Source organism: Agrobacterium sp. O3.4, from assembly GCF_041414895.1.
GTDB lineage: Bacteria > Pseudomonadota > Alphaproteobacteria > Rhizobiales > Rhizobiaceae > Agrobacterium > Agrobacterium cucumeris.
Genome location: NZ_JALPZP010000001.1, coordinates 1 through 57671 on the forward strand (window position 1 = coordinate 1; position 57671 = coordinate 57671).

Annotated in this window: 44 protein-coding genes, 1 tRNA gene and 2 pseudogenes (1 of these 47 running past the window's edge); 31 read left to right on the forward strand and 16 right to left on the reverse strand. The window is 58.3% G+C overall.

Translation table 11 applies throughout. From position 1 onward, the window contains the following. The first annotated feature begins 49 nt into the window (after positions 1-49). A tRNA-Met gene (locus M0412_RS00005) sits at positions 50-126 on the forward strand. 31 nt (positions 127-157) lie between these two features. Then, positions 158-583 (forward strand): hypothetical protein, encoded by a 426-nt coding sequence (locus M0412_RS00010; protein WP_142840651.1) that lies wholly within the window; start codon positions 158-160, stop codon positions 581-583. Between the two features lie 331 nt (positions 584-914). On the opposite strand, the gene M0412_RS00015 is transcribed toward M0412_RS00010, so the two are convergent. Next, a complete protein-coding gene (locus tag M0412_RS00015; protein WP_269703556.1) occupies positions 915-2171 on the reverse strand; it encodes an MFS transporter in 1257 nt (418 codons plus the stop codon). A 445-nt stretch (positions 2172-2616) separates the two neighbouring features. Between M0412_RS00015 and M0412_RS00020 the strand changes: the two genes are divergently transcribed. Both M0412_RS00020 and M0412_RS00025 read left to right on the forward strand, forming a co-directional pair. Then, complete coding sequence (locus tag M0412_RS00020; protein ID WP_269703300.1) at positions 2617-4368, forward strand: ATP-binding protein; 1752 nt, start codon at positions 2617-2619, stop codon at positions 4366-4368. Then, positions 4365-5678 (forward strand): sigma-54 dependent transcriptional regulator, encoded by a 1314-nt coding sequence (locus M0412_RS00025; protein ID WP_142840649.1) that lies wholly within the window; start codon positions 4365-4367, stop codon positions 5676-5678. The genes M0412_RS00020 and M0412_RS00025 overlap by 4 nt, the downstream gene beginning before the upstream one ends. 350 nt (positions 5679-6028) lie before the next feature. Here the strand turns inward: M0412_RS00025 and M0412_RS00030 are convergent, their stop codons facing one another. From M0412_RS00030 to M0412_RS00075, 10 genes are all read right to left on the reverse strand, one after another. Continuing rightward, positions 6029-7072: an ABC transporter ATP-binding protein gene (locus M0412_RS00030; protein ID WP_142840648.1), complete on the reverse strand. Its 1044-nt coding sequence runs from the start codon at positions 7070-7072 to the stop codon at positions 6029-6031. Positions 7073-7087: 15 nt separating this feature from the next. Next, on the reverse strand, positions 7088-7930 hold the full coding sequence (locus M0412_RS00035) for a carbohydrate ABC transporter permease (RefSeq protein ID WP_142840647.1): 843 nt from the start codon (positions 7928-7930) through the stop codon (positions 7088-7090). Next, on the reverse strand, positions 7920-8846 hold the full coding sequence (locus M0412_RS00040; RefSeq protein ID WP_078052173.1) for a carbohydrate ABC transporter permease: 927 nt from the start codon (positions 8844-8846) through the stop codon (positions 7920-7922). Before M0412_RS00040 ends, M0412_RS00035 begins: the two co-directional genes overlap by 11 nt. Positions 8847-8900: 54 nt before the next feature. Next, positions 8901-10160 carry a sugar ABC transporter substrate-binding protein gene (locus M0412_RS00045; protein ID WP_269703307.1) on the reverse strand — a complete coding sequence of 420 codons (1260 nt, stop codon included), beginning with the start codon at positions 10158-10160 and terminating at the stop codon, positions 8901-8903. Between the two features lie 29 nt (positions 10161-10189). Next, positions 10190-11800, reverse strand: coding sequence for an FAD-dependent oxidoreductase (locus M0412_RS00050; RefSeq protein ID WP_142840645.1), 1611 nt, complete (start codon positions 11798-11800; stop codon positions 10190-10192). A gap of 1 nt (position 11801) precedes the next feature. Continuing rightward, positions 11802-12860: a LacI family DNA-binding transcriptional regulator gene (locus tag M0412_RS00055; protein ID WP_142840644.1), complete on the reverse strand. Its 1059-nt coding sequence runs from the start codon at positions 12858-12860 to the stop codon at positions 11802-11804. A 350-nt stretch (positions 12861-13210) separates the two neighbouring features. Next, positions 13211-14005, reverse strand: coding sequence for an inositol monophosphatase family protein (locus M0412_RS00060; RefSeq protein ID WP_142840643.1), 795 nt, complete (start codon positions 14003-14005; stop codon positions 13211-13213). A 3-nt stretch (positions 14006-14008) separates the two neighbouring features. Next, positions 14009-15070 (reverse strand): ABC transporter ATP-binding protein, encoded by a 1062-nt coding sequence (locus M0412_RS00065; protein WP_142840642.1) that lies wholly within the window; start codon positions 15068-15070, stop codon positions 14009-14011. Further along, entirely contained in the window at positions 15063-17069 is a 2007-nt protein-coding gene (locus M0412_RS00070; protein ID WP_269703311.1) for an iron ABC transporter permease, read from the reverse strand. Before M0412_RS00070 ends, M0412_RS00065 begins: the two co-directional genes overlap by 8 nt. Beyond that, entirely contained in the window at positions 17066-18025 is a 960-nt protein-coding gene (locus M0412_RS00075; RefSeq protein ID WP_142840640.1) for an extracellular solute-binding protein, read from the reverse strand. The genes M0412_RS00070 and M0412_RS00075 overlap by 4 nt, the downstream gene beginning before the upstream one ends. Before the next feature lie 209 nt (positions 18026-18234). Here M0412_RS00075 and M0412_RS00080 point away from each other — a divergent pair, with 209 nt between their 5' ends. The 6 genes and pseudogenes from M0412_RS00080 (at position 18235) to M0412_RS00105 (ending at position 24572) form a co-directional block, all read left to right on the forward strand. Further along, positions 18235-19494 carry an ROK family protein gene (locus M0412_RS00080; RefSeq protein WP_142840639.1) on the forward strand — a complete coding sequence of 420 codons (1260 nt, stop codon included), beginning with the start codon at positions 18235-18237 and terminating at the stop codon, positions 19492-19494. A gap of 22 nt (positions 19495-19516) precedes the next feature. Continuing rightward, positions 19517-20692 carry a Gfo/Idh/MocA family protein gene (locus M0412_RS00085; protein ID WP_269703314.1) on the forward strand — a complete coding sequence of 392 codons (1176 nt, stop codon included), beginning with the start codon at positions 19517-19519 and terminating at the stop codon, positions 20690-20692. Further along, positions 20689-21306, forward strand: a complete 618-nt coding sequence (locus tag M0412_RS00090) for a GNAT family N-acetyltransferase (RefSeq protein ID WP_269703317.1) — start codon at positions 20689-20691, stop codon at positions 21304-21306. Before M0412_RS00085 ends, M0412_RS00090 begins: the two co-directional genes overlap by 4 nt. A 275-nt stretch (positions 21307-21581) precedes the next feature. Continuing rightward, positions 21582-21812 carry a BrnA antitoxin family protein gene (locus tag M0412_RS00095; RefSeq protein WP_142840636.1) on the forward strand — a complete coding sequence of 77 codons (231 nt, stop codon included), beginning with the start codon at positions 21582-21584 and terminating at the stop codon, positions 21810-21812. Positions 21813-21945: 133 nt separating this feature from the next. Beyond that, positions 21946-22048 (forward strand): annotated as a pseudogene (locus tag M0412_RS00100) (IS6 family transposase); the annotation flags it as partial. Between the two features lie 745 nt (positions 22049-22793). Beyond that, positions 22794-24572, forward strand: a complete 1779-nt coding sequence (locus M0412_RS00105) for a bifunctional diguanylate cyclase/phosphodiesterase (protein WP_269703318.1) — start codon at positions 22794-22796, stop codon at positions 24570-24572. Between the two features lie 451 nt (positions 24573-25023). On the opposite strand, the gene M0412_RS00110 is transcribed toward M0412_RS00105, so the two are convergent. Both M0412_RS00110 and M0412_RS00115 read right to left on the reverse strand, forming a co-directional pair. Next, positions 25024-28281 carry an autotransporter outer membrane beta-barrel domain-containing protein gene (locus M0412_RS00110; RefSeq protein ID WP_269703320.1) on the reverse strand — a complete coding sequence of 1086 codons (3258 nt, stop codon included), beginning with the start codon at positions 28279-28281 and terminating at the stop codon, positions 25024-25026. Positions 28282-28716: 435 nt separating this feature from the next. Next, positions 28717-28907, reverse strand: a pseudogene (locus tag M0412_RS00115) (IS6 family transposase); the annotation flags it as partial. A 477-nt stretch (positions 28908-29384) separates the two neighbouring features. Here M0412_RS00115 and M0412_RS00120 point away from each other — a divergent pair. The 16 genes from M0412_RS00120 (at position 29385) to M0412_RS00195 (ending at position 50263) form a co-directional block, all read left to right on the forward strand. Next, entirely contained in the window at positions 29385-30497 is a 1113-nt protein-coding gene (locus M0412_RS00120; RefSeq protein ID WP_269703322.1) for a helix-turn-helix transcriptional regulator, read from the forward strand. A gap of 402 nt (positions 30498-30899) precedes the next feature. Further along, positions 30900-31838 carry an AraC family transcriptional regulator gene (locus M0412_RS00125; protein ID WP_269703324.1) on the forward strand — a complete coding sequence of 313 codons (939 nt, stop codon included), beginning with the start codon at positions 30900-30902 and terminating at the stop codon, positions 31836-31838. 118 nt (positions 31839-31956) lie between these two features. Next, the gene (locus M0412_RS00130) at positions 31957-34131 is read left to right on the forward strand and encodes a TonB-dependent receptor (RefSeq protein ID WP_269703326.1); all 2175 of its coding nucleotides are present in this window, start codon (positions 31957-31959) and stop codon (positions 34129-34131) included. A gap of 7 nt (positions 34132-34138) precedes the next feature. Then, positions 34139-35932, forward strand: a complete 1794-nt coding sequence (locus M0412_RS00135) for an ABC transporter ATP-binding protein (RefSeq protein ID WP_269703329.1) — start codon at positions 34139-34141, stop codon at positions 35930-35932. After that, positions 35932-37662, forward strand: a complete 1731-nt coding sequence (locus tag M0412_RS00140; protein ID WP_269703331.1) for an ABC transporter ATP-binding protein — start codon at positions 35932-35934, stop codon at positions 37660-37662. The genes M0412_RS00135 and M0412_RS00140 overlap by 1 nt, the downstream gene beginning before the upstream one ends. 479 nt (positions 37663-38141) lie before the next feature. Next, positions 38142-39050: a LysR family transcriptional regulator gene (locus M0412_RS00145; RefSeq protein WP_269703332.1), complete on the forward strand. Its 909-nt coding sequence runs from the start codon at positions 38142-38144 to the stop codon at positions 39048-39050. A 147-nt stretch (positions 39051-39197) separates the two neighbouring features. Next, positions 39198-39980 (forward strand): carbon-nitrogen hydrolase family protein, encoded by a 783-nt coding sequence (locus M0412_RS00150; protein WP_269703558.1) that lies wholly within the window; start codon positions 39198-39200, stop codon positions 39978-39980. A 14-nt stretch (positions 39981-39994) separates the two neighbouring features. After that, a complete protein-coding gene (locus tag M0412_RS00155) occupies positions 39995-40660 on the forward strand; it encodes an RraA family protein (protein WP_142840625.1) in 666 nt (221 codons plus the stop codon). 62 nt (positions 40661-40722) lie between these two features. Further along, positions 40723-41763, forward strand: coding sequence for an ABC transporter substrate-binding protein (locus M0412_RS00160; protein ID WP_269703335.1), 1041 nt, complete (start codon positions 40723-40725; stop codon positions 41761-41763). A 280-nt stretch (positions 41764-42043) separates the two neighbouring features. Then, complete coding sequence (locus M0412_RS00165) at positions 42044-43117, forward strand: ABC transporter ATP-binding protein (RefSeq protein ID WP_269703337.1); 1074 nt, start codon at positions 42044-42046, stop codon at positions 43115-43117. Beyond that, complete coding sequence (locus M0412_RS00170) at positions 43114-43992, forward strand: ABC transporter permease (RefSeq protein WP_269703339.1); 879 nt, start codon at positions 43114-43116, stop codon at positions 43990-43992. Before M0412_RS00165 ends, M0412_RS00170 begins: the two co-directional genes overlap by 4 nt. Before the next feature lie 12 nt (positions 43993-44004). Next, positions 44005-44799, forward strand: a complete 795-nt coding sequence (locus tag M0412_RS00175; RefSeq protein ID WP_142840621.1) for an ABC transporter permease — start codon at positions 44005-44007, stop codon at positions 44797-44799. A 179-nt stretch (positions 44800-44978) separates the two neighbouring features. Next, positions 44979-46376: an NAD(P)/FAD-dependent oxidoreductase gene (locus M0412_RS00180; protein ID WP_269703342.1), complete on the forward strand. Its 1398-nt coding sequence runs from the start codon at positions 44979-44981 to the stop codon at positions 46374-46376. After that, positions 46373-47635, forward strand: coding sequence for an FAD-dependent oxidoreductase (locus M0412_RS00185; protein WP_269703344.1), 1263 nt, complete (start codon positions 46373-46375; stop codon positions 47633-47635). The genes M0412_RS00180 and M0412_RS00185 overlap by 4 nt, the downstream gene beginning before the upstream one ends. Further along, positions 47635-49029, forward strand: a complete 1395-nt coding sequence (locus M0412_RS00190; RefSeq protein WP_269703346.1) for an FGGY family carbohydrate kinase — start codon at positions 47635-47637, stop codon at positions 49027-49029. Before M0412_RS00185 ends, M0412_RS00190 begins: the two co-directional genes overlap by 1 nt. 121 nt (positions 49030-49150) lie before the next feature. Next, a complete protein-coding gene (locus M0412_RS00195; RefSeq protein WP_269703347.1) occupies positions 49151-50263 on the forward strand; it encodes an endonuclease/exonuclease/phosphatase family protein in 1113 nt (370 codons plus the stop codon). 275 nt (positions 50264-50538) lie between these two features. Here the strand turns inward: M0412_RS00195 and M0412_RS00200 are convergent, their stop codons facing one another. After that, positions 50539-51411 (reverse strand): AraC family transcriptional regulator, encoded by an 873-nt coding sequence (locus tag M0412_RS00200; RefSeq protein ID WP_269703348.1) that lies wholly within the window; start codon positions 51409-51411, stop codon positions 50539-50541. 129 nt (positions 51412-51540) lie between these two features. Between M0412_RS00200 and M0412_RS00205 the strand changes: the two genes are divergently transcribed. From M0412_RS00205 to M0412_RS00215, 3 genes are all read left to right on the forward strand, one after another. Then, on the forward strand, positions 51541-52479 hold the full coding sequence (locus M0412_RS00205; RefSeq protein WP_142840615.1) for a phytanoyl-CoA dioxygenase family protein: 939 nt from the start codon (positions 51541-51543) through the stop codon (positions 52477-52479). A 169-nt stretch (positions 52480-52648) separates the two neighbouring features. Then, positions 52649-53377 carry a L,D-transpeptidase gene (locus M0412_RS00210; protein WP_142840614.1) on the forward strand — a complete coding sequence of 243 codons (729 nt, stop codon included), beginning with the start codon at positions 52649-52651 and terminating at the stop codon, positions 53375-53377. Positions 53378-53411: 34 nt separating this feature from the next. Then, complete coding sequence (locus tag M0412_RS00215; protein ID WP_269703352.1) at positions 53412-54074, forward strand: DsbA family protein; 663 nt, start codon at positions 53412-53414, stop codon at positions 54072-54074. A gap of 98 nt (positions 54075-54172) precedes the next feature. On the opposite strand, the gene M0412_RS00220 is transcribed toward M0412_RS00215, so the two are convergent. Together M0412_RS00220 and dsbD are read right to left on the reverse strand one after the other, a co-directional pair. Further along, complete coding sequence (locus M0412_RS00220; RefSeq protein ID WP_205125318.1) at positions 54173-54781, reverse strand: DsbA family protein; 609 nt, start codon at positions 54779-54781, stop codon at positions 54173-54175. Next, a complete protein-coding gene (dsbD, locus tag M0412_RS00225) occupies positions 54778-56640 on the reverse strand; it encodes a protein-disulfide reductase DsbD (protein WP_142840612.1) in 1863 nt (620 codons plus the stop codon). The genes M0412_RS00220 and dsbD overlap by 4 nt, the downstream gene beginning before the upstream one ends. Before the next feature lie 142 nt (positions 56641-56782). On the opposite strand from dsbD, the gene M0412_RS00230 reads away from it, so the two are divergent. Together M0412_RS00230 and M0412_RS00235 are read left to right on the forward strand one after the other, a co-directional pair. Continuing rightward, positions 56783-57445 carry a response regulator transcription factor gene (locus M0412_RS00230; RefSeq protein ID WP_142840611.1) on the forward strand — a complete coding sequence of 221 codons (663 nt, stop codon included), beginning with the start codon at positions 56783-56785 and terminating at the stop codon, positions 57443-57445. After that, positions 57445-57671: the 5' portion of an ATP-binding protein gene (locus M0412_RS00235; RefSeq protein ID WP_269703356.1), read on the forward strand. The gene runs 1132 nt beyond the window's last position; 227 of the gene's 1359 nt are visible here — the first part of the coding sequence; its start codon is at positions 57445-57447; its stop codon lies off the right edge, out of view. Before M0412_RS00230 ends, M0412_RS00235 begins: the two co-directional genes overlap by 1 nt.

Here is a 57671-nt window from a genome sequence, read left to right on the forward strand (position 1 = left end):
GCCATGCGGTTACGCTCTCGCGACAAGTTCTGCGAACTTGCGCTGGTAACGCGGGGTGGAGCAGCCCGGTAGCTCGTCAGGCTCATAACCTGAAGGCCGCAGGTTCAAATCCTGCCCCCGCAACCAACGATCCCTGTGATCCCAATAAAGCCCCTTCGTGGGGCTTTTTGCGTTTCTGGGCACCGGATTGATCAGCGCGGCCCATGAGATCTTCCAAAAGTGCCCGCTCGTTGAGAAACTCGGGCTTCCTCTTGCCAGATGCAAACGTCAGGATGGCGGCAAGATCGCCGCGCAGCACGATCACCAGTTCCGCGCCGTCGGGCACGAGATCGATGCGGCTGACCAGCGTGCGAAGTTTGTCGGCCGCCAGTGCTCGCGTTTCTTCATTGCCCAACTGGTCGTGGAGAGCAGCGATCTCCTCATGATAATATTTTGCCAGATTGGGATGCAGCAGGGGAGGTGGCTCCTCCGCATCGTCGAGGAAGCCGACCAGCTCCTTCTTGCGCGCCTCGAGCGCCACCATCTTCGCGTTGATCCTGTCGGCAGCACCACCCTTCAGAATAAGGTCGAGAAGCGTGTATAGAAAGAGCAAGGGAAGGGTGGCAAATCCGGTAAGTCCGGCGGTAAACTCGCTCCGAGGAAAAGGCATTACCGCAAGGCCTATGCAATCAGGTTGATACCCAACCCTCATGCAGGATGTCTCGGAGCCGATAAACTTTAAAGTGTAGCCGTGTCCAGATACGGATGGGTTCGGACAGACCTGCAGCGCAAGCGCCGCCGGCTTTGGCAGTATTGAAGCAGAGGAGACGGCATCGAAGTGTGCCGCCGGTTGTACTTGTAGCGCGTAGGCAGCTGAACGCCGATGGCAGCCAAGCCTCGGAGGTGAGTCGAGGGGGGGCTACCCCCTCTCCCTCTTAGTCTTCGATGATCTCGCTCTGCTTGCTGGTATCACGCATGAACAAGTAGACGATGAGCGACACGCCAATCATGGCGGTGACGTACCAGTAGAAGCCCTGTTCCCAACCGGCGGTCTTAAAGCGCAATGCAACGAACTCCGCTGTGCCGCCGAAGAGTGTGTTGGCGAGCGCATAAGGAAGAGCAACGCCGAGCGCGCGGATATGGGCGGGGAAGAGCTCTGCTTTGACCACTGCGTTGATCGAGGTGTAGCCCGTCACGATCACCAGTGCGGCCATGACCAGCAATCCGGCCGTCAGCGGATCCTTGGCATGTTCCAGAGCCGAGAAGATCGGGTAGGTGAAGAGCACGCCCAATACACCGAATGTCACCATCAGCGGCTTGCGGCCGATCTTGTCGGACAGTCCGCCCGCAAGTGGCTGCAGCAGCATGAAGACGAAGAGCGTGACGGCGTTGATCTCGCTGGCGACCTCACGGGAGAAGCCGGAGGTGTTGACCAGAAATTTCTGCATGTAGATCGAGTAGGCGTAGAAGGCCAGGGTGCCGCCTGCGGTCAGGAGCATGACAAGTGCGGTCTCTTTCGGATGCTTGGTCAGGAGCTGCCAGAAGCCAGACTTCGGCGTGCCCTCAGCCTTGGCGTTCTTGAAGCTTTCGGTTTCAGCAAGACCGCGACGCAGCCAGAAGACGACGACGGCCAGCGCCGCGCCAACGAAGAACGGAATGCGCCAGCCCCAGGCATTGAGATCTTCCGGGGTCATGACGTTCTGTAGAATGATGAGGACGGCAATCGCCAGAAGCTGGCCCGAGATAAGGGTCACGTACTGGAAGGAGGAGAAAAAGCCGCGGCGTTCCTTGCCCGCCATTTCGGAAAGATAGGTGGCAGAGGCGCCATATTCGCCGCCGACGGAGAGACCCTGCAGCAAGCGGGCGATGACGAGAAGCGTCGGTGCGGCAACGCCGATCGTCTGGTAATCCGGTGTCAGGGCAATGATCAGCGAACCAAGGCACATGAGGGTCACTGAAAGCGCCAGTCCGGACTTGCGGCCATGGCGGTCGGCATAAAGACCCATGATCCATGCGCCGACGGGGCGCATCACGAAGCCGACGGCGAAGACGGCTGCGGAATTAAGGAGCTGTGCGGTCTGATCGCCTGCAGGAAAGAAGTGCGGTGCGAAGTAGAGCGCAAACGCGGCATAGACGTACCAGTCGAACCATTCGACGAGATTGCCCGTTGAACCGCCGATAATCGATTTCAGGCGCTGCTTGCGGTCTGGCGACTGCGCGGCAGCCTGATTTGCAGCTCCGTGGGTGACAGTATTTCCAGTCTCGATCAACACACTCAGACCCTCCCTTGGTCAAGTTCTACAAAGACGCCCGGTGCCTTCTTCCAGGCAGGGCCAAGATCGTGACGCGCGGCTTGAGCCTGGGATATTCCCTCCGAGTGACCAGCGAGCGTCCCGCAGAAAGCGTCCTTGCTGATCAGCACATGGCCGTTGATTTTAAAGCTGTTCGGCCATCCTCCCGACGGCGCGTCCTCTTCATGCAATCTGCGGCAGGGTGGGATGTCATGTGAAGGATTGATTGATGATCAATTAACTATCTGAATCTAATCAATTTAATTGATATATCCGAAAGGTCTGAGGCAAAATCTGTGCTGATTTTTGCATGGCGTTTCGATTGATTGTGCAATATCCTGCACAGATGTCTCTGAAATCTCGCCTACAAATCCTAGTGCTGGTGCTGCTCGTCCTCGTCGTTATTGCTCTCGTCTGGAGTGGAGCGTCCCTTTGGTCGCGTCGGCAGGCGTCGGAGCAGCTGGCGGAGGAGGCTGAGCTGCTGGTGCGCCAGCACAGCCTGTTGATCGACAGCGAGCTTGCCCGTTTTCGGCTGATGCCGATCGTTCTCGGTGAATATGGCGATCTCGTCGATGTTCTATCGACCAAGAATCCGCAGACGGCAGCGCGGCTCAGCGAGAAATTCGGTTCTCTCGTGCGAGAGACCGGAGCCTCCTATATCTATCTGATCAATCGCGATGGCGTTGCCGTGGCCGCTTCCAATGCCCGCGACGACAGGAGCTTCGTCGGGCAGAATTTCGGCTTCCGTCCCTATTTCACCGGCGCAATGCGGGAGGGGAAGGCGGAGTATTATGGCGCGGGCCTGCTCACCCGTCAGGCAGGCTTGTTTCTGGCGCGGCGCGTCGGCCAAAGCGATGCCGCGTCCGGTGTCGTCGTCGTCAAATATGAGTTCGGCGCGCTTTCCGCCATCTGGGCCGGTGATCCGGGGCGCACGCTGATCGTCGATGCCAACGGCATCATTCTGGCGGCACCCGACAAGGACCAGATTCTCACAACCCTTGCTCCTTTGCCTACCGCCGTTCGTCAGCGGATCGATGCGATCGGCCAGTATGGCGATGCAAAGCTCGAGCCCGGCCACTATCGGTTTGCGGGACCGGATCGGATCGAGACGGCGCAGGGCGCGGAGATGATTTATGCCGCACTTCCCATTGCCGGAACGGATCTTCGCATCCTGCATCTTCTCGACACGCGACCGGCGCGTATCGCTGCCGACCGGCGGGCCACGCTTGCCGCGCTTGCCATCCTCCCGCTTCTGCTTCTCGCCGGTTCAGGCGTCTGGTGGCAGGCCAATCGCACGGCACGACGCGCTGCAGAGCGGCGCAGCCTCGAGGCGGCGGTTGCTCAACGAACGGCGCAGTTGCGTGAAGAAATGGGATATCGGGCGATTGCCGATCAGCGTTACCGAGAAGCGCGAGAGGAGCTGGCACAGGCCAATCGGCTCGCCTCTGTCGGCTCCATTACTGCTGGCCTCATGCATGAGATCAATCAGCCGGTTGCTACCATCCGCACCCTTTCGGAAAATGCGCTCCACCACCTTGCGGCCAGTCGCAGCGAGCGGGTTCGCGACAGTCTCAGCACGATGATTGCGATGACGGAGCGGATCGGCACGCTGACGCAGGAAATGCGCGGTTTCTCCCGCAAGGGGGAGGGGCAAATCGGCGAAGAACCCCTGGATGGTATTATCGCGGGCGCGATGCTGTTGATGGAAGACCGGATCCGGAAGGCAGGCATTCGCCTGACCCTGCCGCCAAGTGGTCAACCAGGCGTGCTTGGCAAGCGAGTGCCGCTCGAACAGGTTCTGGTCAATCTGTTGCAGAACGCCATGGACGCGCTGGAGGGATACGCCGATCCGGAGATTGCGATAACGGTGGAGCATCACGAGGACATGATTTGCCTGACGGTTGCCGATAACGGCCCGGGCATCGATCCGCAGCTCGGCAAGCAAGTCTTTCAGCCCTTCGTGACCGGCAAGCCAAATGGCCTCGGGCTTGGTCTTGGCATTGCCCAGGATATCATGAGCGATCTTGGCGGCGCTCTCACCATCACGGCGTCGGCGTTTGGGGGCGCGGCCTTTACCGTTACCATGAGGGCGGCATGACGCAGAATGCACCAGAGAAGATCCTGCTCGTTGAAGACAATATCGCCTTTCGTGCAGCATTGGCGGACAGCTTCGCCATCGCCGGCTTGGAGGTGGAGGTGCATGACGATGGCAAATCGGCGCTTGCCAGCCTCTCCACCACGCTGCCCGGTGTCGTCGTCACCGATCTTCGCATGCCGCGCCTCGATGGCAACGACCTGTTCGATGCAATCCTTGCTCGCGATCGCGAATTGCCGGTCATCCTCATGACAGGGCATGGCGATATCGCCATGGCAGTCGCCGCCTTGAAGCGGGGCGCCTTCGATTTCGTGGCAAAGCCGTTCATGACGGACCATCTGATCGCCTCCGTCCGACGCGCGCTGGAAACCCGCCGTCTGGTCGTCGACAATCGGCGGCTGCGTCAGGCGGCTCTCGAGGCGGAACTGACATCGCCGCTGCTCGGCCAGACGCCCGCTATGGTCCAGTTGCGGGACTTGATTGAACGGGTCGCTCCGACGGACGTCAATGTGCTTGTCGAAGGCGAGACCGGGACGGGCAAGGAGCTGATTGCCAGGCTATTGCACCAGGGAAGCCCGCGCCGCGCGCGCCCATTCATCCGCGTCGATTGCGCGTCAATTTCGGATGCGATGGTTGACGAGACACTGTTCGGCACGCGCCTTCGTCGTGGGCTGATTGCCGAGGCCCAGCGTGGAACGCTGTTTCTGGATGGGGCGGAAACCATGTCTTCCCTGATGCAGGGGCGGATGCTAGGCGTGGTGGAAAGCCGGGAAATGCCCAATCCAAGCGGCGGGACGACGCCCGTCGATGTCAGGATCATTACCACCTTGACGAGGACACACCTTGCCGGTGACGATGAAAGGGCAGGCTTCCGCAAGGATCTGCTTTATCACCTCGAGACCGTGCGCCTCGGTGTGCCGCCACTGCGTCAAAGGCAGGGGGACATTGCCATCCTGTTCCATGTGTTTTTAGAGGATGCAGCGCGCCGCCATGGGCTCCCCAGTCCGCAGATCGATGCGGAGATCGAAGCGTTTCTCCTGAGCAATGAATGGCCGGGCAATATCCGCGAATTGCGCAACTATGCAACGCAGGTCGCGCTTGGGCTTGCCTCACCGCACCGCCAAGCGTCGACGAGGTTGGGTCTGGTCGAACAGATGGATGCTTTCGAGACAAGCCTTCTGACCCAGGCACTCCAAAGCCATGGCGGTGACGCAACGGCCGTCGCAGAGGCGCTGAATCTTCCCCGGCGAAGCCTTTACGCGCGGTTGCAGCGCTTGGGGATTCATCCCGCCTTCTTCAGAAAGCCGCGTTGAGGCGTCAACTCGTGGTCGCGCCTGAGCACTTGTGCTGACTTCACCCTCAGTGGTCACTGGGCTTTGATTTTATGTTCCTGGTTCGATCAAAGTGGAACGGCCAGCAGACCGGTCGACTTCGGTCTGACGCTGGAAGATTTTTCATCCTGACCTGAGGCCCGACCCGAATTCGTTCTCGAGTTATGATGAATGCTCAAAAAGTACATCTGATGATTGGCGTGGTTCGTGTGACGCTGTTCAAGACATATGGGTCTGATCGGCGCCAACAAGTGTCGTCGGAGCGCCGCTCGGATCTGCAGCGGTGCGCCTTTAGGTTCGGTTTGCAATGGCATGTCATGGCGCGCGGTCCGCTAGTTTAGTCGTTGACTGGTCCTGGCATCGAACAGGTGGATCGATGCCAGATCCGGCTGAATCTGGATGGTCGCCCCCGGCTGCGCCTGTACACGCTCGCGAAAAACACCGATGACCTGATGATTGCCGAGCATCATCGTAACCTGCGTTTCCGACCCCATTGGCTCCACCAGCAAAACCGTTGCGGTGAGGCCTTGGTTGACCAGCTCGAAATGTTCCGGGCGGATGCCGTATATCGCTTCGCCTGTGGCGGAGCCTGCCGGGAGGGGCAAAATGACGCCGTCAGCCTCGAAGCCATTGGTCGTAAGTTGTCCCTTGATGAAATTCATCGCCGGCGAACCGATGAAGCCCGCGACGAAGGGATTGGCGGGCCGGTCATAAAGCTCGAGCGGCGCCCCGCATTGCTCCACCCGTCCGGCATTCATGACTACGATCTTGTCGGCCATGGTCATGGCTTCCACCTGGTCATGCGTGACATAAACGGTGGTGACCCCCAGACGCTGGTGCAATCCCTTGATTTCACCGCGCATCACCACGCGCAATTTGGCATCAAGATTGCTGAGCGGTTCGTCGAACAGAAAAACCTGAGGATTGCGGACGATTGCGCGGCCCATGGCGACACGCTGCCGTTGGCCGCCGGAAAGCTGGCGGGGGAACCGTTCGAGCAATGGCGTCAGCCCCAATATGTCCGCCGCCCAGCTCACCCGCTCGGCAATCTCGGTCTTGCTGCCGCCGCGATGCTCGAGCGAGAAGGCCATGTTCCTGGCCACGCTCATATGCGGATAAAGCGCGTAGTTCTGAAAGACCATGGCGATGTCGCGGTCTTTCGGTTCGATCTCGTTGACGACACGGCTGCTGATCGAGATATCGCCGCTGGTCACGGTTTCAAGGCCTGCGATCATCCGCAGCAGGGTGGATTTGCCGCAGCCCGAAGGGCCGACGAGGACAACGAATTCGCCATCGGCAATATCGATATCGACACCATGGATGGTGGCGAATGCGCCATAGCTTTTCTTGACGGATCTAAGGGTAACGGGTGCCATAGGTCAGCCTTTCGATTAGCCTTTAAGCCCGGTATGGGCGAGGCCTTCGACGAATTGTTTCTGCGCAACGATGAAGACGATGAGTACGGGAATGGCGGTCATCGTTGCGGCGGCAAGCTGGATGTTCCACATCGGTCCGCCATAGGCGTCGGTAAATTGTGTCAATGCCTGGGGCAGGGTGAACTTATCGGGGCTGGAGAGAAAGACTATGGGTTCGAGATAGAGGTTCCAGCTGCCGAGAAATGTGAAGATCGCAACGGCGGCCAGCGCTGGACGGGCAAGCGGCAGGGCAATGGTCCAGAATATCTTGAACCGGCCGAGGCCATCGACCCGGGCGGCTTCCTCCAGTTCCACCGGCAGGGAAATGAAGAACTGGCGCATGATGAAGGTGGCGAAGACCGCCGGCGCACCGAAGATCGGCACCAGGATCAGCGGCCAGTGTGTGTTGATCATGCCCCATTTGAGAAACATCCGGAACAGCGGAACCAGCGTCACTTCTGACGGGATGAGCAACCCCACCAGCACCACCATGAAGATGGCGTTGGCGAAGGGGAACCTGATGCGTGCAAAGGCATATCCGGCCATCGAAGCCACTGCCATGGTGCCGATGGTGACGATTGCGGCGATATAGGCGGAGTTCCAGTATTGCAGCGCGAAGGGCTGTATTCTGAAAACGTCGGAATAGGACGAAAAATCGAAGGCGCGCGGCCAGATATCAGGCGGAAAGGCAAATATCTGGCTGACGGGTTTGACCGACGACGTGACCATCCACCAGGTCGGAAAAACGAAGGGGACAAGCAGCACACAGAGTGTGAAATAGATCAGCGTCTGCGCGCGTGGGCTGAGTTCAGTTTTCATAGAATACGAACTTTCTGCGCAGGTGCCATTGGATGAAGGTGAGCGCGCCGACAATGACCAGCAGGATGATGGAGAGTGTCGAGCCATAACCGAAGAGGTAGAACTGGAAGGCCTGCTGATAGAGGTAATAAACGAGAACCGTCGTGGAAAAGCCCGGCCCGCCCTGTGTGAGGATCATGATCTGCGCAAAGACCTGCAACGCGCCGACAATGGTGACGATGGAGGCGAGCAGGATCGTCGGGCTGATCATCGGCAGGGTGATGCGATAGAATTGCTTGAAGCGCGGCACACCGTCGACGCGCGCGGCTTCAAACAGTTCCCGCGGCACGCCCTGTAGTGCGGCAAGAAACAGGATCATGTTGAGACCAAGGTTCTTGAGCGCCTGCACCACGATGACCGAGATCATTGCCGTCGTGGGGTGGCGCAGCCAGTTGGGCCCCTCGACGCCGATCATTTGCAGGAGGCCGTTGATGCCGCCATTGTTCTGCAGAAGGAAGCTCCACACGATTGTCCAGGCGACCAGCGACACCACGACAGGGGAAAAGAACAGTGTGCGGAACACGGTCATGAAGGCCAGCTTCTGGTTCAGGAGCAACGCAAGCCCCAGCGCCAGGCTCATATTGAGCAGGGCAAGCCCGGCGGAGAACACGGCGGTCACCGCCAGCACTTCGCCTATGGCCGGATCGCTGAGCAGCTTCTGGTAATTGGCGACGCCGGTGAACCGGAACGATCCCGCCAGCACGTTCCACTCATGCAGCGAATACCAGAAGACCAGCACCAGCGGCACGAGCACGAAGACAACGATACCGATGAGTTGCGGCGCTATGAACAGATAACCGGTGGCGGCGTCACGGCGCGCCATGGTCCAGAAACCGCGCCGGGCCTGTGTCTGCGCTGTCTGGAGGGCAAGCGTCATGGCTTTTCTTCCTTCTGCTTTCGCATCCACGGAAAATCGGATGACTACCAAGCCTCAATTGGCCGCCAGCAACGGGTCAAGACGGCCGCAGAGCGCTTGCAGGACAGCCGTGACGTCGGCATCGGGACGCCAGAGACCGTCAAGGCCAGCGCGAACGGTCTGTTGCAGCCGGGCAAAATTGCGGACCTGCTGCGTTGATTGACCGGTGGCGACGCCACGAATGACCACGGCCTCTATCTGTTTACGCGACAGCAATGGGTTGGCGGCTGCGAGGACATCGGCGGTGAGCAGACTCTGCCGTGCTGGCGGGAAAAACCGCGCGAGCTTGGCCACATTAGGCTTGGAGGAGAAAAACGCCAGGAATTCCGCCGCAAGCTTCGGGTTTTTGCCGCTGGCCATGACGCCAATGCCGGCCCGACCCGTAACGGCATAGTCACCTGCAGGTCCTGTAGGCAACGGCACGAGATCCCAGTCGAACGCCTTGTCGCCTTTCGGCAGCAGCGCTGCGCGGCTGATCTGGGTGGTCGTCATCGCCGCATCCCCGGCAAAAAAGTCGGCAGAAACACCGGGGCCTGGCATGGCTTTTTTCACGAAGATCGCATCGTGGATGAAGCGCATCGCATCAACCATCTCCGGGCTGGCAAAAGCGCAGGACTTTGTATCCTTCGACCAGGGATAGGCATTCCACCCGGTATAGACTTCGGCAAGGTTTTCCCAGGCCTTGTATTCGAAATCACGAATGATCAATCCCTGTTTGCCGGTGGCCGCGACTTTCGCGGCCGTCGCAATGGCATTGTCCCAGTTCCATTCGCCGGCAGCGATCATCTCGGCGGGCGTCTTTGCGCCTGCAGCCCGGATCATGTCGTTGTTGACGAAAACGCCGAAGGGCGATGTCGAGAAGGGATAGAGATATTGTACACCTTCGTAAGACCAGGCGGTGAGTGTTGCCGGGGGGAAGTCGCCCATGTCGTAACCTTCGGTATTGGCAAAGGTTTCGGTAAGGGGATAAAGCGCCCCAGCCGCCATGAAGTCAGGTGCGGTCGTGTCGAAAAGCCAGGCCAGATCGGGAGGGTTTCCACCGGCGATCTGGGTGGTCAGGGTGGTGGCATAACCTTCGTAGGCAAGCGAATCGTAGGTGATCTTGACGCCGGGATGGCTGGCCTCGAACTCATCGGCGATCTCGTTGAAGAGGGCGAGATGGGCTTCGTTGGCGCTCCAGATGGCCATTCGCAATTCCTGCGACAAAGCTGGCGAAACCAGCCCGGATGTGACCAGAAAACCGGTCAATGCAATTTTGACTATACTCCTGCGCATGAATAATCCTCCCAGATTATACGTTTTGGCTAGTAGCCGCGAATATCAGGCCAATGGCGCTCCACCCCTTGGCGTTCGATGTGGGTGTGAAACTCCGCCAGCCGCTTTTCATCGGCATGCACGCCATGCGGGGTCTCGCCCCTGTCAAGGCAATAGGCGGCCAGCATGCCGGCCACTTCGCCGATGTTCCATTCGACCGGATGCAGCCTGTAACAACCATTGGTGATATGCGTCGTGCCGATATTCTTGGATGCCGCCAGCAGGTTCGTTTTGTGGCGGGGAATAAGAGCACCGAGTGGGATTTCGAAAGGGCAGGCACCGACATCGATATAGTTATCGCCGCCCGTCGAGGGGTGCAGGTCGATGCGGTACATACCGATACCGATACTGTCGGGGTAATGCACCGCGCCGCGATCGCCGCGCACGGCAAGCGACAGATCCTGTTCGACCACCGTGGTCAGAGCACGAATGCGACGGCTTTCACGGATATAGGGCGCCATGGCCAGACCATGCTCCGTGCCGGTAATGTCGCCGCGCAGGCGCAGGCCCGGAAAACCCTGACCACCATCCGGGCGGGGCGCTTCGGTCTGCATCCAGTAGAACATGGAATAGGAGAGGCTTGCCGCATCGGCCAGCCGCTCGGCATATTGTTCGGGGGTAACGTCGATGATCGGCGCCTCGAAATAATCGATCATTGGCCAGTTCACGAGGCAGATATCGCTGGCATAGGCGCCGGGCCGAAATGTATGGCGGGCGGCAATGCGGCGGAATATCCACAGGCTCATATCGCCGGCGCTGTGGCGCTGGTCGGCAACGTCGCGTGTTGCGTTGTCGACCGGGTTGGGATCGAAAAAGCGGCGGCTGCGCTCCAGTGTCCGCGGATTGGGCGAGTCCCAGCTCAATAGCGGGCCGCCCCAGAATTCGGGGGCAACCTGACGCCAGTGGTCATGCCGGGCGGGTTTGTCGATGACATGATTGCCGTCAACCTGATCGACGGCGAAACAGATCGAGACGGCCTGCTGATTATGCGGTTGCGCCTCCGCCGGCGCGCTCGGCTCGCCGGTTTCGGATTGGGATTCGAAACCAGTGACATAGTCGGTTGCGGTCAGCGGCAGCAGATCGCCCAGTTCGGTGGCGTCGATGATATAGCGGGCCGAGCAGGAAACGAGATCACCGGTATTGCAATGGCGCAGCGTCACGGCCTGCACGGTATCACCGTCGACCTCTGCTGATATCGGCTCATAGGGCTTGAGGATGGTCAGCTTGCCGCCCGCTGCGTAAGGCGCCAGCATTGCCTCCATCACCGCCAGCGAAACGCGTGGTTCATGGCACAGGCGAGATACGTTGCCGTCTCCGGGGTTGAGCGTCAGATCGGCCCGGGCTGTGTCGGTGAGCGGATAGTGGTCGCGGTAATATTGCCGCACACCCGTGCGCAGGGCGCGATAGCTGGCGGTGATCCCGAACTGTTCCACCCAGCTGTGTTCGTCGGGCGGTACGGCCTGGCTGGTCAGCTGGCCGCCAATCCATTCGAATGCTTCGGTCAGGATAACGCTGCGGCCGTTGCGCAGGGCCCCGAGCGCCGCCGCCACGCCGCCAAGTCCGCCGCCAACCACAAGAATATCTGCATTGTATTCTCTCACGTCAGGTTCTCTTTCCTTGAGTTGGGCCTTGAGTTGGGGAGGCAAGCGTTTCGCCCGCCACGATGTCGCAGCCCAGCAATATCTGCTTTACGGGGCCGGGGGGGCTGGTGAGGGTCTCGACCAGCATGGAAGTCGCCTGCCTGCCCATTTCTTCGCGGGGGATGGCATAGGAGGTGAAGACGCGTTGCAACCGAAGCGTATGCGTGCGGGTGCCGCTGCCCAGCACCACGATGGAAAGATCGGCGGGGACACTCACCCCCTGGGCACGGGCATGATTGTCGAAGACCACCGCTTCGGCCACCTCGGCAAAAAAAACGACGCTTGCTCCGCTGGCGCGAACAGCGGCCAGCTGCTCGGCCGGATCGCCATTTTCACTTTCGTGGGAATAGACCAGCTCCGCCGCGCCCTTGATTGCGGCGAGAAAACCACGCCAGCGATCGCTGATGGATTCCGCCGGACCCGTCGCGCCGATAAAGGCGAAGCGGCGATGGCCAGCGGCAAGTGCTTCTCGGACAAGTGCATGAGTGGCCGTCACATAATCCGCGCCAACATAACGCACGGGCCCGCCGGCATCGTCACGACGACCGACTGCGACGTAAGGATAGTCACCGGCAACCAGCTGGGCCAGCTCATCGCTGTCGAACTGACTGCCCAGAATGAGGCATCCGTCAGCAAGTCGAAGCCGCCCCGTTTCCCCGAAGATACGCTTGCGGCCGTTATCGTCGCGCGCCGCAGCCGTCATCAGCAGAAGGTCGTAGCTCAACCTCTCTGCTTCCTCCTCTATTCCCATCAGGAAAGGCGTGTAGAAATCCGCCTGCGCAATCGGGAAAGCCGGCTGATAGGTGAAAACACCCAGGATCCGGTTGGCGCCCTTGACCATGCTGCGCGCGATGGGGTCCGCCACATAACCGGTGTCGCGAATGGCCTTCAGCACACGCTCGCGCGTTTCAGGCGGAATGCGGCCTTCCGCGGATTTCGCTTCGTTCAGCACGAGCGAAACCGTTGCCTGACTGACCCCCGCGAAGATCGCAATATCACGTTGCGTCACCCGCCTAACCATCGGAACCTCATCTTCAGTCGAATTGCTAATGCGTATTAGCTGCTGATACGTATAAACAGGGTTTGCGAGAGGATGTCAAGAGTGCGGTGTTGAGTGATGATGTGTCAGAGCGAAGCGTGCCATTTGCGTGGAGCCATCAGACATTTTTCAGCCATAGACCTGGTGCTGCCAGCAGAGGCTGCCGAGGATATAAGAAAGATCTGGCGTATCGATGCGCACGATAAGTCCCGGCTCTGGTGCGCAAGGCTTCGCGTATAATCGACGCCCCGGTTAACGGTCATTCGGCCAAAGTCGAAATTTTCAACAGAGCCCGCGCTTGTCGATAACCCCCCGAGCAACGAATCTGACTTCTATTGAAACTTGGTTCTGAGCCATTGATGCAGGGAAGAGGTTCCAGCCAGCAGTGAGCCGCCATCTGCTGGAATGTCGCCCGTGAGCGAGGTAACGAGAGCTCCCGCTTCCTGAGCGATAAGTTTGCCAGCGGCGTAATCGTAATGGCTGAGACCATCTTCGAAGTAGCCGTCGAGCCTTCCGGCCCCGACATAGGCGAGATCAAGTGCTGCCGAGCCAAGTCTCCGGACGCCTGCTGTCTCGTTAGTGATGGAATCCAGAGCTTGGAAGAAGGTGCTGCGGTCGATTGCCTTCAACTGTCCGTGGATCGGCATGGATAGAGAGATGATAGATTCCTCCGGCCGCTTTTCTTCTAACGGAGCCAGTTTTTCGCCGTTCAGCCGGGCACCCAAGCCGCGAATTGCGGTGAACATCTCGCCACGCAATGGGTCCAGGACGACACCCAGCAGCTCGCCTTCGTCGTCGCAGAGGGCGATGCTGAGGGCAAAATAGGGGATCCCCCAGATGAAGTTGCTCGTCCCGTCGAGGGGGTCCACCACCCAGCGACGTTGCGCGTCCGCCTTACGTGCACCGGTTTCTTCACCGACGAAGCCATAGCCCTCGCCCACTGTCGCCAGAACGGTGGCAATCGCCTCCTCGGCGCGAAGATCTGCTTGGGATGCATAATCTCCCAACGCCTTTCGCTGAACACTATCGCCCGAGACAGCGCCAAAATGCTTCTTCAATTCGGCACCTCCAACAAGGGCCGCGGACGACGCGATCTGCATCAGTTCGTCAAGCGACTGGTCCGCCATTATTCATGCTCCCGAAGGTAGAAAGGTAAAGGTCTCGAAATCGACACCGACGCGCGAACCGAGATCGAGCGCTCTGCGTGTTTCCACCGATAAGATTGGCCCGCTGTCAATCCGAAGGCTCTGCGTCCAGGCTTTGCCCATGAAGCGCTTATCTTCCACTCTGGCGTCTACAAGAGCGCTACCGCATTCGCGGATCATCACCTGTTCGGGACGCACCACAAGCGTGCCTTTACCGTGGTGGCTCTTTCCGGTGATAGGGAGCCTTGATCCGTCTGCCATCAGGAAGCCTGTCTCGTCAAAACTGCCCTCCAGAAAGTTCGCGCTGCCGACGAACTCGGCAACGAAACGGTTCGCCGGTCCCGAATAGATGGTTTGAGGGTCTGCAAGCTGCTGCACGACACCATTTTGCATGACGGCAATCCGGTCTGACATTTCCAGGGCTTCTTCCTGATCATGCGTAACGTAGATTGCTGTCAGGCCGAGTGTCTTCTGCAGGCTGCGTAATTCGTGGCGAAGAGCCACGCGAAGGCGCGCATCGAGGTTGGACATCGGCTCATCCATGAGAAGCAGCGGCGGGTTGATGACGAGTGCGCGCGCCAGCGCAATGCGCTGCTGCATGCCACCGCTCATTTCTGCAGGAAAGCGCTTGTCAACACCATGAAGCTCGACTTGTGCCAATGCGGAGTGAACTCTTTCGGCGATTTCGCCTTTGGGAATTTTTCTTAGCTTCAACCCGTAAGCAACATTGTCGAACACGGTCTGGTTCGGCCAGAGCGCGTAGTTCTGGAACACGAAACCGATATTCCTGTCCCAGGCAGGAAGAGTGGTCACGTTTTGGCCGTTAAACAGGATCTTCCCGCCATCAATCGGGTGAAAGCCTGCAAGGGCGCGCAAAAGCGTGGTCTTGCCGCAACCGGATGGCCCAAGCAGCGTGAAGAATTCGCCAGGCCTGATCGTGAAGCTGATGTCTTTCAAGACTGCGTGATTGCCAAAGGTCTTGGAGACGGCATCAATGACGACCTCGCAGCCTTGGGTGGGAGTTTTGGAAGATGAGGTTTCAACCACCGGATTTTCCTCGAATTTGGCCATAGCGGACAATGAAATAGAGCGGGATATAAATGATCAGCATCAGGAGGATTGTTTGCGCCGCCGAGACACCGAAATCGGCGTCCACAAGCGTGTTCTCGAAGATCACCGCCGTCATAGGCTTCCACGGCGGGCGATAGAGAACGATGGTGGAAGACAGCTCAGTGACGATGTGAAGGAAGGTGAGTGTTGCCCCGGTGACCGCGCCCGCAAGGACCAGAGGTGCAGTGATCGTGAGGAACACCCTGAATGGCCGCGCTCCAAGACTGATCGCCGCCTCTTCCAGTGCAGGGTGAACCCGACGCAGGGCAGCCTCTGATGCTTTTACCGTGAAGGGCAGGTTGCGGATGAGATAGGCAAGGACGAGGATAAACCAGGTGCCGGTCAGTTGCAGCGGCGCCTTGTTGAACATCATGATCAGGCCGATACCGAGCACCGTGCCAGGAATGACGTAAGGCATCATGACGGTAAGGCTGAGAACGGGTGCCAAGACTCGATAGCGCTTGCGGATAATGACATAGGCGATCCCCAGGCCGATTGCGCTTGCAGCCAGCGTCCCGGCAATGCCGAGCGACAAGGTCACCCATGCCGGCCCCATGCCGGTGCGCAGCATGGTCGTGTAGTTTGCGAGGGTAAAGTTTGCTCTGGGCAAGCCCACACGCCATTCCATGAAGCTGGAGATCAGTACCGTTAAATGAGGGGTAAATGCCATTAGGAGTGCAAGGATGACTGATCCAAGCACCAATGCCTGGCCAAGAGGCGAGAGTGGTTTGCGCTCCAATGCGCGCGAAGAGACCACGGCAAAACCGCGCCGCGCCAGATAGATTTGCTGTGCCATGAGAAACAAGCTGGAGATGGTGATGAGCACCATCGATCCCGTGGCCGCAAGCGCCGGATTGCGTCCCGCCTCGCTGAGGAAGGACGTGTAGATCAGAACCGGCAGCGCGTTGACATCGAGGCCGATGATGCGCGGCGTTCCGAAATCTGACAGAGCCGCCATCGTTGCGAGATAAAGACCCGTGATGATGCCGGGAAGTGCCAGCGGAATTTCCACCGACATGCGAACGCGTGGGGGCTTGGCGCCAAGGCTTTCTGCCGCTTCGATATGGCCAGCATCGAGACTTTGGAACGAGCTATGGCTGAGGAGAAAGATGATTGGAAAGACCAGCCAGGTGATGACCCAGATGACGCCATGCAAGCCGACAATGGAGACATCGAGGCCGAAGTAGTTTGTCAGAACGCCGTTGCGCCCGAGAAGCAGCCGCCAGGCATACGCGCCCAGAAATGGCGGCGACACAGAGGCCATGGTGACGAGGAAAACGATAGCCGTGCTCCCCGCGACCCGATAACGCGCAACAAGATAGGCGAGAGACACGCCGATTAAGGCGGCCAACCCGGTAGACGTTAGTGCAATCAGCAGACTGTTTATCGTCGCCGAAAGGGTCTCCGAGCGTGTGAAGAAATCTATATAATGAACGGGAGAGAGCGACAACGCCTTGTTTTCAAAGGTGATGTAGGCGTTTACCGCATGGGACAGCAAAACGGCGTTGGACGATTGCGCCTTGATATCCAAGGGCGCTGGAGCCGTTGTGGCGAAAAGCCCGCGCGGCGCCTGTTGCGACAGGGTAAACCGAGCGGAGCCAAGATCGAGTTCAAGCAGCCCGCCTTCGTCCTTGCCAACCAAAATCGGCTGTTGCGACGAGAGGCGAAGCGTTCGGTCGTCCTCGACATCGACAGTCAGGCCGTCCGTCGTATTCAACGATATGACGAGGCCGTCAGGGAGTTTCGCCACGTCGTAGCGGCTGGTCATTTCCGGGACAGATTGCAGTCCATCCCTGTTGTGCAGCAGGGTGAAACGACCGCCCTCTTCCAGAAGGGAGGCAGCAATGACGCGAATTTGCGGGACGATGATCGTCAGGCCGCAAAGCACGAGCGCGACGATGGAAAAGATAAGCCAGTTGTCGCGCAGCGCCTTCATTTCCCGCGAAGCTCCTGGAACCGGGCAACGACTACGGGCCGCGGATCGACCGCGGAAACGATCGTGAGAGAGGACATGTCGGGCAGAGCGGCCGGCGGCGTTACATCCTTGCGGGCAGAACGGCGAACGGTGGCATCGCGGACGATTTCATGTGCAGCCTTACTTCCGAGAAAATCGATGAAGCTCTTGGCGTCGTCGATGTGTTCGGCACCTTTGACAATGGCCTGAGCATCGATCTGCCCGGTAACGGCATCCGACGGATAGACGATATCTATCGGCAGGCCCTGGGCCTTCCACTTGGCGCCGAGATCCTCGTTGATCCAGCCAATTGCCGCTTCTCCATCGCGCACCGCGTTGAATGCGTCATCGGACCCCGGGGCGATGCGCGCGCCCTTGGCCATTTGGCCGACGAAATCCCAGCCGAAATTGCCTGCAAGAGCCGACAGGATGACATAACCTGTACCGGATTTCCCAGGGTCTGGAATAATCAGGCCACCGTCCTTCGCGAAGTCATGCGAGACGAGATCCTTCTGCGTCTTGGGTATCGATTTCGCCTCGACGCGCTTGGTGCTGACGATCAACGGCTGCAGCAGCACCGTGAACGGATGCCAGATGTGATTGGGATCGGTCGTCATCATGTTGGCGTCCGACTTGCTCTCGTACGCCTGGAAAAGCGTGGCATTTTCTTCGAAAGTCTGGGTCGGTCCGCCCCACATTACGTCCGCTGAGGAGTTGCCACCTTCAGCGCGAAGGCGCTCGATGAGCTCGCCTGTCCCGCCGCGCACGACGGTCACCTTGATATCCGGATTTGCCTTGGCGAAAGCATCGAGGATGGGCGCTGATGTTGCCTCCCCATGAGCGGTGTAGACGACCAGCTCTCCGGCATTTGCGACACTGAAGATTGATGCCGACGCAAAAGCGCCAGCCATAATCCGCCGTAAGGTCCATTTCACCATGACTATGTTCCCCTTTTTTAGTCACTGAGAAGAAGGTAGCCAATTAATTCCATTAACCGGATTAAAAATCAAGCCACCCTTTCGTCGAAAACGCATATTGAGATGTGGTATTTTGATATAAACGTTGTTTTCAGCTGTTTCTGTCTGCTTGACGCGTTTGGCGCACCCTGATAAATTCCATTTAATTGATTAAATAGGAATCGGCATCCATGAGCCTGATGGGAAGCAACCACACATATTCGGGCCGTTATAATCGTCGCCTCGTTTTCGATCTTATCCGGTCCGGCGATGGCATCAGCCGGCGGGACCTTGTTGATGTGACGGGTTTGAAGCCGCAAACTATGTCCAATATCTGCAAGGACCTGATCGATCGCTCGCTGGTGGTGGAAACAATCCAACAGGAGGGTGCGCGCGGTGCGCCGCAAAAAAAGTTACGGATTCGCGCCGAAGCAGGTTGTTGCCTGGGCATTCATGTGGATCGCGATGGACTTGTGGGTATCGTCTGCGATCTGGCGGGGCGGGAGCTGGGACGCGAAACCGCATCGGCATCGCTTGAGGATCCATCTGATACAATCCGCGCCATCGCTGACTTGACGCAGCATCTGCGCTCGGTCTCGGTGGACCGTCCTGCCTGGGGCATCGGCATTGCCATGCCGACACTGCAGGAGGCGGAGTTTGAACATCCTGTCGGTCCGCCAGGTTGGGATGCGTGGAACCGCATACCGGTGGCAGAGGCCATCGAAGATGTATGTGGCCTCCCCACCATCATCGAGAATGACGCGACAGCCGCAGCAGTTGCCGAACTGAGGGCCGGCAGTGCGACAGGATTGACGCATTACGCTCATATTTTCGTCGGTTACGGACTTGGTGCCGGCATCATCAATGACAGCATGCCGCTTCAGGGATTTTGGAACAATGCGGGAGAAATCGGTCTGCTTACATGGCCGGCGGAGCTCGCCAACCCGGATGCGGTCGGGCAGACCCCGTTTTCCATCGACGAGCTCGCAGCGATGCTGTCTTGCAAAAGCAGGGAGATTGCGCGGCCTGGCGTGTTAGAGAAACTTTACGCTCAACGCGACAGTATTCTGATGCGGTGGCTAGATCTCAATTCTAGGCGTTTGCGGTTGCTGGTGTCGCTGCTTGAAAACATCATGGACCCGCAGACCATCGTGGTCGGAGGGCATTTTCCTGCAATCCTCACCAATTCCCTGATCGACCGGGCGTACCCCCTTTTGCCCTCCGTCAGCGCCCGAAGCCACCGGGAAATTCCCCGGCTGTGTGCCGGTGCCCTGGGACCGGAGGCCGCCGCCATCGGCGCGGCCATGCTGCCCGTGATTGCCCATGGCAGCCCGGACTTCAGGCGCCTCTCATCCATGCGCGGACGCAGCCAGGCCATCGATTTCGAAAGACGTTTCGATCGAGTCGCCGGAGCACCAACGGATGATGACACTTCGTCCCGATTTATTTAACTCTCGCAGACAGGACTAAAACATGAAAATCGCAGTTGCCGGGCTTGGGTTTCGGCTTGCTAATGTTATTGCCTCGTTCCGCAAGGCCTGCCCCGAACTGGAAATCGTTGGGCTGATGGATCCCCGGCCTGCGGGACTGCCGGACATTCTATCTTCCGGTCTGCCGGAACCGCGCCGCTTCGAGACGGTGGAGACGATGCTGACGCAGACGCGGCCGGATCTTTTCATGGTCGGCTCGCCCAATTTTCTCCATCTGGATCATATCACTGCCGGATTGCGCGCGGGCGTCCGGGTCTTCACAGAAAAGCCAGTGGTGATCGATGAAGACCAGACGATGAGGATGGCACGGCTGCTCGCTGAATATGGCAGTGATAGCGTTATCGTGGGCCTCGTGCTGCGTTACTCTGATCTCTACAGAGATCTGCATGCAGCACAGGCTGAGGGCCACATCGGCGCGATCATCTCGATCGAGGCGTCCGAGCATATCGCACCCTACCACGGCGCGTTCTTCATGCGCGACTGGCGGCGGCATACGCGCTACGCAGGCCCTTTCATCCTGGAAAAATGCTGTCACGATATCGATCTCTATGGCAGTGTCGTTGGGCAGCGGGCGATGGCCGTCGCTAGCTTTGGAGGACGAAAGTCGTTTGTTGCGGAAAACAGGCCGGATCGCCTTTCCGAATTTCAGAAGCAGGAATTCTATAAGAAACCGAGCGGTTGGCTGCAGGGCGATACCGTGTTCGAGAGCGACGGTGATATTATCGATTATCAGACCGCGATCATCGAATATCAGGGCGGGGCGACGATGTCATTTCATACCAACCTCAACGTTCCCGATCAGTTTCGCCGCTTCTGCGTTATCGGCAGCAAAGGAATGGCCGAGGGTGATTTCATCCGCAATCGCTTCGAGGTTCATTCCGCCGTAACGGGCGAAAAGCTTATCGAGCGACGTTACGAAGGGCATGAAAGCGACCACTATGGTGCCGATGACCAGATGGCCTCGGATATCTACCTGCATCTGACAGAGGGCGCACCGCTATCCGTCGGTATCGTCGCGGCTTTGGAGGCTGGGCTCGTGGCAATCAAGATCGATGAGGCACGTCGTGCACGTCGAACCATTGAACTGGTCGAAACCTGGCAGCGCTTCGACGACGCGCTTCTCACCAAGCATACTGCTGCGTTGGGGCAGCGAGGATGACGATGCCAGACCTTTCATCATCCGTCATCATCCGCAACGCCCAACCATCAGATGAGGCGGCAATTCTCGATATTTGCCTGCGCACCTCTGACGGCGGGCAGGATGGCTCACATCTCTACACCGATCCAAGGCTTCCTGGTCTGCTCTGGGCGTTGCCTTACGTCCGTTTCTGCGCAGTCCATGCCTTTGTGCTGACGAAAGATGCAGCCGTCATGGGTTATTGTGTCGCGGCACCCAATACAATCGCTTACGAAGAATGGTTGAAGGTCGAATGGTGGCCGTACCTGAAGAGCGAGCTTCGCGATTTCTGTGCAGAAACAGCAGAAGATGAGGACATTCTGTCCTACATTGAAGGCGCGCCACGAACACCTCCTCAGGTGACAGACCTCTTTCCCGCTCATCTGCATATCAACCTCCTGCCGGAGATTCAGAATGGTGGACATGGATCGGTGCTGCTGCGCCATCAACTGAACGCTCTGGAGAGAGCAGGAGTGACGGGCGTCCATCTGGGTGTGAACCAGAAAAATGAGGAGGTCGTCGCCTTTTACGCGAAATTCGGGTTCGTGGAACTCGACAGGAGACCGTCGATCCTGATGGCAAAACGGATAGCGTGATGAAAAAATAGTCTGCGTTGCGGTCGCAGGCGCGGCGGGCTTTCAGAACAACTAAACTTCTAGCGGAGATCGAAGGCTATTATCGGGTGAGGCTTCCGGCAACCAGTTCGGCAGTTGCAGGAAGCCAGTGGAGTTTCACTTCGCGATATGCGATCTCTTCCGAAGAGCGGGGGCGGCTAACCAGTTTATCAGCAGCAATTACGGTCCTTCCGCTGCCTGGAAACAACAACTGACCGGTTGCGCTGTTCAAGCGCACGACACAAGAGGACATGACCATGGCAACACCCCGGCGACCATCCAATCCGAAAGACGCAGCCGAGGCGCTGTTCAAACCGGCAAAAAAGGTCGCAGCGCCGGCCGTTGAACGGCCTGCAATTCCTAATACCAAGGAGCTTGTATCATTGAAGATCGACAGCGATGTCCTTGCGCATTTTCAGGCGGACGGTCCGGGCTGGCAAGAGCGCATAAACGATACCTTGCGAGCCGCAATGAATGTGTCCAATTGAGCTCTTGAATGGGTTCGAACCACCGACCCATTTAGCGAAGCCATTGATACGAAATCACTCTACCGATGTTGATGGTGACCTGAGCCGGCATTGCCAAGTTGTTTGAGCCGGTCATTTGGATTATCGGTCTGGCATGAGGATGCCTGGCTCATTACTCCGGCTGAAGGTTTTGCTTCCCGCGTGAGATCGTCGCCTATGCGGTCTGGGCCTACCACCGCTTCAGGCACAGCGCCTCCTGTCGGCCCACGATCAAATCAACACGATCTTACGCCCCCGCCGCTAAACTCCAACCGCCATTTCATACCGCACACCCGGGTTGACGCGTTCAGCCTGTGGGATAAGCAAGGCGCTGAAATGATAGTCTGAAACTGGCGACACCGCGTCGCTGGCACCCAACGCCACTCAACGGGCCAATTCCATTTCAGCGCGATCGCCCGGAATGCGAGCTCACTCGTCGATGAATATGGCACGGGCCGGGGTCGCGCTGGTCTCAAGTTGGTGTCGGTTGTGGTCGAACGTCCCCAAAAAGGGTGAAGCGATTTAATCACCAACGACTTATGGAACTCACGGACAACGTAGCGTTTACCGATCAAAGGTTAGTCTTGCCTTTGTTCAACGCAGCGCAGAGCGGTATAAACTACGAGAATGGCGCTATCTGCGATCTGCTCCGACGAGCACTTGAGCGCCACGATTTTTTATTTCCGGCTACATCAATCCAAATTTCCGCTGAATCAAATCTTATTTCCATCACCATATGACAGCATCTTTCCACCCGACAGGTATGTATCGTCTATCAGTTAATCAGCATAATCATTATGCTCAAGATGCAGCGATACAGAAGATGTAAATAAAATATCCTCAAAATCGTCTAGAGTTACTTTGCACTCGCAGAGCAGCAGGACTGCCATGCCTGGACAGGCTCGCGGCAAATATAGATCCCTGCCAATAATTCTCCAATACAAAAGCCATGAAAGTCGGGCCATGCTTCTTGAATTTAAGAATATTATTCTTGAAATGATCGCCAGAGGTGTGTCGCTTGAAACAACTATTGAGCGCATCTGTTTGGAAATGGAGGCCCGAGTTCCTGGGATATTGTGTGTCATCACCACAGTTAAAGGAGGGGCCCCGTGCGATCTTACATGCCCTTTGTCGGGCATCAACGGTTTGACAGCGATTACTGATCGAGATTTAGAGGAGCGTCTCGTTTCGTGCCCACCTTCGGCCCTTGTTCAAGAAGCTTCGACCAAAGCAGAAAACCAAGAGCTTGCATGGGTCGATTTAATGGACTTTGTTCCTCCCGTCGGCTTCAAGTCTTGTTGGCCGGCGCCCGTTCTGTCGGGCAACCGTCTCGTGGCGATGGTCAAATTCTACCATTGGGAAAACCGCGATCCAACCGATCTCGAACAAGAGGCAGCAAATGCAAGTGTCCATCTATGCTTGATCGCAATAGAGCGGCACGAACGAGTTTTGGAACGCCAGAGACTAGCATACACTGATTCCTTGACAGGCCTTCCCAATCGCGCGCGGTTCAATGAGTTTCTAAAAGAGAAATCCATGCAGGAGAACCGCATTTCCGGTATCCTGCTTGCAGATATCGACAATTTGAAATTGGTCAACGATACGTTCGGTCATGCGGCAGGAGATGCCCTTATCCAGCTTGTTGGAAGTCGCATATCAGCGATCATGACAGCTGAAAATACATTCAGACTGGGCGGAGATGAGTTTGCCATCGTCATCTCCGGTGAAGCCCCTATTGATCTCGCAGCTAAGGCCCACAAAATTCTCGTGGCTATCAAGCCGCCGGCAGAGTGTGGTGGACATGTCATCTTTCCGGCGGTGACGCTCGGGGGCGCCTACAGGGAGCATGAATCAGACCTTTCCCAATTGCGTCAAAATGCGGACATTGCGCTTTACCACGCAAAGGAGCGTAGCCGCGGACAATATGTTGAATTTCATCCCGATCTCGGGACTGCGCTCACTCGTCGTACCAGAGACATCCGAGATGTTTCTGTTGCTCTTGTCGAAGATCGAATTGACGTCCACTACCAGCCGATCATTCGTCTCGATACACGTGAGATCGTCGGATTCGAAGCGCTTTGCCGTATGACCACGGCTTCCGGTCAAATCACAGCCGCAGCCAATTTTCACGAAGCAACCAAGGATGCGCACGTGGCTGCTGAACTAACCGAAAGGATGCTCCTACGCGTTGCACAAGATGTCCGCAATTGGCTCGACAGAGGCCTGCCTTTTCAACACGTGGGGATTAATCTGTCAGCTGCCGATTTTCAGAACGGCAATTTGGAGCAAAGATTATGTACAGTGTTCGCAAATGCTGGCGTCCCACTAAAACACATTGTTCTGGAAGTCACCGAGTCCGTTTATCTTAGCCAACGCGACTATGCTATCGCGGAAGAAATCAAAGGACTGAGAACGAAAGGCATGCGGGTCGCTCTCGATGATTTCGGTACGGGCTTCGCGTCCTTGACGCATCTCCTGACCGTTCCCGTCGATATTATCAAGATCGACAAGTCATTCGTGCATCGCATGGTGCCTGGGGATTCGGCTACTTTCATTATTGAAGGACTGGTGGCAATTGCCAAGAATCTCGGCATCGGTGTTGTTGCTGAGGGCATCGAAACTTCCTCACAGGCTGAACAGCTAGTTGCAATGGGATGTGAACTTGGCCAAGGATTTCTTTATTCCAAGGCTGTCAATCGCACAGCCGCGGGTGCACTGATTGAATCGCCCGGTCATAAATAAACGTCTGAGATTTGTTTTCACGCGCACTGAAATCGGCAAGTCTGTCGACCAGACTCACTGAAAATCGTCAGCGCTCTTTCCGCGATCAGCCGGTTTTTTCAACAGGACCGATGAACGGCCCTGCTTCGAATCGCAATCAAATGGTCTCCGTAACACAGGGTTTTCGCTACATACCTCAGATATTCAGTCGAGGTGCCCAGCGTCTCGGTCGCGCAAGCTCGCAAGTCAGCCGAGAGCCCTTTTTCAAATGCACTTTGCATGTCGAGAAATAGTTCGGCGCGCCGAAAGATAGCAATTATCCGCCAAGTCGGCGAGTGACCGCAGACTTGGATATGCATCCGGAGAGGCGTACCGAACGGCACGGCCCGTAGGCCGTGCGTATCCCTGTGCATGTTGACGAAGTTAGTCCCGCGAGGTCCGGTTCCGTCAGAAAAGCTTATTTTGTAAGGGCTCACCAGCTGGCTTTGAAACCGACCATCCCGGAAAGGGTATAGCTTTCCCCCAACTTCGCTAAACCGGAGTCGAGTGAAGCTTTGCCATAGATCGCATATCGGTCATCATTCCAAGCGTAGGTTGCGCCCAGTTCGATCCCGCCCCAGAGTCGTTCCTGCCGTGCAACGGTATCTGTTCCAGATATGGTGACCCGTGTTCCCTGAAAAAACTCGTTGCGGACGTTCGTAGCGCCGAAAAAATCCAAATGGGAGACCGTTCCGTCCGCCTCTTTCCAGACGCTAGAATACTCAACCGCAGCCCCGAGCCGACCACGAAGACTTTCGCCGTCAGAAAAGACAACGGCGGCTCCGAATGGATCCGCAAACTCATCGACTTTAATACTGGTGTAAACTAGCTGCGCCTGTGGGACCAGCGTCCAGTTGTTGCCAATCTTTATGCGTTGCCCAGCTTCCAGACCTATTGCGGCGCCAAAGCTGTTATTGTCACTTGTGAGCGATTGCCCCAACGTATCGGACGCCAAATCACTTTTAAGCCAAGTTGCCTGCGCCCGTCCATCCAGGTAGAATCCGCCGGATCCATACCATGTCAGTGCTGCGCCTGCACCATAACCTTCGCTCGCGATACTGCCTCTGCTTCCGAACGCACCAATCGTTGCAGAACTTTGATCGCGCCGGAGGTTCGCTCCGCCAACTAGAGTTCCATGTTTTCCCTCAAGCAAGATGCCATCGACACCGACCTGAAATGTGGAAGACTCATACTTATAATCCGCTTCGCTTGCGGAACTAGCCAAAGCATGTCGCCCGCGTCCACCCTCAAGATGGACCCAAAAGCCACTTCTAGCGGTACAGTGGGTCCCATCGGTAGCGTGGAATTCGACATCCTCCGGTGCGTAACATCTGTCAATTCCGGCGAGATTTCCGCCACGCCCAGTTGTTTCATGTTGTTCTAGAGGATTTATCCAAAGACGATTCCGGCCGCTGTTTGACAGATCTGGAAGCTGTGCCATTTCGAGAAGAACCTGCGGGTAGCTTTCGTAAACGGGGACCGTTGGCGCCAGAGATGCCTTTCGGAGGTACCAGTTACCGTCGGCTGCATCACTCCCAACGCCATTGTGATAGAGGCCGTAGGAGTAAGCTCCCAGTACGATCGACTCCGATTCACCGACCCGGGAATCACCAACGAGCGAGAAAACGTTTGCGCCGGAAGCGTCTTTGTTGCGTACTTCGACGAGGAGAATGCCGTTTCCATCTTCTGATGAGCCGTTGCTTTCGCGTCGGGCAATCCTAATCTTGGTCGGACCGCTTGCAACGCGCGTGCTGTCCACGACGAGAACGTCAGCGTATGATTCCGCCGGCTCTCTCGATGCGCCACCGCCATTTGCCACCGCGTTTAGTACGAGGTGACCGCCATCACTGAGGAAAACACCATTGCCCGCGCCTGAATCGGCGGTGGCATTGCCGGTGATGAGGAGCGTATTGCCTGTTGTTGGTCCTGTCAGATCGATCGAGCCCGAATTTTGAAAAGTGCCTAAATTGACGAGCTGACCTTGAACCACGCCAGGTCTATTCAACGAGTAGATATTGGGATCCAATGGGCTCGTGGCTGATTTAGGTTGATAATAGTTGCCTACGTCGACATTTGTTTCCCCCGTTACCGAGCTCAAATGGACGGTCGCACCGACCTGATTGTGGAAGATGCTGGTGTTGGAGCCAAAATCGGACACAGAGACCCGCTTTGTATCACGCAAACCATCGCCATCAGTGTCGGCGAAGTGCCGAATGCTGAAAACACCGTTCTCACCATTGATAAACTGATTGCCGTCGACGCCGGCGTACACAACAAACCCGGTCAGGCTGCCTTGATTGACAACATCCAAATGCCCGTTTGCTGGATGGAATCGCCCCACGTCAACGACGGCACGGTCGGAGCCAGCTTCAATTCGACCGGTGTTAACAAGTTTGCTCAACGTCGCGGAGCCAATTAAAATTCCGGAAGCGGGTCTTTCCGAGGTTGTGCCTATCTCGGTCAAGCCTGGCTGCCATCCGCCGCTCACCGTCGCCTCCCTCCCCACGACAACAGTTGAGGTGGAGGTCGAGGAGTAGGAGGAAATGCCGATACCGAATTGCCCTGAAGAACGAATTTCGCCATCAAAGCGGCCTTCGGACTTGTTTTCCGCCGTTAAATCTACCCCGAAAGATTGATCCCCGGTCACATGGACCGTGGATTTTCCATCCTGGATCATAACGACGTCACCACCACTTGAGCTTTTTATACCATTGGCCAGTGAACCCGCAGTCGTTATGGCTGTCTCTGGGGCGAGACGAACAATTGCCGCGCCTGTCCCTGGCGTTCGAGTTACGATCGCGTGTGATGCATCGCCTTGGGTCGTAATGCGTCCACCCTTGTTAATAGTAACAGTGGCGTCCTGGGAATTGGCTGCGTCATCGATTTTGGAAATGGCACCATAAGCGTAAGCGCCGCTCGTGGTAACGAATGCGCCCGATTCGATCGTCGCCGATCCGAGAGCTTCGTTACTTGCAAGTAGAGCGTCTGCGGCAAAGCCGCTCGTTTGAATAGTCGCACCTTCAGTGGCGATGATGTGAGCCTGTCCAGGATTGGCCGAACCGAGAATGCGAAGAAAAATACCCTGCCCATTTTCTCCCTGAGTTGTAATGGTGCCCTTTGTGATTGCCAGTGCGTCGCCGCTGCCCCAATGCTCACCATAGACCCCGCGCCCCATATGCCCCGTGGCGGTTATGGTGCTGTTTTCCCGCTGAAATATGTCGAGATTGGCATGACCAGCCCCGCTTCTGATCGACCCGGAAAGTCCTGCTGCGGAACCTGTATCTGACGAGGGGATCTGCACGTTAATATCAGCGGCCGAAATTATCGAGATATCGCTGTCACTCTCTACAAAGACCGCGTCAGAGTTTAGGCCGGATGTGCTAATCGACGTCCCGTAGTCCAAGTCAACTGTTGAGGGGGAGTTCAAAAGCCGCAGTGTTACTCCTCTGTTTCCGTCCCCATCAATCCTGTCAACCGTGACGCCCCGCTCTAGCCTTATCCAGTTTGCCGCGTTTAGGACATAAGTGATACCGTTAGGGTAGGGATTTAGCGACGTGTCGTTACAGGTTACGACGCCCCCAACTGCTGGTCCGCATTCGCCATCGGCAAAGCTGACACTTGTCGTGCCTGCAACTGTAAAAATAACCATGGCAGTTAAAGAGCAATTTCGATGGAAGCCAGTATTAGTCATATTCACCTGCAGTATCTATTATTAATCTTCCTTTACCGGCTGACTCATAACGAAATACAGTTTATGGTTGTGCCTGGTTTGAGCTACAAGAGTTTGCCTTCAGCTGCGGAAGGGTCATGCATTACAGCTTTACGGCCTGGACAAACTGATATCCCAATCGCCGACATGCACCGCTCATAGCATTTGCTGGAGGAAGAATTGGCTGCGTTGCAGGCACATTGTCTACTGCCATATGATGGGGGTACGCCCACCATATTGAATGTTTGGTATGGCCAAGTTGTTTGAGACTGGCGTGTCCGGTATGAAGGCGCCCTGAAATTGCAGAGCGCTTTACCCCGCTTGAAGGGGTTTCGTTTCCACGTGAGATTGTCGCTTATGTGGTTGGAATTGCCACGTGGATTGGCGTTGCGTACCAGCGGCGCGGTGTCGCCAGTTTTAGACTGTCATTTCAGCAGCATACTCAGCCCACAGGCTGAACGTATCAGCTCGCGCGTGGCGGTATGAAATGGCGGTTGGAATGTAGCGGCGGGGCGGAAGATCGTGTTGATTTGATCGTGGGCCGACAAGGAGTACTATGCCTGAAGCGGTGTTTTGAACCGACACATGATCTTTTCGCATTTTCGGGTCTGCTGGTAGGAGTTTTGGCCCAGACTGCATAGGCGACGATCTCACGCGGGAAGCGAAACTCCATCCAGCCGGAGTAATGAGCCAGGATCTTCATGCCGGACCGATAATCAAAATGACCGGTTCAAACAACTTGGCAACGTATGCTTACAGATATTCGCCTCATAACCGAAATGGAAGTGGTAGTAAAAAGTGGACAGTTGTAAGCTTAATCGCTTGGTTTTCTTATAATTATTTATATAATATTCAAGGGTAAAGCTAGAATACTCGCGTAATGAGGCCGTTATTCCGGTTGAAACTCAGGATGACGTTACGGAGCCGCATATATCAATCCCTATCATATGGTGGTAGTAGATTTATCCGACTAATCAGAATAATAAATCCACGCACTGTAGAGTATGGAATAAATATTACAATACGACCAACGTGCTTTGCGAGTTATAAATGATTGAACTGGTTCGTCGGCGGAGACGTTGGAGTTGGACACTAATTATTTCTCTGAAAAAATGTACGAGGCTGCTTTCTTTCCGGAGCTGTGGGTGCCGCTGCTTGATGAGTTGGCGGCGCAGACTGATTCCGGTTTCGGTGGCATCGGAGTATATTGGCCGGCTCCAAGGGGTATTACGACCAGTCGCAGGATCCTCCCGGATTATGAAGATTGGCATCAAACTCCCGAAGCCCAAGAGCGATGGACGAGCTATGTTCGCGCTAAAGGGATAATTAATAAAGGTTTCCTTCAGCTCGATCCGTTTGCTGGCGATTGGTCCGATATTGTCGATTTCCAGGAGAGGGTTAAGCGGCATGCCGAACGTGGCTACGGTGTACAGGCGGGCATGATTGTTGAGTTATTTAACGGTGAAATTATAACGCTCGAGTTTACTCGCCGGCTGGGTGAGCCCGGTTACGGTCCGAAAATCATTGCTCAGCTCAACAAACTAAACCAGCCCTTTTCGCAAGCTGCGTTGTTCGCGTCACGTATGTATTTTGAGCGCGTGCGTGGAGGAGTAGAGATGCTTAACAGCGTCGGAGTGGCTGCCGCTTTTATCGCTCGCAATAGAGAAATCGTCCTAACAAACGATCTATTCCACGATAGCCGTCGATATTTTTCCGCGAATTCGTCAGGTCGCCTCGATCTCAAGGGCAGCGATTCCTTGAGGAAGGCCTTCTCCCAGGCGCTGGATGTTTCCATAAGGAAACCCGTGAGCATACCCATCCCAGCGGACGAAAGTCGTGACGCTGCGGTTATCCAGATGATTCCATTGTATCGAGAAGCGAGACACATATTCGCCGGGCCGGGGACGATAATGATTGTCACGCCAGTTGCAACGACGAGAGGACTTCCCGGTGCGGAATATGTTTCCCGGCTCTTCGGATTGACGCCCGCGGAGGCTCGATTGGCGCTGGCGTTGACATCCGGCCTCTCCCTACGCGACTCGGCTGCGAACCAACGAATAACTTTCGGAACGGCGCGCACTTATCTGAATGCAATTTTCTCAAAAACAGGAACTAGTCAACAAAGCTCATTGGTGAGTCTATTGAAGAGTGTGCCTTCAAATGAGTCACATAACTCGAACAATGCTTTGCTGCCTTGAAGGCGAGTTTTTGATGAGCGCGCTTCGTGGCGCGCAGGAATGGCCAGAGTCTATGCCGATACGCTGAATCGGCTCTTTCTTGTTGGGGCGACGGTGCTCTTCTCATCAAGAGCCCAATCAGGTCATCGTGTCTGTCCATGGACCGCATAGCAGCCGGCAAGCATGGCGGGCACAGTCGAGGGGCAGATCGTGCTGCGAACTCGTAAAAACGCCTGAAATCGGCCCTCGCAACGATTTTTTTGCCCTCTGTGGGTTGTTGCATAAAACTTGATTGTAGTAATCACGTTAAGCGGATGTTGCGATCCGATCCATCATGTGGGTGGGGCAGATGAATCTCAGGGTTGGTACGGTGTGCAATCCGATCAGGACGACGTGGCGTGCGCGGCCAGGGGAGCGAAAGGCGTGACGGATGTGGTCGGTACCGAGGCGCATGATTTTGCCGGCTCGCTCGAAGATGCTGGCATTCTGGAGGAACGGATGGAGATGCAGGGCGATACACGCCGCTGGCGCGAGGTCAGCCCCGGAATGTTCCTCGGCACCACCGATCTTCGCCTCGACACGCCGCTTGCCTATCAGAGTCACACCTTTCCAGCGATCTGCCTCTCCGTCGTACTGGAGGGCTTTGCCACCAACACGACCGAAGGCATCGAGGGTGGATTCTGCCCGGACGAGGTCTGGATCACTTCCACCGGCGAAAGCCGGCCGACGAGCATGACCATCCATGCCGATCAACCGGTTCGCGTGGTGGAGTTATTGCTGACGCCCGCCTGGAGCGAGCATAACCGTGCCGTCATGGATGGCGATCCCACCTATCAGGCCATGCAACGCGCCATGTGCCAGCCGGTGATGATACGCCGCCATTCGCTCGATGCGCGGCTTCGCCAGATAGCCTGGTCCGTGCTGAACCCGCCGGCGCACGGCGCCTTCACCAATGTGCATCTCGATGCCAGTGCGATGAGCCTGCTGAGCATTCTGGCGGAGGCCTTTCGTCCGGCTGAGGTGGCCGCAGTCGCCAACCTCACCGCGAAATCGCTGGAGCGTATGCTGGAAATCCGCCGGCACATAGATGCGAATGCCGCTGCTATCGATTCGCTCGCCGGCCTTGCTGCCCGCTTCGCCGTCGGCCAGAGCAAACTCAAGCAGGACTTCCAGCGCGCCTTCGGCATCAGCGCCCGGGAATATCTTCTGGAGCGGCGGCTGCTGATCGGTCGGAACGCTATCCTGCGCGACGGATTGAGCATTGCGGAGGCGGCCTACAAGGCCGGCTACCAGCATCCCGCAAACTTCACTTCGGCCTTCACCCGGCATTTCGGCTATCCACCTAGCCGATTGAAATCTTGAATGATTTAAAACTGGATAATAATCGTAAGCTTTTTGCCGAAACGCATAAGCCAAGCGCCTCGACCCTTCTTACATCCACCGCGATAATCCGCGCCGAACTGGGGTCCGGGGATTGATCATGAAAACTGCCATACGGTTTGCCACGCTTCTGGCAAGCACCAGCCTGCCTGTCATTGCTCTTGCGCAGGAGGCGACGGAAACGACCGTGCTGAAACCGATCATCGTCACGGCGCAGAAGCGCACGGCGGAAAGCAAGGACGTGCCTGCAAGCATCGCGGTGGAGAGCGGTGAGACGCTGGCGCTTGAGAAGACAAAGCGCCGCGATGATGCCATCGCTGCCGCGCCCAATGCTCAGACCGGTGCCGTCACGGCGAAACTCTATACATCCTTCACCGCGATCCGCGGCGTCGGCTCTGCGCTTATCGAGAGCGACCCGTCGGTCGGCGTCTATCTCGATGGTGTCGGTATCGGTAGCGCACAGGCCCATAGCGGCACGTTGCTCGATGTCGACCGTATCGAGATTCTGCGCGGACCGCAGGGTACGCTCTATGGCCGTAACAATATTGCCGGTTCGGTCAACATCATCTCCAACCTGCCTGATCCCGACCGGACTGGCGGCGAACTCGGAGTTGAATATGGTCGCTTCGGCACGGCGACGGCAACCGGCATCTTCAACACGCCGATTGGTGACAATGGCTGGGCAGCGCGCGGCGCCCTTTCGGTCTCGAAGACCGACGGCTCCCTCTATTCAACCATCAATGACGATGATCTCGGCGGCGGCAAGGATGTGCATGGTCGCGTCAGCATTGCCGGCGACCTTACCGATAACCTCGAATTCCTCGGTATCGTCGATATCGAGCGCCATGTGCTGGACGGCGAGATGCTCGGTATGCCGGAAGCGGATTTCCTCAAGGGCAGGCGGGGAGTTGCTATTGACGATCCGATCCGCATCGAAAGCGATCTCGCGACTGTCTCTGGCCAGTTCACCTACCACCTCGACAATGGCGACAAGATCGTCTCGATCACCGGCTTTCAGAAAAGCGCGGTGGATGTCGGCGGCAACGGCTTTCCGCTCGGATATTTCGCGGCCTATGACGGACTTTTCCAGTCCCTCGGCTTCCCAAATTTCCGCTACCGTGCAGACAATCCGTTCGACGGCAGCTATCGTCAATGGTCGCAGGAAGTGCGTTATGTCTCCGAGGACAACGAGCGCTTTAACTGGGTCGCCGGACTTTATGGCGAGTTCTCGGAGGGCTCGCGCACCTATGGCGCCAACAGCACGTTCACTGGTGGAGCTGCGACGCTTTCGACCCGTGGAGATACTGACACGGTTTCGCTTTCGGGCTTTGCGGACGGGACCTACGCGCTGAACGATCAATGGAAAGTTTTTGGCGGTCTGCGTATCGGCCATGACCGCAAGTCCTTCGACTACGACTTCACCGCCAACAAGACCGCTGAACTGCTTGGCCTGACCGGAACCTTTGCGCGCGGTTACAACGCCCGGCTTTCCGAAACCTACGTCACACCACGCATCGGCCTGCAATTTGCGCCGATGGAGGGGTTGAACCTCTATGGCGGTGTCTCGAGCGGATACAAGTCGGGCGGTTTCAACTCCGGCTTCGTCGGCCTTGGTGATGAAGGGGCCTACGATTCGGAAAGCGTAACCAGCTATGAGGTGGGCCTGAAGTCGGCGACACTGGACGACCGGTTGAGGGTCGAGGCTTCATTGTTCTACATCGACTGGCGAGACCAGCAGGTCCAGGGCTTCAATGGGCTGACCGGCGCCACGCCGATTTCGAACGCGCCACAGAGCCAGTCCTTCGGCGGCGAACTCTCCGCCGCGTTCGACATCGACGATCACTGGTCGCTCACGGCCGGCGCTGGCTACGCGGATGCGACTTACAAGGAATACCGCAATGCGCGTGCGCTGAATGGATCGGGCGCGGTGGATGTCAGCGGCAACCAGCAGCAGTTCGTTTCACGCTTCACCGGGTCGGCCGGTCTCTCCTACCAGTGGGAAACGGGCCTTGACGACCTCGTCGGCAAGGTCGGCGTGAACTACCGTTATCGGTCGAGCTACTATTTCGACGTGCAGAACACGATCCAGCAGAAAGGCTATGGCCTCATAGACGCCTATGTCGGACTGGAGAATGACCGCTATGCGGCCTATGTCTTCGCCAAGAACATCGGCGATACCGACTACCGCACGGTCGCCGCAAATCTCGGTGTCGGCACGCTGGTTTCGCCGGGTGACCCGCTGACCTTCGGCGGCAGCTTCAAGATCAAGTTCTGAGCCCAAGATGGCGAAGAATGCATTAGGTGACATGCCCGAAGAGGCCGGGCAGGGAGACGACGTTGCCGGCGGTGGGGCTGCCGGCCATCTCTGGCGATTGACGGAGGGGTATCGTGGCTGGATGGGTATCGTCATCGCGGCGTCGATCCTCTCCGCGGTGCTCGAAACAGCTGTCGCCGTGCTGGTCGCATTGGCGGTGGCGGCGCTCATCGCGGGAGATCGCGACGGCGCGATCTTTTGGTCGGCCGGGCTTCTGGGATTGGTCGTACTGTCCTGCCTCCTGCAGATGGTATCGAACCTGCTATCGCATCGGGTGGCGATCGACGTGCAGGCGCAGACGCGGCTTGCGATAGGCCGGAAACTCTGGTCCACACCGCTCGGTGCTCTCCAGCGCTTCGAGGCTGCCGAAATCCGCCGCACGCTGATGGAGGATGTCGAGCGCATCGAGGATGGCATCGCGCATCTTATCCCCGACCTCGTTGCCGTGATGATCGCCCCACTCGCTATCGGCATTGCCATGCTGTTCCTCGACTGGCGACTGGCCATTGCAGCATTCCTGCCGGTTCTGGCCGGCTTTATCGCTTTTTCCATGATCCTGAGGCATGACGGAGGGCTGTCCCGCCGGTTTGTCGCGGCGCAGACGGCGGTCGATGCTGCTTTGCAGGAGGCGATCCGCATGGTGCCCGTCATCAAGGCCTATGGTATCGGCCCGGGCGATCTTCGCCGGGCGGAGGCATCTTTCCAGGAAGTGGACGACGTGGTTGGCCGCTGGCTTTCCTTCTCCGCGTCCAGCAACAACTGGTTTTTCCTTGCCATCACCTCGACGCTTTTGATCGTTGCGCCACTTGGCCTGTGGCTTCATCCGCTGCCAGACGGCTATTCCGTACTCGTCTTCTTCCTGCTTGCGAGCTTCACCCTTTCCTCGCTTGGCGTGCGGCTGTTCGGCGCGATGGGGCGACTGCGCATCCAGCAGGCCTCGCTGGCACGCGTTGATGCACTGCTCCGGTTGCCAGACCTGCCGGTTATTCAGGATCGACTGCAAAACGGGCAGGATATCCGCTTCGAAAAACTTGGTTTTGTTTATGAAGATGGTTTCGCGCTGGAGGATATAGACCTGGATATCAAGACCGGTCAAAGCGTGGCGTTTGTTGGTCCGAGCGGTTCAGGAAAGTCGACCCTTGCGCGGCTCCTGCTTCGCTTTTTCGATCCCGATATCGGCCGCATCACGCTCGGCGGCCGCGATATCCGCTCTTTCCCGCAGCATGAACTCGCTCGGCAATTTGCCCCGGTGTTTCAGGAGTCGTTCCTGTTTTCACAAACGATCCGCGCCAATATCGCGCTCGGCCGGCCAGGGGCGACGCAGGATGAGATCGTCGAAGCCGCACGTCTCGCGCAGGCGGATAGTTTCATAATGGCGCTGCCCGAGGGTTACAACACTATCCTCGACCGGGGCGAAGGGCTTTCGGGCGGACAAAAGCAGCGCATCGCGATCGCCCGGGCTATCCTGAAGAACGCGCCGATCCTCGTGCTGGACGAGGCAACGGCCTATCTCGACCCGGATAGCCAGCATGAAATCCAGCAGGCCCTGGATGCGCTGGCAAAAGGCCGGACCGTCATCGCGATCGCCCATCGCCTCTCCTCCGTGTGCGGCTTCGACCATATAGTCTACCTGGAGAACGGCCGCATCATGGAACAGGGAGACCACGACGCGCTGCTTGCCCTCGACGGCGCCTATGCCCGGCAATGGCGTTCGCATACTGCTGCCCGATCCTTCGTCCTTGAGAATGGCAGGGTGCGTTGATGGCGGACCGCGATCCTCTCTTGTACCTCGGCACTCGGTTGGATGCGGCTTCGCTCGGGCGTATGCTCGATGGCCTGTTGCTCGTCGCTCAACCGCTTCTTGCCGCGGTCTTCCTGTGGCAGGGTGCTGGTGGAAATTCAGGACGTTCCGCTCTCTGGTGCGCCGGCATCCTGCTCCTGATCTTTATTGCCCGGCGCCTGCTGCTTTGGCCAGCTTTACGAAAACTCTATGCCGAAGCCTATGGCGGTGGGCTGCGTTTGCGACGGGCGATCCTTGCACACCTGATCCGCATGCCGCTGGGTGCCTTCCGGGCGATCGAAGGCGGCAAGCTTATCCAGGCCGTGTCAGAAGACGTGCTCTGGCTTGAAAACCATGCATCCTATACCCGGCCGGAGATAGCCGCCAATGCAGCAGCACTCTGCGCCTGCCTGATCGGCGCGCTCCTCTTCTGGCCAATCGCTGGTCTTGCAGTTGTTGCCACCATGATTATCGGCTTCGTCGTCCTCGTTTTTGCGCAACGCCGGCTGGCCACCGGGTTGGAGCGCCGTGGGCGCAGCCTGGCTGCCGTTTCGCTGGCGATGCAGGAACAGGCGGAAGGTGTTTCGGTGTTGCGCGCCTTCTCAGGTGAAGACGACATAGGGGAAGACTTTGCCCGAAACGTCGCCCAGCTTCGCCATGGCGCCTGGCGCGGCATCCGTCAGATGACGCCGATTGCCATCTTGTTTCGCATGGCGATCGAGCTCTCGGCCGCCATTGCCATGCTCATCGCCGTTCTCACCTTGGGCGAGATGTCGGGCGCGGATACCATTCACAAGGTTGTCGCCTTACTATTGATCGTTTCGGCGATTGTCCCGGCGCGGAACTTCGCAAGCCTCACCGCCATGCTTGTGCTCGCCCGCATCGGGCGGCGGAATGTCGATGCCATCTTTGCTGTGCCGGCGCCTATATCGCATGCCGATAGCCGTCCTGATACCTTCGACATACGCTATGAGAATGTCTCTTTCACGCATGGCGGACGGAAGGTGCCGACACTCTCCGGCATCTCCTTTTCGGCAAAGCAGGGGGAGATGGTTGCGCTGATCGGTGCCAACGGCAGTGGCAAGACCACCTGCCTGCAACTTCTCATGCGTTTTTTCGAGCCGGATGACGGGACGATCTGCATCGGCGGTCGGGATATCCGGCAAATCAATGACCAGGTGCTCGCCTCCATGATCGCTCCGGTCTTCCAGGAAACCCTGCTTTTCAACGAGACTATCGCCGACAACATCCGCGTCGGTCGGCCATCCGCGTCCGACGCCGAGGTCGAAGCAGCGGCAAGGGCGGCTGTCGTGCACGACACGATCATGGAATTCGAGAACGGTTATGACACAATGGTTGGCACTCTCGGCGCCCGGCTTTCAGGCGGCGAGCGTCAGCGCATCTGTATCGCTCGGGCAATCCTCAAGGACGCGCCGATCATCCTCCTCGATGAAGCGACCTCGGCCGTCGATCCGGAAAACGAGGAGGCGATCCAGCAAGCAATTTCGGCACTTGCCATCGGCCGTACTCTCTTCGTCATCGCTCACAAACTGCCCTCGATCATCGCTGCCGATCGCATCATTCTTCTGGATGCCGGTGCGATGGTGGCGAGTGACACGCACGAAGTCCTCCTGCAAACCTCACAGGATTACCGCCGGCTTTGGAACCGCTCGACTGTCATGGAGAGCTGGACGATGGCGATACACCAGTAGTTGTTTCAGATGACCGGTGAAGCTCGGCCTGCCAGAGTAAAATATCCGCCCCTTGGCGGATGAGAACGGATTGGCAGACGCGGGCGTGCAAGCCAATGCCACAAGCAGGAAGATGCGGAACAGGGGGATTTCACGGCGCAAGCTCCTTTGTACGCGAGTAGTCATACCCAGGAGAACACCGCAGGACGCTATTTAATCCACATCGTTCCGGGGGCCATCGGGCCTGTTGAAGCTTCAGCCATGAAGTGGCTCGGGTTGGCTTACATCTGATGTTTCGGGAGGCCGGAAAAGGAGCGGAAAATAACTGAGCTCGGCAGCTTGATGAGCGTTCCGCCATCGTGCCAAGCGACTCGGCTCTGATCCCTTGCTTATGGGCGTGTGCATCGGACATACTGACACTCGAACCACAAGGGCCAAGGGCAAGACGAAGCCGGCATTGGATTGCTGGATCGCGGAGCCATGCGAGAAGATTTTACCTCATGAATACGCGATTTCTCGAAACCTTCCTCTGGGCTGCACGGTTGAACAGCTTTTCGGCAGCGGCGGAACGTTTGCACACCACTCAGGCGTCGGTCTCCAACAGGATTGCCGCTCTGGAACGAGAGCTTGGCGTTGTGTTGTTCACCCGCGATGTGCGCTGCGTCAACCTGACGCCGGCCGGTCGTCTGGCGCTGCAGCATGCTGAAAAGATCGTCAACCTGACCGGGGAGTTCCGGCAGATCGTGAGCAGTCGCGAGGCCCTGAAAGGTACCGTGCGTATCGGCGCTGCGGACACAATTGTCTATGCCTGGTTGCCGCTTCTTATTCGTCGAATGAACGAGCAATATCCCGGTGTCAGCCTGGATCTGACCATCGATACCAGCCTGAAATTATCCCAGCGCATTCAAAATGGTGAAGTGGATGTCGGTTTCATCATGGGACCGGTCATGGCTGCGAATATCTATAATTCGCCGCTCTGTACGTTCGAGTCCTGTTGGGTTGGCGCGGTGGATCTGCCTTTGCCGGAAACAGGTGTCACGCTTGAAGATATCGCGCATTTTCCGCTACTTACCTTCTCGACGGGCTCTCAGCCGCATCAGGCATTGCGTGCGCTGCTCGATGCCCACGGACTGTCTGACAGCCGTATTTATAATTCCAATTCCCTGTCGATCATGACCCGCCTCGTGGCAGCGGCGGTCGGCGTGGGCGCTTTGCCGCGCGTGCTGGTGGACGGCATCATCAAGTCCGGTGAAGCACGCATCCTCGATATTGCGCCGTCTGTACCGCCCCTGACATTCCACACCGTTTATCAGGAACGTGGCGACAACGCGCTCGCCCGGGCCATTGCCGACATGGCGACGGAAATCGTCAGTGAAACCACCACACAATGGATGACTGTTGCCGCCTAAATTTTGCGCTGCAACACGAAATGATTAATCTATAAGCTTACCTTATGGGTTCCGATAGAGTTTTTCCGTTTGTCATGAAAACCGTTCCCGTTCTTAATTCTCCTCGCAACATGAGAGGAGAGCAACGTGAAAGTCTCACTTGTTCAAATGAATACCCAGAACGACAAGGCAGAAAATCTTAAGGTGGCTGCCGATCTTATCGAAAAGGCAGTCAAGGCGGACAATCCTGACCTTGTTGTTCTTCCAGAATACTTTGCATTTCTTGGGGATAATCCTCAGGAGATGCATGAAAGCGGGGAAGAATTTCCCGATGGCGAGATTTATACGCTGCTTTCGGGGCTTGCCCGAAAGCACGCGATCACGCTGCATGCCGGTTCCATCGTCGAGAAGGAAGGCAACCGTTTCTACAATTCGACGCTCGTTTTTGGTCCTGATGGCAAGCAGATCGCCCGTTACCGCAAGATGCACCTGTTCGACGTCGATACGCCGAACGGCATCAGCTACCGTGAGTCTGACTCCGTCGCCCGCGGCGAAGACGTGGTGACCTATAAGGTCGGCGACAAGACGGTTGGTTGCGGTATCTGCTACGATATCCGCTTCCCGGAACTGTTCCGCGCCCTGCGGGACAGGGGGGCCGACGTGATCGTTCTGCCGGCCGCCTTCACCCTGATGACGGGCAAGGACCATTGGGAAGTGCTGGCCCGCGCCCGCGCCGTCGAAACCCAGACCTATTTTCTGGCTGTCGGCCAGATCGGCACCCATGCGGGCGGCAAAAAGGCCTGCTGGGGGCATTCCATGGTCATCGATCCCTGGGGCCACATCATCACCCAGTGCTCCGACACTGTCGGGACCGCCGGCGCTGCCCTCGACTTCGACTATTCGGCCAAGGTGCGCGCCAACGTGCCGGTGGCAAACCACCACGTGCTCTGATCGGAGAAAGACTTATGTTTATCGTCAATCCAATGCCGGACCAGATCGACGCCGATATCGTCGAACTTCTGGAAAAGGTCGAAGTCGCAACGATCGGCCACGTGCTTCATTCCGGTTTCGTCGATCCGGAAATCCGCGCGGTCCTTCCGGGCAAGCGGGTGGCCGGCACCGCCGTCACGCTGCGCATTCCGAACGCCGATTCGACCATGCTTCACTATCTGACGCAGATTGTGCGTCCGGGCGATATCGTACTCATCGATCGCTGCGGTGATACCCGCCACGCCTGCTGGGGCGGCGTCATCACCAACACGATGAAAATGGCCGGCGTCAAGGCTGGCGTGGTCGATGGACCGGCGACTGACTTTTCGGAGTTCGTCAAGGTCGATATGCCCATGTGGTGCCGCGGCCCTTCGCCGATCACCACCAAGATCCTTGGCCTTGAAGGGGCGATCAATGTTCCGATCAGCGTCGGTGGCCAGATGATCAATCCGGGCGATGCGATCCTGTGCGATGAAAGCGGCGTTGTCGCCCTTCATCCAAGCCAGGCCCGCGCCATGGCCGAGCGCGCCATCGGCATGCAGGAAGCTGAACTCGTGCTTCTGGAGCGTCTGCGCAACGGCGAGAAGTTGCCGGATATTTCCGGCGCCAACAAGCTCGTTCAGGCCAAGCTGAGCGCCTGACACCGCCTTACGGGTGGCGGACCAGTCCGCCACTCCCAATAATAATAGAGGAGAACAGGACAATGAAGAAATCTATACTTCTGAGCGGGATTCTCATGCTTGGCGCGGCCGCTCTGCCGGCGCACGCCCAGCAGACCGTAACGTTCCTTGGCTATAGCGGCCTTTTCCAGGAGCGTTACACCAAGGCCGTCATCGAGCCTTTCATGGCCGCCAATCCGGATATCAAGGTTGAATATTTCCCGCAGCAGGGTTCCGCCGCCATGCTTGGTTCGCTGCGCGCCCAGAAGGCTGCGCCGCAGGCCGATGTCGCGCTGATGGACGTCTCCGTTGCCAAAACCGGTACGGATGAAGGTCTGTTCGACAAGATCGATGAAAGCGTGACCAAGAACGTCGGCGACCTCTATCCCAACGCCCGCTTTGAAGGCGTGGCCGGCGTTGGTGTGACGTTCGACAATCTTGTGCTCATCTATAATACCGATGCGATCAAGACCGCGCCGGACAGCTGGAACGCTCTGAAGGACAGTGCCCTCAAGGGAAAAGTCGCCATGTTGAGCGCGCCCGATATTGTCGGTATCGGCACGACGATCATCATGGACCACATGAATGGCGGCACTGACTTCATCAAGAATATCGACGCCGGCATCAATGCGATGGCTGAAGTTGCGCCAAACATTCAGACCTGGGAGCCGAAGCCGGAAGTCTATCCGAATGTCGTCAACGGCCAGGTTTCACTGGGCGTGGGCTGGAATGCCCGCAGCCAGGTGAATGCCGATGGCTCCAAGGGCAAGATGAAGGTTGCGCTTCCCAAGGAAGGCACGATCCTCCAGATCAATACGCTCAATCTCGTCAAGGGTGGCCCATCGTCGGAGGCGGGGCGCAAATTCGTCGATTATGCGCTGAGCCCTGAAGCGCAGGCTGCCTTTACCGCCGCCATGTATTATGCGCCGACCAACACCAAGGCTACCGTTGCCGACGATGTCAGCGAGCGCACGGTCATCAAGGCGATGGACAAGGTTATTCCGGTTGACTGGATCGGTCTTTCAAAGGTCCGCGATCAGATCACACAGGACTGGCGTCGCAAGGTCATTCCGCTCAGCCGCTAAGGCTCTCGTGCAGCATGGCAGATCTTCCGCATCACTCATGCGGCTGCGGAAGGACAAAACAACACATTCCCTCTGTCGACACTGGGGTCGGCGGAGGGAAGGGTAAGACGGACATGCATTCCCTTTGGCCTGGCATGTCTGCGATACGGGAAACGCCGTGAAACAGCGCAGCGAAGTTCTGCTGCGACTGTATAGATCAAGGGACAGGCCATTTCCGCGCCTAACCGGCCGGACATGTCCTGAAGAAAGGCAAAAAGCCAGAATGGGAACTTCAGACATCATGCAGCCCGGATTCCTCTCGATTCGTTCACTGACCAAGCGCTACGAGACCATGGTCGCCGTAGATGATCTCAACCTCGAGATTCCCAAGGGCGAACTGGTTGCCTTCCTCGGTCCTTCGGGTTGCGGCAAGTCGACATCGCTGCGCATGATTGCCGGCCTCTCTCCCGTCTCCTCAGGTTCGATCTCGATTGGCGGCAAGGACGTGACGCAGCTTGCCCCTTACAAACGTGACATCGGCCTCGTTTTCCAGAGCTACGCGCTTTTCCCTCACATGACGGTTCTCAAGAACGTCATGTTCGGTCTTGAAATGCGCAAGGTGCCGGCTGCCGAGGCCGAACGCCGTGCGCGTGAAGCCATTGCCATGGTGCATCTGGAAGGGCGCGAGGACCGACGTCCCGCCCAGCTTTCCGGCGGCCAGCAACAGCGCGTCGCACTGGCGCGCGCCCTCGTCATCCAGCCCTCCATCCTTTTGTTCGATGAGCCGCTTTCCAATCTCGATGCCAAGCTGCGCGATGAGATGCGCGCCGAAATCCGCCGTATCCAGAAACAGCTCGGCATCACCTCCATCTTCGTCACGCATGATCAGGTCGAGGCGCTCAGCATGTGCGACAAGGTCGCCGTCCTCAACGGCGGGCGCCTGGAACAGCTCGGCACACCGCACGATCTTTATGAGCGCCCGGCGACGGGTTTCGTCGCTTCCTTCGTTGGCCGTACCAACAGGCTGGTGGGCAACGCGGCCGGCGATCGCATCACGGTCGGCGATGCGGTTTTGCGTGCGCCCGGCTCACACGCCGGCAAGATCGACCTGATGGTACGGCCGCATCGCATGGCCATGACGGTTGCCGGCGACGCTTTGCCTGATTTCGATGGAGCGCCGGTCAACCGCATCGCCGGCGAGGTTCGCGATGTCTATTATGCGGGAGATATTCTCCACTACGAGATCGCCGCAGGCGGGCAGATATTGTCCGTGGAACGTGCGACCTCCGGCGGCGAAACACCGGTTGCGGCGGGTAGCGCCGTCAGTCTCGTCTGGCGCGTGGAGGACACGCTGGTTTTCGGAGCAAACCAATGACGGCGTCGGTCATGATCACGGCTCCCGGCAGCCGCACCTCCTCCGTCGTGTTTCTGGCAACGCTGCTGCTCGGACCGATCATCGCGGTCAATGGTCTGGCCTTCGTGATGCCCGTCTTCAACCTGCTTTTGCTTTCCTTCCGCGAAAGCCTCGGCGGCGGCGGTCTCGGGGAAGCCCACACGCTTGAAAACTGGTCCTCCACGCTCACCGACGGTTTTTATATCGAACTGATCGGCCAGAGCATCCTGACCAGCCTCATGATTACGGTTCTGACGCTCATCGCCTCCTATCCAATCGCTCTTTATCTTCACCGGGCGCAGGGCCGCTGGAAGACACTGCTGCTTGTGCTCGTCATTTCGCCGCTGCTCACCTCGGCGGTGGTGCGCACCTATGGCTGGATCGCGATCCTTGCGGATGACGGGCTCATCAACAACATCCTCTTCGCACTGGGTGCTGAAAGCGGCGTGCGTCTGTTGTTCAACAAGGTCGGCGTCGTCATCGGCCTCACCGAAATCCTGATGCCCTATATGATCCTGGCATTGCTCGCCGGTTTCGGCAGGCTTGATCCGCGGGTCGAGGAGGCTGCCGAAACGCTCGGCGCATCGCCCTGGAGGGTGTTCTGGCGGATTATCGTGCCGCTCACCATGCCCGGTGTGGCGCTTGGTTGCCTACTCTCCTTCGTTCTGGCCGTCAGCTCGTTCATCACCCCCAAGCTGCTTGGCGGCGGCCGCGTCTTCCTTCTGGCGACGGAAATCTACGATCAGGCCATTGTGACGCTCAACTGGCCTCTTGCCGCAACGCTTTCGATGATCATCCTCGTGATTTTCGGGGCTGCCCTGGTGCTCTATTCCCGGCTTCTGCGGGCGGTTCTGTAAAGGAGATCGAAGATGGAAGAACGTCCCGTTCCGCTGGCGCTGAAAATTGTCGCCTTTGTCATGTTCCTCTTTCTGCTTGCGCCCGTGGTGCTCGTCGTGCCGATCTCCTTTTCAGCCGACAGCTACATGACCTTTCCGCCTTCCGGCTGGAGCCTGCGCTGGTATATCGAGCTCATGCACAATTCCAAGATGATTGGTGCACTGGGCACCAGTACGCTCCTCGCCGTCATCGTCACGGTGCTGTCGATGCTGATTGCGCTGCCCGCCTCCTACGCCATCGTCCGCATGCGGGTGATCGGCGCAGATGCATTGCTTGCCTTCTTCACTGCGCCCCTGCTTCTGCCGACCATCGTTCTCGGCCTTGCGATCCTGATCGTTTTTGCCGGTGCCGGTCTGCTCGGCACGTTCACCGGACTGGTGATCGCGCATCTCATCATCGTGCTACCCTATGCCCTGCGCGTGCTCACCACGTCGCTCGCCGGCCTGCCGCTGATCTTCGAAGAGGCTGCCTCAACGCTTGGGGCATCGCCGTTCACCGTCTTTAGCCGCATCACCATGCCGATGATCGCGCCGGGCGTTGTCGCGACGGCGGCACTCTCCTTTCTCGTCTCGTTCGATGAGGCCGTGATTTCGCTGTTCCTCACCGGTCCGCGGATCACAACGCTCCCCGTCGCCATGTATCAGCATGTTGAAACCCAGGCTGATCCGCTCGTTGCGGCCATTTCCGTTCTTCTGATCGTGCTGACGCTTGCCGTCGTCCTGATCGTTGACCGAACGGCGGGCCTGACGAAGACTTTTGTCAAATAAGGGCGGCAGGCCTATCGAGAAATACTCCTCGTGAGGCCGATTAAATTCAAAGGGTCGGCCAGCTTTGCCGGACTGGAACCAGCGCTAATTTCATTCCCGTTGATGAACGCCCGCTGCGTCGGCGCGATCTGTCACGCCTGTTGATTTCGTTTTTGAACCACGAAGGTAAAGGGAAACCAATGGTCCAGAGCCTCTCCACGGAATTTGACGTTGCCGTCATCGGTGCCGGGGTTGTCGGCTGTGCGGTCGCCCGTCGTTTCGCCCTGGCCGGTGCGAAAGTGGTCGTCATCGAGAAGGGTGCTGATATTCTCTCCGGGGCTTCGAAGGCCAACAGCGCCATTCTTCACACCGGCTTCGATGCGCCGGAAGGCAGTCTGGAGCTGGAACTGGTAAAGGCGGGTCGGGCGGAATATCTGTCCATCCACGGGGAGATGGGCCTCAGCCTCGTCGAGACCGGTGCACTTGTCTGTGCCTGGAATCCGGATGAGGCGGAGAGACTTTCGGCGATTGCCGAGCAGGGGCGGCGCAACGGCATTGTCGAACTCGACCTGCTCACGGCCCGTCAGGCCCGCGAAACCATGCCCGGCCTGTCCAGTCATCTTGTCGCCGCGCTCGAAGTTTCGGGTGAACACATCATCGATCCGTGGTCCGCGCCGCTGGGTTATCTCACGCAGGCCGTGGGGTTGGGCGCGCAGCTGGTGCGCAATGCCGAAGTCCTCTCGGGTTCGTTCGATGGCGCGTGGCGGATCGAGACGACGGCGGGTCCGATCCTTGCCGCAAGCGTTGTCAACGCCGCAGGGTTGTTTGGGGATATCGTCGATACGCGGCTGGGGCTTCTCCCCGAATTCACCATCATGCCGCGCAAGGGACAATTCGTCGTTCTCGATAAGGCCGCCCGCCGGCATGTGCCGTGCATCGTCCTGCCTGTTCCCACCGAAATCACCAAGGGCATCGTGGTCTGTCCCACTGCCTTTGGCAATGTTCTCATCGGCCCGACCGCGGAAGAGCAGGATGACCGCGAGCGTGCGACCGTGGAGACGGCGACGCTGCAAGCGCTGCTGAAGCGCGGCGCGGAGATCGTTCCGGAACTGGCCTCCATTTCCGTAACCGCCGTCTATGCCGGCTTGCGCCCGGCGTCTGACAAGAAACATTACCGGATTTCCGCGCGGCCGGACCGGCGGGCGATCACGCTCGGCGGCGTGCGTTCCACGGGCCTCAGCGCTGCGCTCGGGCTGGCGCAGCATGCGTTGACGCTCCATGCAGGTTTCGGCACCTGCTTTGACCTGCCTTCCTCCGTGCCTGAGGTGACGATGCCCAACCTGACCGAAACCTGCGAGCGGGACTGGCAGCGTGCCGATCATGGCGAAATCGTCTGCCATTGCGAACTCGTCACCCGGCGTGAGATCGATGCGACATTTTCCAGTCCGGTGCCGCCGGGCGATTTTGGCGGGCTGCGTCGGCGCACCCGCGCCGGCATGGGGCGCTGTCAGGGGTTTTATTGCAACGCCCGGCTTGCTGCGATGACGGGTGACCGTCTGGCCGTACCGCTTGCGGTCAGTGTGGGAGACGAGCGATGAGTAGCGTGACGCTTCTTCAGCAAGAGCGCGAAGACGTTTCATGTGCCGATGTCATCGTGGTTGGCGGCGGCCCGGCGGGCGTGGCGGCGGCTCTGGAGCTGAAAGCCCGTGGTATTGCGCGTGTGATGATCCTCGAGCGCGAGCCGACCCTTGGCGGCGCACCCCGGCATTGCTCGCACTCGCCTTTCGGCATGCGCGAATTCGGGCGCGTCTATTTCGGCCCGGCCTATGCGAGACGCCTGCAGAGGGAAGCGCAGGATGCCGGTGTTGATATCCGCACCGGTCATTCCGTGGTCGAACTCGGACAGGGTGGCGCATTGCTGGTCACATCGGCGCACGGTGTCGAGAGCGTGAAGGCCCGGCGCATCGTGCTGGCCACCGGCGCACGGGAAAAACCACGCTCGGTGCTGCTTTTGCCCGGCGACCGGCCGGTGGGTGTGATCACCACCGGCGCGCTGCAATCCTATGTTGCCTTTCATGGCATCCTGCCCTTTCGTCGGCCGCTTGTCATTGGTTCTGAACTGGTTTCATTCTCTGCGCTTCTGACCTGTCTGACGCATCGTGCGCGGCCGGTGGCGATGATCGAGCCTGAGCCGGAACCGCTGGCACGGTCGCCTTTCCAATGGTTTCCGAGACTGGTCGGGGTGCCGTTTCATTGTGGTGCAGTCCTTATGGACATTCGCGGGCGCGGCCGTGTCGAGGAGGCGGACATCCGGCTGGCGGATGGCCGTCTCCTGACCGTCAAGTGCGATGGTATTCTTCTGACCGGGCGGTTCACGCCGGAGGCGGCGCTTTTGAATGCATCCGCAGTTGATGTGGCGGCAGGCAGCGCCGGGCCGATGATCGATCAGGACGGCCGGATGGCCAACCCCATCTTTTTCGCCAGCGGAAACCTGTTGCGGGCCGTGGAAACGGGCGGCTGGTCGTTTCGCGAAGGTAGCCGCGTGGGTGTTGCCGTTGCCGACGATCTCGCCCGCGAACCCTGCAATGACCTGATGGTACCCGTCACTTTCACCGAGCCGGTCAAACTTGTGGTACCCACCATGCTCCGCAGGGGAGGGCTTGACCGACCAGCTTTTCGCGACTTTCAGCTGCGTTTTACCAAACGTGTTCGAGGCCGGCTTTCTCTCCATCTTGATGGAACGGAAGTGTGGAGCACGAGCGGCCTGTGGCTGCCGGAGCGCCGTGTGCTCGTGCCCATTCCCCGCTCTGCGTTTGAAGCAAGCCAGGTTGCCTTTGACTTTCGGGAGACAAATTGATGCGCATTGCGGCGATCGATCAGGGAACGACATCGACGCGATGCCTTGTGGTTGGCGATGGCATGGCACAGGTCGTCTCCAGCCTGCGTCATGCGCAGTTCTATCCGGCGCCAGGCCATGTGGAGCATGACCCCGAGGAACTGTTGCGCAATATCCGCGCGGTGCTTGCCGCCGCCGGCCCGGTGGATGCCATAGCCATAGCCAATCAGGGCGAGAGTTGCCTGGCGTGGGACGCCGAGAGCGGTGAGGCGCTGTCGCCGGTTATCGTCTGGCAGGATGCCCGCACCGCCGATGCTTTTGCCGCTCTGCCGCCATCGGCGGCGGATCGTTCGAAAGAGATTTGCGGCTTGCCGCTCGATCCCTATTTTTCGGCAAGCAAACTGTCGTGGCTGCTCAAGCATAATCCAGCGGTGACGCAGGCAAGGGCGGCGGGGCGGTTGCGGCTGGGCACCACCGATGCGTTTTTTCTGGATCGGCTGGCTGACTGTTTCCGCACCGATCTTGCGACAGCTTCGCGCACCGGGCTGCTTGATCTGGCAACCGGAGACTGGAGCCCGGAACTCTGCATGCTTCACGGTGTGCCGCTGGATTGCCTGCCCGCCATCGGCCCCGTCGATGGTGGTTTCGGCGCAATCGAGGCAACGCCTGTCCGCGTTTCCATCGTTGACCAGCAGGCGGCGCTTTACGGGCATGGTTGCCGCAAACCCGGTGATTGCAAGATAACCTTTGGCACGGGCGCTTTCCTGCTGGCTGTTGCTGGCAACGAGCGGCCGCTGACGGGGGAGCTTTTGCCGACTATTGGCTGGCACAGGCAGGGCGCGCCGGCCGTTTTTGCTATCGAGGGAGGGGTCTACGATGCCGGTGCTGCGCTCGAATGGGCGCGAAAGATCGGCCTGTATACCGATAATGCCGAACTCGACGGTTTCGAGGGACCATCCGCCATTCGGCGCGGCCTTGTATGCGTGCCCGCATTTTCGGGCCTTGCGGCGCCCTATTGGGACAGGCAGGCCGTGCCGCTGTTCATCGGGATGGACCATGCCACCGAGCGGCGTGACATGGTGCGCGCGCTGCTGGAAGGTATTGCCATGCTGACGGTGCGATTGATTGAGGCGATGCCGGCTGCAACTCCCATCGGTGACATGATCTCCATCGACGGTGGCCTGTCGAATAGTCGCTATTTCGCCCGTTTTCTGGCGGCCGCCAGCGGCCGGACCATCTGTGTGCCGGCCATGCGGGAGTTGACGGCGCTCGGTCTGGCGGAGCTGTGCGGTGTCGACGTCGCCGCCATGCGAAACGATACCGAGATATTCATGCCCGATGGGTCGGTTGATGCCACGGATCATGATCGTTTCGCCCGTGCCGTGGGCAATGCGCGGACTTGGCGAAATGCTTAAAGCTTTCGCGAGGACGATCTTGTCCATCGGTGTGCCGGTCGTGAATTTCCTCTGCCAGTCCAAACTGTCGTGTCTTTGAAATGTAAAACGTGCATCATCCCTGCAACCTGGGGAGGATCAGATGCGTCTTGCTGTCTACAACGTTGAAAACCTCTTTGATCGCGCCAAAGCGATGAACCTTGGCAGCTGGGAAGAGGGAAAGCCGGTTCTGGAGCATTTTGCGGCGCTGAACCAATTGCTTGGTCAGGTCGAGTATAGTGACGCAGACAAGGTCGAGATCGCCCGGCTCGTCGTCGAGTTGGGTATGGAGCAGTCCGACACGGGGCCTTTCGTTATCCTTCGCCGAAACCGTGGCGGTTTGCTCAAGCGGCCGACTGCGGGCGGTGTCGTGGTCGTTGCCGATGGCCGGGCCGACTGGGTCGGGTCGCTGGAACTGCGCGATGAGCCGGTCAACGAGCACGCCATGCGCAACACTGCGCGGGTGATGGTCGATCTTGAGGCCGACGTGCTCGGCATCGTCGAAGTCGAGAGCCGCCCGGTGCTTTCCGCCTTCAATCGCGAGATCCTGCCGGCGATCGGCGGCACGCCGTTTCGGCACGTGATGGTAATCGACGGCAATGACGAGCGCGGGATCGATGTCGGCATGATGACCCGCAAGGGTTATCCCATTGGTGCCATGCACAGCCATGTCGATGATTGCACACCGAACGGTGAGGCGATCTTTTCGCGCGATTGCCCGGAATATGAAATCACCACGCCCGCCGGCGCTCAGCTTGTCGTCATGGTCAATCACCTCAAGAGCAAGGGGTATGGCGGAAAGGCCAAGTCGGATGCCAAGCGAAAGGCACAGGCAAAGCGTATCGCCGAAATCTACAGGAAACTGATCGAACGGGGCGTCGAATATGTCGCTGTTATCGGTGACTTCAACGACACTCCCGGCAGTGATCCGCTGGAGCCACTTCTTGGCGGTACCTCGTTAAAAGACATCTTCAAGCATGACGCTTTTGATGATGGTGGTTACCCCGGCACCTATGGTGGGTGCACGGCCTCCAACAAGATCGATTATATCCTGCTGTCTCCCGCCCTTTTTGCAAAGGTCAAGGATGGTGGCGTGTTCCGCAAGGGCATGTGGCCCGGTGTTCGGCCGAAGAAGTGGGAAAGCTATGACGAGGTCAAGCGTCAGGAGGACGCCGCGTCCGACCATGCCGCGCTCTGGGTCGATCTTGATATTTGAATGTTGCCGGGGTGACACCGACTGATCTGGGGCGGTAGGCTGATCTGTCGCGCGCGGTCGGCGACAGAGAAGGTGTGAAGGTTGCAAGGGTCATGAAACCCCGCGGGCGTATTGCGTCGAATGCGGTCAATTCCTTGAGAAAGGGTGACACGGCATCGGGCGCGAGACCAAATTTGCTGGCTTCGCCTGATGTGTTGACCTGTACCCCGCCTGGGGCAGGGTGCGAAGTAGCGCCGGCCGCTGCGGCACAGGGGCAATCCGGTAGCTCTGGTACGTTATCGGATTTTCCTGCCGCTGCCGTGAAACGAGGCTCGATAGTCGCGCGGTGTCATGCCGCGCAGACGCAGGAACTGACGGTTGAAATTGGCCAGCGAGGCATAACCGACATCGGCAGCGATATGTCTGATTGGCTGGGTGGTGCCTGAAAGCCGGGCGCAGGCTTCGCCGACCCTGAGGCCGATCAGATAATCGGACAGGCTGACCTGCGTATGTTTCCTGAACATGCGGTGCAGGCCGGATTCGCTGAGAGCGGCTATTGCGGCAATCTGCTCCATGCGGAGCGGCTCATGGTAGTGGCGGTGCAGATGGATCAGGACACGGTCAATCCGCGAGCGGTCCCCTTCCACCTGCTGCGGCACGACGGTTGAAAGAGGCACGCCACCGTCCTCTGTCGCCAGCCGCGCCAGAATATCCAGGAGGCCGGTCAGCTGCCCGACTGGGGGACGGGAAAATATTGCTTCAAAATCACCTGCCAGAGCCCGGCCAAGTGCGGGGTTAAACGCCAGCCCGGTTGCGGCGTTCTGGATGAGACGTTTGACGGACGCCAGTTCGACCGATCCGCCGGCCAGTCCTTCGATCCATTCTTTCCTGAACCAGAAGACGAGGGCGATATGCGGCTCAGCTGGATCGAGTTTGTCACGCGACGCCCAGGTGTGTGGCAGGTTTGGGCCGATTAGCACGAGGTCGCCGTGATCGTAGTCGGCAACATGATTACCCACGAATCTTTGTCCGCGGGAATTGAGCGTCAACGTCAGTTCGAATTCAGGATGGTGGTGCCATTCGAACGGAATGGCGTCGTCAAGCCGCCGGTTGAGCCTGCTCCAGGATGACTCCGGTGATGTCGGCAGATGTTCGAGATGTGGCCTCATTCCGCGCTCTCTGGGATTTATACGCTGGAATAGTATCAGTATTGTGCATCTGCGGACAACACGGCATGCCGGAAAACCGTAGCTTTCTTCCATCGCCTGATGTTCGGGAGATGATGATGGGAGAACGACATGCAATCCACCGCAGCAATCAAACGCGACAGCCATCCGACGACGGCCGCCACGACCCAGCTCAAGGATATCAACAAGACCTTGCCGCTGCGCGTCCTGTCGGAAGCGGACTGGCAGCACTGGACGACGAAGGGATATATCATTGTCCGTCAGGCGGTGCCTGCGGCGAATGTGCAACGCCTTGTCGATCTGCTCTGGAAATTCGATGAGAAGGACCCGGCCGATGCTTCGACCTGGTATGCGCCGCAAAGACGCGAACACAAGATGAAGGAATTGAACAATACCGGCATGCTGGAGATTTATAATCACCAGTATCTCTGGGACAATCGCGTCGAGCAGCGGGTCTACGACGTCTTTGTCGACATATGGGACCGGGAGGATCTGTGGGTCACCATCGACCGCGCCAATCTCAATCCGCCGAAAAAGGTGAAAGGCAATCCCAACGGTTTCATCCACTGGGATGTGGATACCTCCATCCGCCCACTGCCGATCGGCGTACAGGGCGTGCTGAGCCTGCAGAAACAGGATGGCGATGTCGGCGGTTTTCAGTGCGTGCCCTATCTTTTTGAGCATTTTGACGAATGGGTGAAGACGCAGCCGGAAGATCGTGATCCGATGCATCCGGATATGGCTGGCCTCTCCGTCGTCAATATCGATATGGAACCGGGCGATCTGATGATTTTCAACTCGCTGCTTGCCCACGGCGTGCGTCCCAATCATTCCGATGGCCGCGTGCGCATGGCCCAATACATCTCCATGCACCCGGCGGAATTCGACAATGAGGCAGAACGGCAGGAGCGGATCCGGCTCTGGAAGGAGCTTGATCATCCGCAGCGCGACGCCTTTCCCGGTGATCCGCGTGAATGGGAGAAACGCCATGCCGAAACCGCCAGGCTCAACCCGCTCGGCGAAAAGCTGCTTGGCCTGACCCGCTGGTGAACTGCATTGAACACACGGAGGAAATGACCGCTCCAAGGGGACGGTCATTTATCTTGTCGGTGATCCACAATAACGCCGATCCGAACGAATTGCCGTGCGGGTGGTGGCCTTAAGACTGGCTTAAGGTGGGGGCCGGCTATGTGTCGCCGAATAGGAGACACATCCCAGAATGCACGACATCCCGATTTTCACCACCCGCAGAAACCTTCTTGCCCTTGGGCTTGCGGGCCTGCTGGCAGGTTGCGCCACATCCGGTGAACCGCCCAAGCCGGCGACGTTGTCAAGAAACGACGACCCCTTGCCCGAGACGCCTGCGCCGGTCATGCCGGCAATGTATGCGGCGCTTCCCGATGAGACATTCCCGATCCCGGCGGTGAACATCAAGCAGGTGGACCCACGCTACTGGCGGCAGGTCGTCGATTATCCGACCGACGAAAAGCCCGGCACACTGATCGTCGATACGCCGAACAAGTTTCTCTATCACATTCTGCCGGGCGGCAAGGCGACCCGTTACGGGATTGGCGTCGGCCGGGACGGCTTCTCCTGGGCTGGCCGGGCGATTGTCGCCTACAAGCGGGCATGGCCGAAATGGACCCCGCCGGACGAGATGGTGGCGCGGCAGCCCAGTCTTCAGCCCTACAGCATCGCCAATGGCGGAATGCCACCCGGTCTCAAGAACCCGCTCGGCGCGCGGGCGCTCTACATTCATCAGGGCGGCAGGGACACGCTTTACCGCCTGCACGGAACACCGGAGGCCTTTTCTATCGGCAAGGCGGTTTCCTCCGGCTGCATCCGGCTGCTGAACCAGGATGTCATCGACCTCTTCAACAATGTGCGGGACGGCAGCACCATCGTGGTTATTCCCGACCCCTCGAAACGTCAGCAACTTGCCGCCTGACGACCGATACGGAAAAGAAAGAAGGCCCATCACCATGGCACATGATGTTCGAAACCGCGCGGATGTTTCAGCCCTTGCCGGGCTCAGACGCCGTGCCTTTCTCCTCGGCTCGATTTCGGTGGTCTCGGCCATCGCATCGCCGGCTACGGCTTCACCCAACGGTCTGAAGCTCGAGATGATCCTGCGCGATCCGGCGGCACCCGTCTCCGGCAATCCCGCCGGCGAGCTCACCATGGTCGCCTTTCTCGACTATAATTGCCCCTGGTGCAAAAAGACGGCCGTTCCCATGAGTAATGCGGTCTCGGCAGACGGGGATGTCAGGATGGTCTACAAGGACTGGCCGATCATAACGCCCGACTCCGTCGAGGGAGCGCAACTGGCGCTGGCGGCGAAATATCAGGACGCTTATCACATCGTCCATGATGCGCTGATGGCGATCAAGACGCCGAAGGTGAAGGCCGATGAGATGCGCGACACCGTGCGTGCGACAAGCATCGACTTTGCTCGTCTCGAGCGCGACATGAAATCGAAAGCGGCGGAGATCGATGATCTGCTTGCGCGCAATCATGAACAGGCAATGTCGCTGCAATTGACGGGAACGCCTGCTTTCATCATCGGCAAGTTCCTCGTCCCCGGTGCGGTACAGAGTGCGGAAGCCTTTACAGACCTTTTCAAAAGAGCGCGTGAACAGGCTTAACGTTCGGAGAATGATGGTTTCAGGTCCGGTCGGACTGAAACCATCGTTTTAACATTCCGGTCGGGCATCGCAGTGCCGATGCCCTTTGCCGTCTCGTCCTAGCCCCGTGCCTTGGCGATTGCTTCCTTCAGGCCCTTTCGGTCAAGGACGCCGGCAAAGCTCGTCGTTCCCACCACAAATGATGGCGTGCCGACGAATTTGAAGGCGGCGGCCTGTACCCAGTTCCGGTCCAGCAGGCCGGAAATCCATGCCTGATGCTCGATAACGGCCTTGCCGACGCCGTCGAAGGTCAGGCCCGCTTTCTTGAGGGCCTTTTCGACATCGGCCTGCTGCAGCTTGTTCGGCGTGTGAAACATGGCGTCGAGCGTCTTTTCATATTTGCCAAGCTTGACGCTGGCGAGCACCGCCTGCGCAGCGATGACCGATGCGCCACCGAAGACCGGCCAGTCCTTCAGCACAAGCCTCACCTTGCCATCCTGTTCGACCACGTCGCGCACCATGCCGTAGGACGATTTGCAATAGGGGCACTGGTAGTCGAAATATTCCACCACCGTCACGTCGCCTTTCGGATTGCCGAGGACCGGGGCGTCCGGATCGTGCAGCACCATCTGCCGGCTTGTCGGGTCTGTCTCGGCAAAAACAAGCGAGGGGGGAGCAATGGCGGCAAGGCCGGCCATTGCGACAAGCTGTCGGCGTGTAAGGGTCATTGGCGGGCTCCTGCGGTATTGTCGATTGCCGGTTTTGCAAGCGCCTGATGCGTTTGCGCCGCCGCATCGATGAGTGAACGGGCCGAAATCTCGCCCACCATGCGGATGGAGGGGAGTTCGGTTCCTTTTTTGTCGAAGAACAGCATGGTCGGCGGGCCGATGACATTGCTGTCCTTCATCAATTGCTGTTTGTCTGACGTCATGTCCGAAAGATCGACGGAGACGAGGTTCGTATCCTTAAGGCTTTCCGCGACCTGCGGATTGCTTAGAACAGAGCGCTCGATGACGCGGCAGGAAACGCACCAGTCCGCGGTGAAGTAGATGAGGCTTGGCTTTCCTGCTTCAGCGACCGCGGCTTTCAGTTCTTGATTGGAACTCACCGTTGCAAAACTCGCCTTTGTCAGGCCGGGCAGGGAGCGGCTGGCGACCGGGCTGCCGGAGAATTGCAGCGGCTGGAGCATGCTGGTGCTGCCGCTTGCCGCGCCGAAAGCGAGAAACGCTCCGTAAAGCATGGAAAGAAGGCTGGCCGATTTCATCAGCCGGCGGCCAATGCCGGCCTGTTGCGGCAGTGCGTCGAGAGCACCGAAGAAAACACCGATTGTAACGAGCAGCGCTGCGGAAAGCGCAAGCGTTGCGGATGGAGGAATGAGCCGGTCGAGATACCAGATCGCGGTGGCAAGGAAGATAAAGCCGAACAGCCAGCGTATCTGCGCCATCCATGCGCCGGCCCGCGGCAGCAATGCCGCGCCGGAGGTGCCGATGAGGATGAGGGGAATGCCCTTGCCGATGCCGAGCGCAAAGAGCGCTGCTGCGCCGAGCAGCAGGTTGCCACTCTTGGCGATATAGAGAAGTGCGCCTGCAAGCGGTGCCGTCACGCAGGGGCCGATCAGCAGCGCCGAGCTGAAACCGAGAATGGCGGTCGAGCCGAACGATCCGCCGAGCGAACGCTGCGATCGCGCCAGCCAGTCGCGAAGGCCGGCCGGAAGCTGGACCTCGACCATGCCGAAACTGGCGATCGCCAGAATGATAAAGACGGCGGCGGTGATGAGAATGGCCGGTGGTGACTGGAGGGCAATCTGGAAGCTTTGGCCAAGCCATGCGGCCAGTATGCCGAACAGGCTGAAGGCGGCGGCAAGCGCGACGACATAGGTTGAGGAGAGGAGAAAGCTGCGACCGGGTGACAATGAAGCGCCCTGCCGGCCGAGCGTGGCCGCGAGGATGGGGTACATGGGAAATACGCAGGGCGTGAATGCAAGGAGTACGCCAAGACCCATGAAGGAGGCGAGAAGCAGCGCCGTGCCGCCTCGGGCAAGAAAACCTTCCACCATGCCCGGCTCGGCCGGGGGTGCGGGTGAGGGTACTGACTGCTCAGCCTTTTCCGGTTCTGCGGACGGCGCGATCAGGGCGAAGGACTGAAATGAGGGTGGATCCTGCGGCCTTATGCCGAACGGCGCCTCTGCTTCGATCCGCAAACCGTCGATGGCGACCGTTCTGAAGGGATAGCAGATGCCGCCATCCTGGCATCCCTGAAATGTCAGTTTCATCGTCTGCGGCGCGTCGGCAAGCGTGGCGGCGGCTTGCCCGAAATAGACTTCGGTGTTGCCGAAGCCGGGATCATCCTTCATCTCCCCGGCCGGCGTCCTGAGATCGAGCTTCGTTCCGTCCTCAGTGCTGGCCTGCAGGCTCTCCCGATAGAGATAATATCCCTCGGCGACTTGCCAGCGGAAGGTGGCCGCCGTTCCCGTGCGGTCTATCGAAAGCTTGAACGCATCCGTCATGTCCATCGGCGGACCGAGCGCGAGCGCCGGTCCACAAATGGACATGAGAACGAGGAGCACGAACGAAAAATTGAAACGCATTCTCTTTCCTTATGGGGTAGGCCTTGTGGGATAAGCCATGGATGGCGCAGGCTTCCGGCCGGAAGCTTAAGCCAGCCTTAAGGTTCGGTTTTCAGGTTCCCGCGCATCAAAATACCCCTGTGCCGGAATGATGGAGTGCTCAATGCGTCTGTTGGTGGTCGAGGACGATGATGTCCTGCTTGATGGTCTGCGTGTCGGGCTGCAGCTTGCCGGCTTCACCGTCGATGCCGTCATGACGCTTGGCGACGCAAAAATCGCCCTCGAGAATTGCCGTTTCGATGCCGTTGTCCTTGATGTGATGTTGCCTGACGGGTCAGGTCTCGATCTTCTGCGCCACACGCGCAATGAACGCAACCGGGTGCCGATCCTCCTGCTCACCGCCAAGGATGCGACCACGGACAAGATTTGCGGCCTCGATGCCGGCGCGGATGATTATCTGGGCAAGCCTTTCGATCTTGATGAGGTTGCCGCCCGGCTGCGGGCGATCATCCGCCGTGGCGAGGGCCGTTCCGAGGGCACGCTGTCGGCGCTGGGCGTAACGCTCGATCCGGCGAAGATGGTGGCGAAGAAGGATGACAATGTCATTGCGCTATCACGCCGCGAATTTGCGATCATCCATGCCCTCATGCAGAATCCTGGCATGATTTTTTCAAAGCCGGTTCTGGAAGAAAAGCTTTATGGCTGGCAGGAGGATGTGGAAAGCAACACCATCGAGGTCCACATCCACAAGCTTCGTTCCAAACTGGGCGCCGGTTTCATCGAGACGGTGCGCGGCGTCGGTTACCGCGTCGGGAGGGTTGCGTGATGTCGATCCGGGCAAGATTGTTTACCGTGCTTCTGTTGATGACGGGCCTCGTCTGGCTGTCGGCCTGCGTGTGGATCTACACCAGCACGAAGGCGCGGCTGGAGCATGTTCTTGATGCGCGGCTGGTGGAATCGGCAAGAATGGTCGGATCCCTCGTCGGCGACCGCCCGGTCGATATCCGCCTGATAGACGGCCATTCACCGACGCATGATGAGGACGCGGACGC

Bases quoted from the DNA above. Each gene is read 5' to 3' on its own strand.
- M0412_RS00190 (WP_269703346.1), top strand. From the start codon at position 47,635: ATGCGCATTGCGGCGATCGATCAGGGAACGACATCGACGCGATGCCTT.
- M0412_RS00160 (WP_269703335.1), top strand. From the start codon at position 40,723: ATGAAGAAATCTATACTTCTGAGCGGGATTCTCATGCTTGGCGCGGCC.
- dsbD (WP_142840612.1), bottom strand. From the start codon at position 56,640: ATGCGTTTCAATTTTTCGTTCGTGCTCCTCGTTCTCATGTCCATTTGT.
- M0412_RS00200 (WP_269703348.1), bottom strand. From the start codon at position 51,411: ATGAGGCCACATCTCGAACATCTGCCGACATCACCGGAGTCATCCTGG.
- M0412_RS00030 (WP_142840648.1), bottom strand. From the start codon at position 7,072: ATGGCACCCGTTACCCTTAGATCCGTCAAGAAAAGCTATGGCGCATTC.
- M0412_RS00135 (WP_269703329.1), top strand. From the start codon at position 34,139: ATGGCGAAGAATGCATTAGGTGACATGCCCGAAGAGGCCGGGCAGGGA.
- M0412_RS00205 (WP_142840615.1), top strand. From the start codon at position 51,541: ATGCAATCCACCGCAGCAATCAAACGCGACAGCCATCCGACGACGGCC.
- M0412_RS00105 (WP_269703318.1), top strand. From the start codon at position 22,794: ATGCTTCTTGAATTTAAGAATATTATTCTTGAAATGATCGCCAGAGGT.
- M0412_RS00130 (WP_269703326.1), top strand. From the start codon at position 31,957: ATGAAAACTGCCATACGGTTTGCCACGCTTCTGGCAAGCACCAGCCTG.
- M0412_RS00165 (WP_269703337.1), top strand. From the start codon at position 42,044: ATGCAGCCCGGATTCCTCTCGATTCGTTCACTGACCAAGCGCTACGAG.
- M0412_RS00230 (WP_142840611.1), top strand. From the start codon at position 56,783: ATGCGTCTGTTGGTGGTCGAGGACGATGATGTCCTGCTTGATGGTCTG.
- M0412_RS00215 (WP_269703352.1), top strand. From the start codon at position 53,412: ATGGCACATGATGTTCGAAACCGCGCGGATGTTTCAGCCCTTGCCGGG.
- M0412_RS00080 (WP_142840639.1), top strand. From the start codon at position 18,235: ATGAGCCTGATGGGAAGCAACCACACATATTCGGGCCGTTATAATCGT.
- M0412_RS00150 (WP_269703558.1), top strand. From the start codon at position 39,198: ATGAATACCCAGAACGACAAGGCAGAAAATCTTAAGGTGGCTGCCGAT.
- M0412_RS00220 (WP_205125318.1), bottom strand. From the start codon at position 54,781: ATGACCCTTACACGCCGACAGCTTGTCGCAATGGCCGGCCTTGCCGCC.
- M0412_RS00210 (WP_142840614.1), top strand. From the start codon at position 52,649: ATGCACGACATCCCGATTTTCACCACCCGCAGAAACCTTCTTGCCCTT.
- M0412_RS00075 (WP_142840640.1), bottom strand. From the start codon at position 18,025: ATGGTGAAATGGACCTTACGGCGGATTATGGCTGGCGCTTTTGCGTCG.
- M0412_RS00055 (WP_142840644.1), bottom strand. From the start codon at position 12,860: ATGGTTAGGCGGGTGACGCAACGTGATATTGCGATCTTCGCGGGGGTC.
- M0412_RS00045 (WP_269703307.1), bottom strand. From the start codon at position 10,160: ATGCGCAGGAGTATAGTCAAAATTGCATTGACCGGTTTTCTGGTCACA.
- M0412_RS00170 (WP_269703339.1), top strand. From the start codon at position 43,114: ATGACGGCGTCGGTCATGATCACGGCTCCCGGCAGCCGCACCTCCTCC.
- M0412_RS00070 (WP_269703311.1), bottom strand. From the start codon at position 17,069: ATGAAGGCGCTGCGCGACAACTGGCTTATCTTTTCCATCGTCGCGCTC.
- M0412_RS00185 (WP_269703344.1), top strand. From the start codon at position 46,373: ATGAGTAGCGTGACGCTTCTTCAGCAAGAGCGCGAAGACGTTTCATGT.
- M0412_RS00175 (WP_142840621.1), top strand. From the start codon at position 44,005: ATGGAAGAACGTCCCGTTCCGCTGGCGCTGAAAATTGTCGCCTTTGTC.
- M0412_RS00060 (WP_142840643.1), bottom strand. From the start codon at position 14,005: ATGGCGGACCAGTCGCTTGACGAACTGATGCAGATCGCGTCGTCCGCG.
- M0412_RS00035 (WP_142840647.1), bottom strand. From the start codon at position 7,930: ATGAAAACTGAACTCAGCCCACGCGCGCAGACGCTGATCTATTTCACA.
- M0412_RS00040 (WP_078052173.1), bottom strand. From the start codon at position 8,846: ATGACGCTTGCCCTCCAGACAGCGCAGACACAGGCCCGGCGCGGTTTC.
- M0412_RS00140 (WP_269703331.1), top strand. From the start codon at position 35,932: ATGGCGGACCGCGATCCTCTCTTGTACCTCGGCACTCGGTTGGATGCG.
- M0412_RS00025 (WP_142840649.1), top strand. From the start codon at position 4,365: ATGACGCAGAATGCACCAGAGAAGATCCTGCTCGTTGAAGACAATATC.
- M0412_RS00155 (WP_142840625.1), top strand. From the start codon at position 39,995: ATGTTTATCGTCAATCCAATGCCGGACCAGATCGACGCCGATATCGTC.
- M0412_RS00195 (WP_269703347.1), top strand. From the start codon at position 49,151: ATGCGTCTTGCTGTCTACAACGTTGAAAACCTCTTTGATCGCGCCAAA.
- M0412_RS00095 (WP_142840636.1), top strand. From the start codon at position 21,582: ATGGCAACACCCCGGCGACCATCCAATCCGAAAGACGCAGCCGAGGCG.
- M0412_RS00110 (WP_269703320.1), bottom strand. From the start codon at position 28,281: ATGACTAATACTGGCTTCCATCGAAATTGCTCTTTAACTGCCATGGTT.
- M0412_RS00020 (WP_269703300.1), top strand. From the start codon at position 2,617: ATGTCTCTGAAATCTCGCCTACAAATCCTAGTGCTGGTGCTGCTCGTC.
- M0412_RS00090 (WP_269703317.1), top strand. From the start codon at position 20,689: ATGACGATGCCAGACCTTTCATCATCCGTCATCATCCGCAACGCCCAA.
- M0412_RS00180 (WP_269703342.1), top strand. From the start codon at position 44,979: ATGGTCCAGAGCCTCTCCACGGAATTTGACGTTGCCGTCATCGGTGCC.
- M0412_RS00085 (WP_269703314.1), top strand. From the start codon at position 19,517: ATGAAAATCGCAGTTGCCGGGCTTGGGTTTCGGCTTGCTAATGTTATT.
- M0412_RS00145 (WP_269703332.1), top strand. From the start codon at position 38,142: ATGAATACGCGATTTCTCGAAACCTTCCTCTGGGCTGCACGGTTGAAC.